This is a genomic window from Alistipes sp. An54 (assembly GCF_002159375.1).
GTDB classification, from domain to species: Bacteria; Bacteroidota; Bacteroidia; order Bacteroidales; family Rikenellaceae; genus Alistipes; species Alistipes megaguti.
The window spans coordinates 57,672-115,342 of the sequence record NZ_NFIA01000007.1; the positions used below are offsets into that span (position 1 = coordinate 57,672).

Here is a 57,671-nt window from a genome sequence, read left to right on the forward strand (position 1 = left end):
TCGCGCTCGGCACGTTCGGCCTGGCGGGCGGCCTGCCGTTCGGCCCGGGCCTTCATCTTCTCGGGATTGCGGCCGAAGAGCGAGAAGTGGACGTAGCGTCCGGGATACTGCTCCAGATCGGCCAGCAGCGACGCCAGATTGTCGCTGGCCTCGGTGAGCGATTCGTAGAGCGCCGGATCGTTCAGCAACCGGCCGACGGTTCCCTCTCCCTGGCGGATCTGCGCAACCAGCGCATCGACCTCCTCCACCGTTTCGGTGAGACGGCTTGCGAACTCCGCCTCGGCCAGCTCCGTGGTGATGCGGTTCAGGTTGTTCATCATGCTGTCGACCCGCGGGGCATTTTCGCCGAGCATTTCGGAGAAGGCCGAGAGGTTTTCGACGGCCGAGGACAGATTCCGTTTCTGCGCATCGAGCACCTCGGCCAGATCACCCGACAGGGCATCGAGATGGGCCATCGTACCGTTGACGTGCCCGGCATTGGTTTCGAGCAGCCGGTTGATGTTGTTGAGCGTACGCGAAAGGTCGTCGGTAAGCCGCGAGACCTTCTGCTTGAAGAACTCCAGTTCCGAACCGGCCATATCCATCAGGTCGCGGCCGCGCACCGAACGCAGCGTATCACCCTTTTCGAGATACTCGTCCGACGAACCGTAGACGATTTCGATGGCCTTGCCACCCATCAGGCCGTCGCTGTAGATTTTGGCCTCCGAATCGATCGGGATCCGGTACTGGCGTTTGATGGTGAACTGCAGCACGACATTCTGGCTGCGCTCGGGATTGAACGCAATGCCGGTCACGGTACCGATCTTGACTCCCTTCATCATGATGGGCGAAGCAGCCTGCAGACCGCTGATCTGATCGTACGAGGCGTAATAGACGGCGTTGCGGCCGAAGATGTCGAACCCCTTCAGAAAACGGATTCCGGCCCAGGCGGCCACGAACATCAACACGGCAAATATTCCGATCTTGACTTCTCTTTTCATCGCGAACTAGTTGTTTACAATTTGCGTACCCCGACAGCAGACCACGAAGGCTTCGGGGAAAATTTTGCGCACTTCGGCGGCCTTGCGCTGTGCGGCGGTACGGCTTTCGAACTCGCCGACACAATATTTATAGGGGAAACGCCCCTGTGAGGTATACTGCCGCACCTTGCCGCGATACGAGCGGAACTGCGCCGAATTGAGCGGGATGCTCCTGGCCGAAGCCAGCACCTGCACCGCATAGCGCAACGGCTGCTGCGCGGCAGACTCCTTCGCAACGGTCCCTTTTGCGGCGGACTCTTTTGTGGCGGAGGCGTTTTCGCCCGAAACCTTTCCTGCGACGGACGGCTGCGTGGAGTTCGCGGCCCCCTTGCCGGAGGCCTTGGCCGAATCGGCTGCCGGCTTCGGAGTCGGCTGCTGCGTGCCGGCGGATTGGGAGGTGCCGGCGGATTGGGAGGTGCCGGCCGGCGGGGTCGTCTCCTTCTCCGAGGCGCCCTCCTCGGCCCGACGCGTCTTCAGCACATAGGCCGAATACTCCTTCACGGCACGGTAGATCGACGAGGCAATTTCATTCTGTCCCTTGTCGGACTTCATGTAGGCCAGCTCCTGGGCATTGGTCATGAATCCGATCTCGGTCAGCGCACCGGGCATGTCCGTGGCGTAGAGCACGCGCAGCAGCTGACGCTTCACGCCGCGCGAATTGCGGCCGGCCTTGGCATAGCTCGTCTGGATGCAGCGGGCGATGGCCATGCTGTATTCGCCGTAGGTGAACTGCAGATTCTGAATATAGGCCCGCACGATGGCTGCCGTACGTTCGTCCGACATGTCGATCAGATCCTCGCGGTTGCTTTCGTAGAGGGCATTTTCGTTGTAGCGCTGCTCCTTGGGGGTTTCGCCCATGATGAGCGTCTCGACACCCCGGACCGAGGCAGCTTTCGGCGCAGCATTGGCATGGATCGAGATAAAGAGGTCGCCGCCGGCATTGTTGGCGATATCGGCCCGAGCCTGGAGATCCGAGGCCAGATCGGCGCCGAGGGCCTTGTCGGTCGTCCGCGTATAGACGACCTTCACCCCGGACATCCCCTCCTCAATCAGCTTGCCGAGCTTGAGGGCCACCTTCAGCGTGAGGTCCTTTTCGTAGACACCGCCGTAGTGTGCCCCGGGGAATTTGCCGCCGTGCCCGGCATCGATGACCACCACGCTGACTCCGTGCACAATATTCCCGGCGGCAACCGCGTTGATAGAGACGACGGCCGCCGCAAAGGCGAGGAGCAACAAAAGGCGCATGCGCATATTTAATGGTGCCAAGTGTGAGCTTTCTGTAAATTTTTACCTATCTTTGTCGGGCCGGAAACGTGGCCGAAAATGCGGCCGGAGAGGCTCCGGAGCCCGATCCGAGCGTTTTTGCCGACTTGTCGGCAAAGGTACGAAATTTTTTGGAATTTTGGATAAACTGAGGGTAAAATATATCGCATCGGCGGCCGTACTCGTGCTGTTCGCCCAGGTTGTGCTGGGTGGCATGACGCCCCGTACGATTCCCTTTTCACCCCTCGAAGAGGCGTCCGGCGGCTCCGGGATTCCGGCCCTGGCCGAGGCGGCTCCCGCCCCCGACAGCGCCACATCCGGGCAGGCGTCCTCCCGACCCGAGACACCACCGGCCGCCACAACGGCCACGGGGGATTCCGACACCGTGGGGGCCACCCCCGCCACCCTCTCGCGCCGTGAACTGCGCCGTGAAGCCCGTGCCGCGCGCGAACGGGCCCGCCGCAACGCCGCCTTCAATGCCCTGAGCCAGCAGGAGCGCGATTCGCTCTTCTCGGCACAAGTCGACTCGCTCATCGCCCGCAAGGCCGATTCACTCGAGATGCACGCCGACTCGCTGGCCGTCGACACCATGCGCCGCGACACGGTCAGGAAGCCCCGGCCGGCCGGGGCGTTCCTCGACGACCCGATCTCGGGCAAGAATACCGACTCGCTGGTCTACGACGTACGCAACAAGCTGGTCTACATCTACAACCAGGGCGACGTCACCTACCAGAACAGCAACCTCAAGGCCGACTTCATGCGCATCGACATGAACTCGAAACTGGTCCACGCCTACGGAAAACCCGACTCGCTCGAAGGCCGGCCGATCATCACCAAGCCCGAATTCTCGGACGGTTCGGCCTCCTACCAGATGGACACGATCACCTACAACCTCGACTCGAAGAAGGCCAAGATCAAGGGGGTGGCTACGCAGCAGGGCGACGGCTGGCTCGTGGGCGGCAGCGTGAAGAAGATGCCCGACAATACGATCAACATCGAGAACGGCAAGTATACCACCTGCGACGAAACCGACCACCCGCACTTCTACCTGGCGATGACCAAGGCGAAGGTGATCCCCGGCAAGAAAGTCGTCACGGGCCCGGCCTACCTGGTGATGGAGGATGTTCCGATCTACTTCCTGGGCATCCCCGAAGGCTTCTTCCCGATCAGTTCGGGGCCGAAGTCGGGACTGCTGATGCCCACCTACGGCGAGGAGTATTCGAAGGGTTTCTTCCTGCGCGACCTGGGCTACTACTTCACGCTGGGCGACTATGCCGACCTGGCCGTGCGGGGCGGCATCTACACCCTCGGGTCGTGGGAGGCCTCGGCCGCCTCGCGCTACATCAAGCGCTACAAGTACAGCGGCAGCTTCAACATGGAGTTCTCGAACATCAAGACCGGCGAAAAGGGCGAACCCGACTACATCAAGCAGAACAACTTCCGCATCCAGTGGACCCACTCGCAGGATGCGAAGGCCAACCCCGGATCGACCTTCTCGGCCTCGGTGAACTTCGCCACGAGCGGCTACAGCAAGTACTCGGCCACGAACCTCAACGACATTCTGGCCACACAGACCAACTCGTCGATCTCCTACTCGAAGAGCTGGACGGGCACCCCCTTCTCGCTGTCGGCCAACATGGCCATTTCGCAGAACTCGCAGAACCAGTCGCTCTCGATCACCCTTCCGACAGTGGTCTTCAACGTCTCGCGCTTCTACCCCTTCAAGCGCAAGGAGAAGGTGGGCAAGGACCGCTGGTACGAGAAGATCTCGATGCAGTATACGGGCAAGATGACCAACTCGGTGACCACCACCGAATCGGAAATCTTCTCCAAAAAGACGCTGGAGAACATGAAGAACGGCATCGAACACTCGATCCCGGTTTCGGCATCGTTCAACCTGTTCAACTACATCAACGTCACGCCGTCGGCCAACTACACCGAAAAGTGGTACTTCAAGAAGGTCGAATACGAGTGGAACCCGGTGACGAACCAGACCGACACGCTGCCGACGAACTACGGCTTCTACCGTCTGTACAACTACAACTTAAGCATCTCGTCGTCGACGACCATCTACGGCATGTACGACTTCACCAAGAAGCGCCGCGACCGCAAGATCCAGGCCATCCGCCATACCATCACGCCGACCTTCGGCTTCTCCTACGCCCCGGACTTCAGCGACCCGAAATACGGCTACTACCTCACGCGGCAGACCGACTCGACGGGCCGCTTCACGACCTATTCGCCCTACGCCGTCAATGCCTATGGCGTACCGTCGTCCGGGCGGTCGATGTCGATGACCTTTTCGCTGTCGCAGAACCTCGAGATGAAGGTATTATCGAAGCGCGACACCTCGGGTGTGAAGAAGATCAAGCTCATCGACGAACTGCGCGCCAGCGGTTCGTACAACTTCCTGGCCGACTCGATGCGGCTGTCGACCATCTCGCTGTCGTTCCGCACGACGCTCTTCAAGAACTTCGGCATCAACCTCTCGGCCACACTCGACCCCTATCGCGTTTCGCCGCAGGGCGTGCGCTACGACAAACTCTTCTTCCCGGGGCGCATCACCTCGACGGGCTGGTCGTTCGGCTATACGTTCAAGTCGCGCGAGGACAAGAGCACCCCGGCCGTCAACGACATCACGTCGATCCCTCCGGAGTACCAGAACCCCTTCTACGACCCCTACGGGCAGATGGATCCCGTGCTGCGGCGACAATACATGGCACAGAGCTACTATGACTTCTCGCTGCCGTGGAACTTCGGCTTCAACTATGCGGTGAACTACTCCGTCTCGTACGTCAACAACGGTACGACGGGCTACCGCAAGAACGTCACCCAAACGCTGGGATTCAACGGTTCGGTGAACCTTACGCCGAAAACGGGTATCACCTTCCAGGGCGGTTACGACCTGAAGACCAACAAGCTGACTACTTCGTCGATCTCCATCACGCGCGACCTGCACTGCTGGCAGATGTCCTTCTCGTGGATTCCGTTCGGCTACCACAAGAGCTGGAGTTTCAACATCGGTGTAAAGGCGGCATCACTCTCCGACCTGAAGTACGACAAGTCGCAGTCGATGTACGACAACCTCTATTAGCGGAGGGGGCGTGCGGGCATAACGACAAGAGGCCACAGCAACGAGGCGAACCGCAAGGGACGAACGACATGGGGCCGGTTACGATGGAGCCAACGGCGAAGGGGCGAAAATCGGACGTAAGAGCAAGGCGGCAAGGCGGCAAGAGGCTTGCGACACCGCAGCACGCAACAAGCGCAAGCAACTCCGAAGCGACGTGCAACCTCGAAGTGATACAAAATCTCGGAACAACACAAAGCCCCGGAGCGGCACGTAACCCCGGACATTTACCATAAACATAAAAGGGAACGATCGAAAGCCGTTCCCTTTTTTCACGACTGCGGCGGCAATCCGTACTGCACCGTGACGCCCGTCCATACCGACGTCCATGCCGCACCGCACAATGTCCATTCACGCCGCCTGCCCGTGCCATCCGTCCGGGTCATCCATTCAAGCCGCTTGTCCACGCCATCCGTCCGGGTCATCCATTCAAGCCGCTTGTCCACGCCATCCGTCCGGGTCATCCATTCAAGCCGCTTGTCCACGCCATCCGTCCGGGGCATCCATCCGTGCCGCCTGTCCACGCCGTCCGGCCGGCCACACCGCCCCTGCGCCCTTTTGCGCCCCTTGCGCCCCCTTGCGCCCCTTTGCACCCCCTGCGGGCAGTCAGATGCGATGCACCTCAGAGGGTTCGCGGTCGATGTAGTTGGGATAGAGGAATTCGGGCATTCCGAGTGCCAGAATGGCCGCAATGCAACGCCCTTCAAGTCCCAGCATCCGGTTCAGACGCTTGTGACGGTCCTGCCGGATGGCCGTCAACACGAACCCCATGTAGATCTGACTCACCCCCAACGCCTCGGCCATGAGCGAAGCGTTCTGACAGGCCAGATTGGCATCCTCGGCCGCGAAACGGTTTTTCTCCGGTGCGTGGATGAAGATCAGCGCCGTGGCGCCGCGCAGAATACGGTCTCGCCCCTCGGCATAGTCGCGGCGCAGGCGGGTAAAGACCGGGACATAGCGATAGACGCCGGGCATCAGCGGCTTGAGCCAGGGCTTCACGAAGGGGCTCGACAACAGCCGTTCCAACTCCCGGAAGACCCCGAGCGTATACTCGGCCACCTGCCGCAGCCGCTCCGGATCGGTCACAATCGTGTAACCCAGCTCACGGGCATTGCTGGCCGTCGGAGCGCGGTCGGCGGCGGCGAGGATACGATCGAGATACTCCTGCGGCACCGGACGCCTCGACAGGGCGCGGTTCGAACGCCGCACGGCCATGAGCAACTCCACCTGCTCGGGCGAAGGGAGCTGCGTCCGGTCGGCCTTGTGCACCCGTTCGAGCGGGAAGGCTTCGTGGTCGATCGCCCCCGCGGGACAGGCCGCCACACAGTGGCCGCAGACGATGCACCCTTCGGGTTCGCGCACCACAATCCGCCCTTCGGGCTCCACCCGTCCGAAGATCTGCGACGGACAGACCCGCACGCAACGGCCGCAGCGGATGCAGCGGTCACCGACCCCGATCCGCCACGGATCAGCGGTTGACCTCTTCGACGGCATGGGGATCGTGCTTATAACGGAAGACCAGCGCAAAGACTACGGCCACCACCAGGGCATATCCGGCAAAGACCAACCACGATTGCGACCAGCCGGCCACCTGGGCCGCGGCGCTCTGCTGCGAGTAGACCAACCGGTTGACGACAGCCTGCGCACCGAGCGTACCGATCGTGGCGCCGATACCGTTGGTCATGATCATGAAGAGACCCTGGGCGCTGGAGCGGATCGTCACGTCGGTCTCCTTGTTGACGAAGAGCGAGCCCGAGATGTTGAAGAAATCGAAGGCCACGCCGTAGACAATCATCGAGAGGATGAACATCCAGACTCCGCCGCCGGGATTACCGAGTCCGAACAGGCCGAAACGCAGCACCCAGGCCAGCATGGCCACCAGCATGACGTTCTTGATACCGAACCGCTTGAGGAAGAAGGGGATGAGCAGGATGCAGAGGGTTTCGGAGACCTGCGAGAGCGAGATCAGCGCATTGGCGTGGTTGGCGCCGAAGGTCGAGGCATACTCGGGGATATCGCGGAACGAGGTGATGAAGGGGTTTGCAAAGCCGTTGGTGATCTGAAGCGAGATGCCGAGCAGCATCGAAAAGATGAAGAACAGGGCCATCCGTTTCTGCTTGAAGAGGGTGAAGGCTCTCAGACCGAGGGCTTCGACCAGTGATTTGCGGTCGCCGTCGCGGCTGACGGGGCAGGCGGGCAGCGTCAAGGCGTAGAATCCGAGGACGAGCCCCAGCACGGCACACTGCAGGAACTGCATGTAGGTGGTCTGGAATCCGGCGGCATCACAGAGGAGCATCGAGCAGATGAAGCCGACGGTCCCCCAGACGCGGATCGGCGGAAAGGCCTTGACCGTATCGAGACCGGCGCCTTCGAGGACGCAGTATGCCACGGAGTTCGAGAGGGCGATCGTCGGCATGTAGAAGGCCACACTGAGCGCATAGAGCGTAAAGAGTAGACCGAACTGTACGCCGTTCCCCGAGGTCATGGCATAACCGCCGGCGGCGGCCATGAACAGGGCGGCCAACAGATGGCAGAAGCCGAGCAGGCGCTGAGCCGGGATCCAGCGGTCGGCGACGATGCCGATGACGGCGGGCATGAAGAGCGAGACGATACCCTGCATGGCATAGAAGATACCGATATGCGTCGCCAGACCGACTCCGACCAGATACGATCCCATGGAGGTCAGATAGGCACCCCAGATGGCGTACTGGAGGAAGTTCATGATGACGAGGCGCAGTTTGATTCCCATAACGTAACGATTTACAGAATATTTCAAGATTCATTAGGTTTATCTCCGAGGAGATTGAAACAAAAATAGTAAATTTTTTTGGGATTTTTCTTTGCAATTGAAAAATAAAGTTCTACTTTTGCATCGTCAAACCAATCGAACAGAGGCTTGACGAGGACATTGAGCTATGGTGTAATGGTAACACAACAGATTCTGGTCCTGTTATTCTTGGTTCGAATCCAGGTAGCTCAACAAAGACCGCTCCGATCTCCGGGGCGGTTTTTTTTGTTGGTGGGGGGGGGTCTGAAAGGTTTCCACAGAGGAACACCACCCCCGAGCACACACAGCCGTTCCGGATTCCGGGCCCTCATACCGGCCACAGCCCTCACCCTCTAAAAAAACTCCGCACCTGTTCAAAAAAAGCGGCCTCCGCCCAATGACGGAGGCCGCTTTTCACAGGTCCGGTTCCGGGGAGCGCGGCCTCTCACTCCGAGACCGCAGCACCGAAACCGCAGCGCCGTTATTTTCCGAGTCCCATGCGCTCGATCAGCGCCCGGCTGTCGGGCTTGTGGCCCCGGAAGCGCACGTAGAGATCCATGGGATGCTCCGTACCGCCCTTCTCGAGGATGTTCTTGCGGAACGACTCAGCCACCTCCTCATTGAAGATTCCCTTCTCCTTGAAGAGCGAGAAGGCGTCGGCATCGAGCACCTCGGCCCACTTGTAGCCGTAATAGCCGGCGGCATAACCCCCCGAGAAGATGTGGCCGAACGACGGCGACGTGGCCGTACCCTCCACCACGGGCAGCACCTGCGTGGGGGCCATCGCCCGGACTTCGAACTGCTCGACATCTTCCCCGAAGGGTTCGGTCAGCGTATGCCAGGCCATGTCGGTGAAGCCGAACGACAGCTGGCGCACATGGAGGTAGGCGGCCAGATAGTTCTGCGCGGCAACAATGCGGTCGACGATCTGAGCAGGGATCTTCTCGCCGGTCTGGTAGTGGACGGCCCACAGATCGAGATACTCCTTCTCGGTGGCCCAGTTCTCCATGATCTGCGACGGGAGTTCGACGAAGTCGCGATAGACGTTCGTGCCGGTCAGCGACTCGTAGTGTCCCTTGCCGAGCATGCCGTGCAGCGAGTGGCCGAATTCATGCAGGAAGGTGTTGAATTCGTCGAAGGTGAGCAGCGAAGGGGTCGTTGCGGTCGGTTTGGTGAAGTTCATCACCAGCGAGACCAGCGGACGGGTCTCCTTGCCGTTGACGATCTTCGCGCCGCGGAATTCGGTCATCCACGCCCCGGCGGTCTTCGAGGCGCGGGGGAAGAAGTCGAGGTAGAGCACCGCCAGGAAACGGCCGTCGCGGTCCGTGACGTCGTAGGCCGTCACGTCGGGATGGTAGACGTCGATCTTCGTATTGGGCGTGAAGTTCAGTCCGTAGAGCTTGTTGGCCAGCAGGAAGACCCCCTTCTTGACATGTTCGAGTTCGAAATAGGGCTTCACCAGCTCGTCGTTGAGCGCATACTTTTCATCCTTGTACATGGTGCTGTAATAGGGCCAGTCCCACGGCATGAGCTCTCCTTTGAGCCCCTTCGAGGCGGCGTATTCGCTCACCGTGCGGTAGTCGGCATCGGCCCACGACTTGGTCTGCACGAGCAGGTCGTTCAGGAACGACTCGACCGTCTTCGTGTCACCGGCCATGCGCTCCTCCAGCACGTAGTCGGCATAGCACTTGTAGCCCAGCAGATTGGCGATCTTCAGCCGCGTATTGACGATCCGGCGGATCAACTCCGTGTTGTCGAACTTGCCGCCCAGACACTCCGAGGACCGCGCGCGCCAGAGTTTCTCCTTCAGTTCGCGGTTCGTGGAGTAGGTCATGAAGGGGAGGTAGCTCGGATACTGCAGCGTGACGGTCCACCCCTTCTCGCCGCGCGAGGCGGCCTCGGCGGCCATCCCCTCCCGCACGAATCCGGGCAGTTCGGCCACCACTTTCGGATCGGTGATATGGAGCGTGAAGGCGTTGGTGGCGGCCAGCGAATTCTGGCCGAACTTGAGCGTCAGGGCCGAGAGTTCGGTCGTATACTGGCGGTAGAGCTTCTTCTTCTCGGGCGAGAGGGCGGCGCCGTTGCGGGCGAAGTGCTTGTAGGTCTTTTCGAGCAGCATGCGCTCCTCCTGCGAGAGGCGTCCGGGGTGTTCGTAGACGGCCTTCACGCGTTCGAAGAGCTTCTCGTTGAGCGAGATGTCGTTCTCCAGTTCGGTCAGTTTGGGCTGCACGCGCAGCGAGATCTCCTGCAGCTGGTCCGAGGTCTCGGCGCCGAGCATGTTGAAGAAGATCCCCTCGATGCGCGAGAGCAGCGAGCCGCTCTGTTCGAGGGCGACGATCGTATTGACGAACGACGGTTTTTTGGGATTGTCGACGATGGCCGCCACCTCGGCCCGCGAGCAGGCGATGGCGGCATCGAAGGCCGGTTCATAGTGTTTGAGTTCGATCTTCGAGAAGGGCGGCGTGGCGTAGGGGGTCTCCCACGGGGCCAGCAGCGGATTCGAAAGATCGAGTTCGGGCAGCTGTGCCTTGGGAACCGAGTTGTCGGCGCAGCCTGCCGCCAGTGCGGAAATAGCCATGATCAAAATTGCTTTTTTCATATTCGGGTCTTGGGTTTTCGTTTTCGAAGGGGAGGGGGAGGGTTAGCGCTGTGAAGCCGGCGTTGCGGCGGGGTTCTTCCCCGCAACCGGGTTCACGGAGAGCGAATCGGCCGGCACGGGGTCGCTCCACAGACCGCGGCTGCGCAGCATCGGGCGCTTGTCGGGGTCCTTGCCGCGGAAGTCGCGATAGAGGGTCATGCCGTCGGCCGAGCCGCCACGGGCGAGCACCTTGCGGCGCAGCGAATCGGCGATCTGCCGGTTGTAGAGGTCGCCGCTCTCGCGGAAAGCCTCGAAGACATCCTTGTCCAGCACCGCGGCCCACGTATAGAAGTAGTATCCGGCCGCATAGCCGCCGTCGAAGATGTGCGAGAAGTAGGGATAGTGGTAGCGGGGTTCGATCTGCGGGATCAGTCCGCGGCGTTCGGTCAGCGCCCGGCGCTCGAAGGCCATCGGGTCGAACTCCTCGTATTCGCCAATCGAGTGGATGTCCATGTCGGAGAGCGATGCGGCGATGAGCTCCGTGGTCATGAATCCCTGGTTGAAGAGGCGGCTGCGGCGCAGTTTTTCGATCAGATAGTCGGGAATAACCTCGTTCGAGCGGTAGTGCACGGCATACTGTTTGAGCACGTCGGGTTCGAAGGCCCAGTTCTCCATCAGCTGCGAGGGCATCTCGACGAAGTCGCCCTCGACCTCCGAGAGGCCGCGGTAGCGGACATTGTGGAAGAGGAAGTGCAGGGCATGGCCGAATTCGTGGAAGAGCGTCTCGGTCTCGTCGAGGGTCAGCAGCGCGGGGGTGTTCGAGGTCGGGCGGGTGAAGTTGCAGACGATCGAGACGACGGGAGCCACACGGTGCCCCTCCTCGTCGAAGGTCTGTTCGACGTAGTTGCCGCACCAGGCGCCCTGGCTCTTTCCGTCGCGGGGGAAGAAGTCGAAGTAGAGGATGCCGAGGTGCGACTCGTCGGCATCGAGCACCTCGTAGGCCACGGCCTCGGGATGGTACAGCGGCACGACTACCGGACGGAACGTAATGCCGTAGAGGCGGTTGGCGAGGAAGAAGATCCCCATCTGGACATTTTCGAGCAAGAAGTAGGGACGCAGCATCTCCTCGTCGAGGGCGTATTTCTGCTTGCGGAGCTTCTCGGCGTAATACCACCAGTCCCACGAGGCGAATTCACCCTCGGGGACATCCTTGCGGAAGAGCTCCTCCATCTCGGCGAGTTCGCCCCTGGCGCGTTCGAGGGCCGGCTCCCACACCTCGTCGAGCAGTGCATAGACGGCGTCGGTGGTGCGGGCCATCTCGTCGTCGACCACATACGCGGCATACGACGGGTAGCCCAGCAGGTGTGCCTTCTCCGTGCGCAGACGGATGAAGTCGTTGATCAGCTGTTTGTTGTCGTATTCGTCGCCGTTGTTGCAGCGGTTCAGATAGGCCTTGTAAAGCTCCTCGCGGCGGTCGCGGCGGGAGGAGTAGGTCAGGAAGGGAATCAGGCTCGACTTCTGCAGCGTGAAGGCATACCGATCCTTCTTGCCCAGTTTGGCGGCCGTCTCGCGGGCCAGCTCACGCACGTTTGCGGGCAGGCCGTCCAGCTCATCCGACGAAAGCATCATCACGAAGTTGTTGTTCTCCGCACGGATGTTGTTGCCGAAGTGCACGGCGGCCAGCGACAGCGCCCCGTTGATCTCCTTCAGACGGGCCTTCCGTTCGGCATCGAGCAGCGCCCCGGCACGTACGAAGCTGCGATAGGTCTTCTCCACCAGCCGCAGCTGCTCGGCATCGAGATCCATCGCCGCGCGGCGGTCGTAGACCGCCTTGACGCGTTCGAAGAGCTTCCCGTTGAGCCGGATCCGGTCGGCATGAGCCGCCAGCAGAGGCGCCGCCTCCACCTGGAGCTTCTCCAGTTCGGGGGAGTTCTCCGCGGCGCAGAGCATCTCGAAGATCAGCTCCACCTGGGAGAGCATCTTCCCGGAGTTGTCGTAGGCGAGAATCGTGTTTTCGAACGAGGGTTCGTCGTTGTTCGAGGTGATGGCGTCGATTTCGGCGTCATGGAGCGACATGCCGCGCTCCAGGGCGGGCAGGAAGTGTTCGGGGGCGATCCGGTCGAAGGGGGGCACGCCGTAGGGGGTCTCCCACTCGGAGAAGAAGGGATTCTCGCCCACCTGCTTCTCGGATTTGCAACAAACGAGTGTCATGGTCAGAAAAAGCGTCAATAAACCGATGATACGTTTCATGGATCGTGTTATTTTGTGTACATTTGCGGGCCGCAAGTCCGGCACGGCAGACAAAGGCCGCCGTCCGGGCCCGCGCAAGACAAAAGTACAATAAAAAAATCCGTAAAACAAATACGCGAAGGCCATGCAACTCTTCTATGCTCCGGATCTCGAACCGCCCGTCCACACGCTCGACGAGGAGGAGTCGCGCCACTGCATCCGGGTGCTGCGGCTGGGGCGCGGCGATTGGATCCACCTCACCGACGGCCGCGGGAATCTCTATCGGGCCGAGATCATCGAGGCCGACCCGCGCCGCTGCACGGTACGCGTCGTCGAGACGCAGTCCGAATTCGAGCGGATGCCCTACCGGCTGGTGATGGCCGTGGCGCCGACGAAGAACCCCGACCGCTTCGAATGGTTTCTGGAGAAGGCCACCGAGGTGGGCGTCACGCGGATCATCCCGCTCGAGACGGCCCACAGCGAGCGGCGGAGCTTCAAGCCGCAACGGGGCGAAAAGGTGATCACGGCGGCCATGAAACAGTCGCTCAAGGCCTACCGCCCGGAGCTGAGTCCGCTGACGGCGTTCCGCGAGGCGGTGGCCGAGCCCTTCGAGGGGCGGAGCCTGATCGCCCACTGCGAGGCGGCGCACTCCGCACGCGGGAAACGGTTCCTGCCGCGCACAATCCGCCCCGGCGAATCGGTACGCATCTTCATCGGCCCCGAGGGGGACTTCTCGCCCGAGGAGATCGACCTGGCGCTGGCCCACGGCTTCGAGGAGATCACGCTCGGTGCGCAGCGGCTGCGCACCGAGACGGCAGCCGTCGCGGCCACGGTGATGACCGCCACCGTAAACGGTCCCGCCGAATAGCGCTTTCGAAAACACATTTACCCGCAGAACATGCTATTTATCTACACCCTGTTGTTCCTCGTGGTGGTCGTGGCGGCGATCTTCTCGACGCCGCTGCGGGCCAAGGCGTGGACGGCCCTCGCCCTGACGGCCGCCGGAGCCCTGTGGGCCTCGGTCCGGGCCATCGGCGTACTGGCCGACGGAGGCACCGAATCGCTGTGGATGATCCCCGGCACGCTTTTCGGCGGCGATTCGGGATCGATGGACCCGCTCTCGGCGCTCTTCGTCCTGCTGATCTCGATCGGCTCGGTAGCTTCGGTGCTCTATTCGCGGGGCTATCTGGCCCACACGCTCCGGGAGAAGTCCCCGGCCCACGTCTCGCTGCACTACACCTCGCTCACGGTGATGGCCTACGCCATGCTGGGCGTCGTCTGCTCCGACGGCGGCTACTCGTTCCTCTTCTTCTGGGAGCTGATGACCGTGGCGTCGTTCCTGCTGATCCTCTACGACGCCCAACGCCGTGAGGTGAGCCGCGCGGCGCTGGCCTACCTGATCATGATGCACGTGGGCTTCGTGCTGCTGGTCGTGGGGTTCGTGCGGCTGGACGCCGTCTGCGGACGCGCGACGTTCGACGCCCTGGGCCAATACTTCCACACGAAGCCGGCATTGCCGCTCTTCCTCGTCTTTCTGGCGGGCTTCGGCATGAAGGCCGGCCTCTTCCCGCTGCACGTCTGGCTGCCGGAGGCCCATCCGGCCGCCCCGTCGCACGTCTCGGCGCTGATGTCGGGCGTGATGATCAAGACGGGCATCTACGGCATCCTGCGCACGACGGCCGCCCTGGGCGATCTGCCCGTACTGCACACCGCCGGGGTGATTCTCCTCGTCGTGGGGATCGTCACCGGCCTGTGGGGCGTCATTCTGGCCGCCATGCAGAACGACGTGAAGCGCCTGCTGGCCTACTCCTCGATCGAAAACATCGGCATCATCCTGCTGGCCGCGGGCATCGCGGCGCTGGGCAAGGCCTCGGGCAACCAAATGGTGGCGCTGTGCGGCATCGCCGGGGCGCTGCTCCACGCGCTCAACCACTCGTTCTTCAAGTCGCTGCTCTTCTTCGGGGCCGGCAACATCCTCTCGCAGACCCACACCACGTCGCTCGACGCGCTGGGCGGCCTTACGAAACACATGCCCCTCACGTCGCTGCTCTTCCTGGCGGCCACGGCCGCCATCTGCGCCCTGCCGCCGCTCAACGGCTTCGTCTCGGAGTTGCTCGTCTACCTCGGGCTGCTCGACGGCATCGCCTCGGGAAGCAACGTTCTCGCCTCGGCGGCCGGTCTGGCGGCGCTGGCGCTGATCGGCGGCGTGGCCGTGCTGGCCTTCACGAAGCTCTACGGCACGGTCTTCCTCGGCTCGCCCCGCTCGCATGAGGTGGCCGAAGCCTCGGAGGTCGACAACCTGCGGCTGGCCGCCATGGCGCTGCCGCTGGCGGGCATCCTCCTCGTGGGACTCTTCCCGCGGGCGGCCGTGGGGTGCGTGACGCGCGCCGCGGAGTTCTTCCTGCGCACGCCGTCGGATGCCGCCGACTGGCTGCTCTCGCCGACGCTCACCGCAGTCGGGCGCATCGCCTGGGGGCTGATTCTGGTCGTCGCCATCCTGGCATGGCTGCGACGCCGCACGCTGCGCGGACGTCAGGTGACCGAGGGCCCGACGTGGGGCTGTGGCTTCACGGCGGTGAACACCCGCATGCAGTATACGGGCGAGTCCTTCTCCGAGGGGCTGCAGTCGATCGCCACGTCACTGACACAGAACAGCGGCGAGGGGTCGCCCGTGGGCAAGGGCGAGATCTTCCCCGACGCCCACCGCTTCGACGTCGGCCACCGCGACCGCATCGGACGCCTCTTCTCGGCGTGGTGGGTCGAACTGCTGCGCCTGATCAACCAGCGCGTCATGCGCCTGCGTACGGGCAAGATTAACCACTACGTGCTCTTTGCCCTGGCCTTCCTGGCGCTGGTCTTCCTGTTGTCGATCCTCCATATCATCTGATGCCATGGCACTGCTCAATCTGCTTCTGCTTCTGGCGGCGGCCCTCTGCATTCCGGGGCTGATCAACCGCACGCGGGCCCGGCTGGCGGGCCGCAAGGGCATCCGTTTCGCCCAACACCTCTACGACGTACGCCTGCTGCTGCGCAAGGGGGCCGTCTATTCGACGACCACCACCGTACTGTTCCGCACGACGCCGTCGGTCATCCTGGGCGCGTCGCTTCTGGCGCTGCTCTTCATTCCGGTGGGCAATCTGCCGCCGGTGGTCTCGTTCGACGGCGACGTGGTGGCCTTCGCCTGCCTGCTGGCTCTGGGCCGCGGGGCGCTGATTCTGGCGGCCATGGATACGGGCAGCTCGTTCGAGGGGATGGGCGCCAGCCGCGAGGCGCTCTACGGGGCGCTGGTCGAACCGGCGCTGATGCTCACCATCGGGACGCTGGCCCTGCTCTCGGGCCACATCTCCTTCGCCGAACTCTTCGACGCCGGAGCCTCCGACGACACGCAGCTGATCATCGTCCTGCTGCTGGCGGCCTACGTGCTGACGAAGATCGTCTTCACCGAAAGCGGCCGCGTGCCGGTCGACGACCCCCGCACGCACCTCGAACTGACGATGATCCACGAGGTGATGTGCCTCGACTACTGCGGCGTCGATCTGGCCTACATCAAGATCGCGAACTGGCTGAAGAGTGCGGCGCTGTCGATGCTGGCGGCCGATGCCGTGGCGGCGGCCCTTTGCCCGCGGTGGTGGTTCGCCGCGCCGCTGGCCGTGCTGCTCACGGGGCTCTCGGTGGGGATCGTCGAGTCGACGCAGGCCCGCAACAAGCTCATCCGCAACACCACCTTCCTGCTCACCATCACGGCACTGGCCGCCCTGGTCTTCTTCACGGGCTACCTGCTGCAACTTAATATCGGTATCCAATGATTCTGCCGCTGATTCTACTCTACGTCGTGACGCTCGTCTACCTCTCGATCACGGAGCGTTTCCGCAACTTCGCCTCGCTGATCGGGCTGCAGGGGTGGCTGCTGTTCGGCATTGCGCTGGTGCGTCTGCACGCCGCCAACCCCGCCGAGCTGGCCTTCGTGGCCCTCGAGACGCTGCTCTTCAAGGGCATTCTGGTTCCGTGGCTGCTCTTCGCCGTGATCCGGCGCACGCGCATCAACCGCGTGCGCCGTTCGGGTTCGTCGCAGGCCGGATCGCTCGTGCTGTCGATCGTGGCGCTGGGCGTGAGCGCCTCGCTGACCTACTACATCGCCGACTCGACGGTCGACCTGCTCTTCTTCGGCGTGGCGCTCTACTCGCTGCTGAGCGGTCTGATCCTCATCGTGATGCGGCAGCGGATCTTCTCCCACATGGTCGGTTTTCTGGTGATCGAGAACGGCGTGTTCCTCTTCTCGACGGCCATCGGCGTGGAGATGCCCCTGCTGATCAACTTCGCCATCCTGCTCGACATCCTCATCTCGGTGCTGATGCTGGGCATCTTCTTCACCAAGATCGACGACAAGCTCCACGCCGACGACGCCGATTCGCTGACCAACGTAAAGGACTAAGGCCATGATAGTCTATCTGATCGCAAGTATTCTGATCGCGGCGGCGGCCTTTCTGGTGCGCCGCGAGCGGCAGCTCTTCCTCACGGGCGTGCTCTTCTACGCCGTGCAGGCGGCCTTTGCCTGCGCCATTCTCTTCGGAGGGCTCTACGACACGACGTCGGCCTCGTGGTTCCGCTTCGACGCCCCGGGGACGCTCTTCTACGTACTGCTGTGCATCGTCTCGGCCTTCGCCTACTTCCATTCGGAGGCCTACCTGCGCGACAACGACCTCGTCCAGACCCGTGCCTACTCGGGGCTGGTGATGCTGCTGACGACGGCCATCGCCGGTTCGTACTTCGCCTCGAACCTGGCCGTGACGTGGATCTTCCTCGAAGCCACGACGCTCTGCTCGGCCGGAATCATCTACCACCGCCGCACGGCCCAGACGCTCGAGGCGGCGTGGAAATACGTCTTCGTCTGCTCGACGGGCATCGCCATGGCCTACCTGGGCATCCTGCTGCTGGCGGCCGCCACCGACTGCGAGTCGCTCGACTATGCCGAGGTAGCCGCCGCGGCGCCCCACGGCAACGCCCTCTACCTGAAGATCGCCTTCCTCTTGATCGTCTGCGGCTACAGCTGCAAGATGGAGCTCTTCCCGCTGTACACGGTGGGCATCGACGCCAACTTCGCGGCGCCGTCGCCGGCCTCGGCGCTGATCTCCACGGGACTGGTCAACGCCGGCTTCCTGGCCATCTTCCGCGTCTACCGCGTGGCAGCCGCGACCGAGGTCTTCACGTGGGCCCGTTCGGTGCTGCTGATCGTCGGCGTGCTGTCGCTCCTCATCGGCGCGCTGTTCCTGCGCCGCACGAACAACTACAAGCGCTTCCTCTCCTACTCGACCGTAGAGAACATGGGTCTGGCCGCCATCGGACTGGGCGTCGGCGGTGCGGGTGTCTGGGCGGCGGTCTTCCACGTCGTCTGCCACACCTTCATCAAGAGCAGCCTCTTCCTGCAGATGGCCGTCGTGCGGCAGGTCTACAACGGCTACCGCATCAACCGCATCGGCGACTATATCCACATCAACCGCGTGGGGGCCATGGGGCTGCTTGCGGGGATGGTCATCCTGGTGGCCTTCCCGCCCTCGCCGCTCTTCCTCTCGGAGCTGATGATCCTGCGCGAGGCGATCGTCGGAGGCCGCTGGTGGCTCGTGGCAGGGCTTCTGCTGCTGTTGTGCATCGTCATCTACTCGTTCTGCTCGCGGATGCTCCGTCTCTGCTACCAGCCCAACCAGGACGAACTCCACCCCTCGAAGGTCGACCGGGCGCTGTCGTGGTCGGCCCTCACGCTGCTGGCGGCGGCCATGGTGCTGGGGCTCTGGCAACCGGATTTTCTGCGTGAACTGATCGGCCAAATCACTGCCTTATGAACTATCTCGTAATCGACAATACCGCGGGCGCCGTGCGCCTGGAGGAGATTCCCGAGATCTCCTATGCCTCGTTCTACGAACTGCTGCGCACGTGGCTCTCGGACGAACGCTACCACGTGGCGCACTACTTCGCCCTGCCCTCCGACGACCGGATGCGCTTCTACTGCCTGGTGCTCGACGACGCCGAGAGCCGCGTGCTGATCACCTCCCACGCCACGGGCTACTACGACGATACGGCCCTTCCGTCACTCACGGCCCTGCACCCGCAGATGCACCCCTTCGAGCGGGACATCACCGAGCGTTACGGCATCCGCTTCGACGGCCAGCCGTGGCCCAAGCCGCTGCGCTACCCCTTCGACCGCTACAACCGCCAGAGCTCGATCGACAACTACCCCTTCTATACGATGGCCGGCCACTCGCTGCACGAGGTCAACGTGGGTCCGATCCACGCCGGGATCATCGAGCCGGGGGCCTTTCGCTTCATCTGCAACGGCGAAGAGGTGCTCCACCTCGAGATTGCGCTGGGTTACCAGCACCGGGGAGTCGAGGCGGCCTTCTCGTCGACCGACAACCGGCTGCGGCAGATGTGTCTGGCCGAGGCCGTTGCGGGCGACAGCGCCGTGGCCCACGCCACGGCCTTTGCCGAGGCCGTCGAGAAGCTCACCGGCCGCGAACGACCCACGCAGCTCGACCGCGAACGGGCCGTAGCGCTCGAACTGGAGCGCATGGCCATGCAGATCGCCGATACGGGAGCGCTGTCGATGGATGCGGGCTACCAGCTGGGACAGGTGGCCTGCGAGGCGCTGCGCACGATGACGATCAACACCACGCAGGCGTGGTGCGGCAACCGCTTCGGCAAGGGGCTGATCCGGCCCCACGGCACCGACCATCCGCTCACGCCGGCCAAATCGGCCATGATCCGCCGGAACGTCGCCGAGATTGCCCGCCGTTACGAGGAGGTACGCCGCGACCTGGAGTCGTCGCCCACGCTGCTGGCGCGTTTCGAGCAGTGCGGTATGGTTCCGCGCGAGGAGATGCGCCGCATCGGCGGCGTCGGACAGGCGGCCCGGGCCAGCGGACTGGCCCGCGACATCCGCACCACGCATCCGTGGGGCTCCTACGGCAAATGCCTCCACCACGAACCCGTCATCGAGACATCGGGCGACGTGATGGCCCGGCTCGAGGTGCGCTGCCGCGAGGTTGCGCAGTCGGCCCGCTACATCGACCAGCTGCTGGAGATCTACGAACAGAAATACGGCGCGCTGGAGAACCCCTGCGAGACGCCCGACTATACGACGCAGCTGACCCCGCAGTCGCTCTCGTTCGGCTTGGTCGAGGGATGGCGCGGCGAGACGTGCCACGTGGTGGTGACCGACGCCGAGGGTCATATCGAGGCGTGCCGCATCAAGGATCCGAGTCTGCACAACTGGCTGGCGCTGGCGCTGGCCGTGCGCGGCGAGGGGATCTCCGACTTCCCGATCTGCAACAAGAGCTTCAACCTCTCCTACTGCGGCCACGACCTCTGACGCCGCATCCGCCTCCCGGCCAGTCCGCGCAACACGCGCCCTACGCCGTGTGACGTACCCGGGAAAACGCCCTGCGGGAAGCCCCTGCCCGAGGCAGGACAGGGGCTTCCCGCAGCCGGCAGAGAAGCGTCGGGCGAGCCCTGTTCCGGAAAGAATCGACAAAAAATCCCGGTTTTCCGCAGAAAAATCCCCGCCTGCGGGCGAAGAAAAGACGAACTTTGCCGTCGGAAACCTGAAACAAAAACCACGATTCATGAAACGGAACGCTCTCCATTCGCTGTTCACACTCGGCACGGCGCTGCTTGTGACGGCCTTCGCACCCGCCTGCAGCTCGGACGACAACGACGCCGCACCGGGCAACGGTTCGTCGGACGGCCCCACCGAAAAACCGATCCATACCCTCGTCGTCGCAGCCGACGGCTCGGGCGACTACACGACGCTGCAGGAGGCCTTCGATGCCCTGCCCGTCGACGGCGAGCCGCACATCGTACGCCTGCGCCCGGGCACCTACTGCGAAAAGGTGACGCTGACGGCCGACCATCCCCGCGTGACACTCATCGGCGACGATGCCGAAAAGTGCATCATCACCTACGACGACTATGCGGGTCACCCCACCGAGACGGGCAACGGCACGCTCGGCACGTGGCGAAGCCAGACGCTGCTGATCGAGGCCGACGACTTCACGGCCTGCGGGGTGACCATCGCCAACACCTACGTCAACAGCCAGGCCAACGCCGCCGTCAACAAGGATACGCAGGCCGTGGCGCTGCGCGTCGAGGGCGACCGCGTGACGCTCTACGAGTGCCGCGTCATGGGGTATCAGGATACGCTCTTCGGCCGCGGTACGGGACGTGTCTACCTGCGCGACTGCTACGTCGAGGGCAACGTCGACTTCATCTTCGGCTCGTCGACGATCGTAGTCGACCACTGCACGCTGCACATGAACCGCAACAACAGCGTCGTGACGGCCCCCTCGACCCCGGCCGACCACCGGTACGGCATCGTTTGCATGGACTGCACGATCAGCTTCCCGCCGTCGGACGAGGTGGACTTCGACGGCTCGAAATTCTCCTGCTTCCATCTGGGCCGGGGTTGGTATTCGACGAAAACGGCGAGGCCGCGCGCAGTCTTCATCCGCTGCGAGGAGCCTGCGGCACTGAAGGCCGAAGGGTGGACCACGATGTCGGACCAACCGGATCCGACGCTTGCCCAACCTCTTTTCGCCGAATACGGCTGTACGGGTCCGGGAGCCGCGGCCGACCGCCTCGCCCGGCGCGCCTGCGGCGGACGCCAGCTCTCCGATGCGGAAGGTGCGGAGTATGTCGTGGCGAACATCTTCGCCAGATCGTCCGCTCCGGAATACACCTCCGACTGGCTTCCGGCCCCAGCATTCACCGATCCGGGCGAGTGACCCACAAGAGACGGCCGCTCCGAACCGCCGGCGGAGCGCTCTTTTCCTCCGCACTGCTACCGGACTCTCCGCACTCTACGAAACCCTCCGCACCACCGAAACGCTCCATCCGGCCCGACTCAAGAGACCCCATCACTTCATTTCCCTTTTCGACCCGCGGGCCGGAGATCCACCGACGGAACTCCGGCCCGCGGTGTGTCAATTCCGGGGCAAAGTGCTTGCAGGTTCGCGGGAATTGCGTATTTTTGCGGACGATTAAGGGCCTAACATTTGCGACCATGATTCTACCGAAAATACGGGTGCTGCGCAGCCACGGGCAGCAGGCCATCGAGGACCTCGATGCTGTCGAACTGACCGAAGAGTTCCGCGGACGCCCCGAACTGACCTTCACCGAGGATACCACCGAGGCTGAACGCGCCGAAGCCCTCTGCCCGACGGGGGCCTTCCGGGCCGACCCGCTGGAGCTCGACCTGGGACGCTGCCTCTTCTGCGGGGAGTGTGCGCGCGTGGCGCCGCGCAACGTACGCTTCACGAACGACTACCGCATCGGTTCGCCCACGCGCGAGGGTCTCGTGCTGCACGCCGGAGACTCGCGCGTGGAGTTCGACCCGAAACGCGTGCGGCCCGAGATCCGGCGCTGCTTCCGCCAGGCGCTGCAGCTGCGCGAAGTCTCGGCCGGCGGCGACGGCTCGGTCGAGATGGAGCTCAACGCCACGGGCAACGTCAACTTCGATCTGGGGCGCTACGGCATCGGCTTCACGGCCTCGCCGCGCCATGCAGACGGCGTGGTGGTCTCGGGCCCGCTGACGGCCCAGATAGCCGAGGCGCTGGAGATCTGCTACGACGCCGTGGCCGAGCCGAAAATCCTCGTGATGTGCGGCACGGAGGCCTGCTCCGGCGGACTCTTCGCCGAGAGCCGCGCCCTGGACCGCAGTTTTCTGGATTCGCACACGCCGGACCTCTGGCTCCCGGGGGCGCCGACCCATCCGATGACCTGCATCGACGGTCTGCTGACGTTGCTGGGCCGCAAGAATCGCCTCTGAGAAATGCCTATGGAACGTCTGCACACGATATTCGTCTCGTTCTTCAAGATCGGGCTCTTCACCTTCGGCGGGGGCTACGCCATGATCCCGCTGATCGAACGCGAGGTGATCGACAAGCGGCACTGGGTCGAACGCGGGGAGTTTCTCGACCTGCTGACGCTGGCCCAGTCGGTTCCGGGGCCCATCTCGCTCAACACGTCGGTCTTCGTCGGATACAAGATGCGCGGACTGCGCGGTGCGGCGGCAGCCCTGCTGGGCACCATTCTCCCGTCGTTCGTCATCATCCTCCTCATCGCCCTCTTCTTCGCCAACATCCGCCACAACCCCGTTGTCGACGCCGCCTTCAAGGGGATGCGTCCGGCGGTCGTGGCGCTGATCATCGGCCCGGTGATTTCGCTGGCCCGCGGCATGCACTGGTCGATGTTCTTCATCATCGCGGCTGCGGCGCTGGCCGTCTGGGGTCTCGGGTGGTCCCCAATCTGGGTACTGGTGGCCGGTGCGGCCGGCGGCATCGCCTGGGAGCTGGCCGTCGCCCCGAAGATCGCCCGACACAAAAAGAATCCCGAAGCATGAATCCGACAAAAAACATGAAATACAGTCTGTCTCTGGGGCTTCTGCTCCTTGCGCTGCTGACGGCAGGGTCCTCGACGGCCCGGACCACCGCTGCCGCCTCTACAAAAAAGCTCATGGCCGGCACCGGCTCCTCCACGGAGAAGGTCCGGCAGGCGCTGGAACGCTTTTACCGGGCATACGCCGGTTGGATCGCGGCCAGCTACAACGAACATCCGGAGAAGCCCGCCCTGCCCCTGGACAAAGCCACCCGCCGGAAGGTGGAAAAGGCTGTCGCCGAAACGGCGGGAATCCGCTGCTGCGGGCCCAGGACTTCAACAAGCGGTCGCTGCCGACGATCCGGGTCGAACACGTCGAGGGTGAATGGTATGCCATCGCCTATCTGGCGACATACGAAAACCGCTGCGTCGTCATTCCGGTCCGCGCCCTGCTGCGCAATGGACAGCTGGTAATCACGGATGTCACACTTCCCTCACTCACTGCGGAATGATTCTTCTCTGGCAACTCTTCGTCTCGTACCTCAAGATCGGATTCTTCGGATTCGGCGGCGGCTACGCCATGCTCTCGCTCATCCAGAACGAGGTGGTCGTGCAGCACCAGTGGCTCACCAACGCGCAGTTTGCCGACATCGTGGCCATCTCGCAGATCACCCCCGGCCCGATCGCCATCAACTCGGCCACCTACGTGGGTTACACCGTGGGGCTGGAGACGGGCCATGTCTGGTGCGGCATCCTGGGCTCGGCCATCGCCACGCTGGCCGTCTGTCTGCCGTCGCTGACGCTGATGATCCTCGTGGCGCGGTTCTTCCTGAAGCTCAAGAACAACCGGCTGGTCGAAGGGGCCATGCGGGGGATGCGCCCCGTGGTGATCGGCATGATCGCGGCCGCAGCCCTGCTGCTGATCTTCCCCCACAGTTCGGAGCCCGACGAGCAGAACTTCATCGACGCCTGGAGCTGGGTGCTCTTCGGAGGCGTCTTCGTCGGATCGTGGCGCAAGGTGAACCCCATCCTGCTGATCATCCTCTCGGCCGCGGCCGGTATCCTGATCTACTACGTCTTCGGCCTTTAGCCCCGGCCAGGGGAGGGTGAAAAAACCGAGCGGGTGCGGAGGAGAAAACCCCTGCACCCGCACAGACACGGTTGCCGACACACCGGATGTCAGCGACCCTTTCCGGCTGCGGAGTTCCGACCGCGGCCGAACAGCTGCCGCCATCGTCTGATGATGTGCAGCAACGCCAGCACCCCGAGCGCGAGACCACCCACATAGTGGTAAAATCCGATGTGGGCGCCGAACAGCCACTTGACAATTCCCGTTACGGCCACCGCCAGAAAGACCACCGCAAGCAGCACCACCATCCACCGGCGCAGCCCCTTGCAGCCGGCCGTAGCCAGCGAGCGGTACCAGGCCCAATGCCCGTAGACGTGGAGTCCGACAAGGACCAGGAACAGCAGCGAAAGGATGATATGCGCCAGCTTCCAGACGTGCCGGATTTCGGGAGCGCCGGCATGTTCAAACAGGTGGAGTCCGATACCGGACCCGCACAATCCGACCAGCACGGGGAACAAGACCCGATCGGTCCAGAGATTCAATTTACGTTTATCCATTTATCTTATGAACATAAGGTTTTCCAATCCTGCAGGCGCGTAACGCAGTCCGGCCGGATCCGATCCGGGAACCGACGTGGGCTATTCGGGCCCCGGCTGCGGGGACACCGAGAGGCAGAGGCCGACCTCGCACATGAACCATCGCGTGAAACAGGCGGCATCGGTCATCCGCACAGCCCGCAACACCGTCAAAACACGCTCCGCATGTTTACTCACAAGGCGAGGGCCATGGCCCCGCCCGTAAGCAGCAACATCAGAAAGACAATCAAACAGAGGATTCCGAGCAGTGCAACGGCGGTTCCGATGCAGCCCCAGCGTCGTTCGCAATCGGGCAGCGGGTCGGTCAGCAACGCGATGATCAGCCCCACGAGCGGCGTGAAGATCAGACTCAACAGAAAGGCCCAGCCGAAACCGATGCGGCGCCGGCTGCCGATGATGCCCACCAGCACCGAGAGCAGCGAACCGCTCAAAAGACCGAAAATGACAGCAAGAATACTCATATCTTCCGAATTTTTGTTTTCATCAAATCATTGATCAACAGGCGGAAGCCCACCTGCTGCATTCTCTCTTCTCTCTTCTTCTCTTCTCTTCTCCTCTCCTCTTCTCTTCCTTTCTACGGTTGTCCATCTCCCTCTCGTATCTCTTCCCCCCTATTTTCTTTCTCTCCTCCTGTTGTATGCTTACGCTGTCACCTCTCTCTGCCGGCCCCGCTCTGCCAGCCCTTCTCTGTTGGTTCCTCTCTGCCGGCCCCGCTCTGCCAGCCCCGCTCTGTTCTCTCACTGTTGGCCTCCCCTCTTTTGCCTCTCTCTTTGCCTCTCTCTCTTTGCTCCTCTCTTACCGGCCACACGCTCTTTGCCACCTCGCTTTCCGACCCGGAGCAGCCGTGCAGGCGATGGAACAGGCAACGGGCCGTGCGATTCAGAATCGGATCAGCGTCTGAAGCGGTAATAGGTCCCCAGCGGGAGCTCCTTGCCGGCACGGTCCGTGAAGCACAATTCGCCCCATTGCTCCTCCTCGGGAGCGCCGAAGGCCTGTCTGACGGCCGTGCGGGCCAGCGTCGACGACAGTCCCATCGAGTAGAGGTTCAGCACCAGGAAGGCCCCGCGCGGCTCGAGTAGCTGCGCACAGCAGTCGAGCATCTCGCCGATGTTCTCCTCGAGGACCCACTTTTCGCCGTTGGCACCGCGTCCATAGGCCGGCGGATCGAGAATGATGCCGGCGTAACGGTTTCCGCGGCGCACCTCGCGGCGCACGAACTTCAGCGCATCCTCGACGATCCAACGCACACCGTCCAGACCGCTCAGCTCCATGTTCTCGCGGGCCCACGTCACGACGGGCCGCACCGAATCGACGTGCGTCACCTCGGCTCCGGCGGCCCGGGCGGCAAGCGTCGCACCGCCCGTGTAGGCAAAGAGGTTCAGTACACGGGGCGCGGCAGCCGGAAGGGTTTCGGCGACCGACGCATTCCGGACGGCCGATTCCGCAGCGACATGTCCGACGGCAGCATGTCCGGCGGCGTGCCCGGCGGCGTGCCCGGCGGCCTCCGCACCGCACAGACGCAGCACGTTCTCGTAGATGAAAATCCAATTGGCGGCCTGCTCGGGGAAGATCCCGACATGCTTGAACGACGTAAGGGCCAGCCGCATGCGGAGTTTCATTCCGCGGTAGGCATAAGCGATCGTCCAGCGGTCGGGCATCTTCGGATCGAGCTGCCACTCGCCGCGTTCATCGTTGCGCAGGTCGCGCCGGAACGAGGCATCGGCCAAGCGCCGCCACTCCGCCTCGGGGAGCGAACGCCGCCAGATGGCCTGCGGTTCGGGACGCCGCGTGACGAAACGGCCGAAACGTTCGAGCTTTTCGAAATCGCCCGTATCAATGAGTTCGTAATCCGCAAAATCGGGAGTCAGTTGCTGCTGCATATCGCTAATGTTTTTTCTCCTTGTCCATCCGGCGCCGCGGGCACTCCACCAGCGTCATTTCGCACGCCTTGCAATCGAACCCGAGCCGGAAACGGTCCGCACCGTGCTCCAGATAGAGATCCCCGCGCAGGCGCGACCCTTCGCGCAGGCACTCGCCGATCTCGCGGCGGATGCAGTAGGCCGAGCGCATGACGGTGCACCCCTCGAGCGACGGAGCCAGTTCCAGCGGCCGTTCGATCGCGCACACCCCGTGGTCGCGGTAGAAGGCCTCAGCCAGATGATTCGTTACGTTTCCGTCGGCATCGAGCCGCTCCGACGGGTAACGCGCCGCCCGGTTTTCGGGGAGGATGCGGTGTTCGAGCGGCCGCTCCTCGCGCTGCCGCAACAACCCGGCCAACGCTTCGCGCCGCAGCTCGGCAGCCAGCGACGCGGGGACGAACCACTCGCCGCCCCGCACCTCCACCTCGCGCACGGCGAAGATCGTGTCGCCCGACTTCATCGCCTGTGCGCGCAGCGTCGCGGCATTGGCCTCGGGGTTCTTGGCCCGCTCAAGCGGCACATCACGCCGGGCTGACGCCTCCAGCCCCTCGCAATCGGTGCAGGTGACGATCACCCCTTGGGCCGAGGCTTCGACCAGAGCCCGCGTCGGAATGACCCGCCGCATGCGGCTGCGCTCCAGAGCCAGCGAGAAACGCCGGTCGTAGTTGCGGCAGAGCTCCGCCCCGGGCGTAATCCCTTCGATGCGGTTGGGGGTGATGCGGCGCCCCTCGACGGCGTTGATGTTCGTCCCGACGACGCCACGCGGCGTAATGAGGCAGATGCCGTCACCCGGAGCCAGATCGGCATCGCCATCGATCCGGAAGCTTCCGCCCGAGACCTGCGCTACACGCCCGATACGCTCGCCGACGGCCTTCGGCGTATCGAACGAGGCCACACCGGCCCGCTTGCCGTCGAAGAAATATTCGGATTCGCCGCGCGTAAAGCTCTTTGCCGGGTCGGGTTCGAAATCGGGCACACTCTCCCCCACCGAGGCGCGCCGCAGCGCAGGCCGTGCGGCCAGCACCTCATCCAACGCCCGGCGGTACCAGGCCACCACGTTGCGGATATACCCGGCATCCTTCAGCCGCCCCTCGATCTTGAACGACGTGACGCCGGCGTCGACCAGTTCGCCCAAACGGTGCGAGAGGTTCAGGTCGCGCACCGAGAGCAGATGCTTGCCGGTGATGATCCGTCGGCCGCGACCGTCGACGAGGTCCCACGGGAGGCGGCAGGGCTGGCTGCAGGCGCCGCGGTTGCCGCTGCGGTCCGACATGGCCCGCGAGAGGAAACAGCGGCCGCTGTAACCGACACAGATGGCGCCGTGGACGAAGACCTCCACCTCGGCCGGCGTGGCGGCACAGATGGCGCGGATCTCCTCCAGCGAGAGGGCCCTCTCGAGAATCACGCGTGCGAAGCCCGCCTCGGCCAGAAAGCGGGCCCCTTCGGGCGTACGGTTCGAAACCTGGGTCGAGGCATGCAGCTCGACGGGCAGATCCATGCGCCGCAGGGCCATGTCCTGCACGATGAGGGCATCGACCCCGGCATCGACGAGTTCGCGGGCCGTACGTTCGGCCTCCGGGAGTTCGTCGTCCCACAGCAGCGTATTGAGCGTGGCATGGACCCGCACGCCGTACCGGTGGGCATATTCGACCACGCGGGCGATCTCGCGGGCGGAGTTACCGGCGGCCTGCCGGGCCCCGAAGCGGGCGCCTCCGATATAGACGGCATCGGCCCCGGCATCGACGGCCACGACGGCCGACGCGTAATCGCGGGCCGGAGCCAGCAGTTCGACAGTTCTCAAAGCGATGGAATTTTGCACAAAAATACGAAATTTCGCCGCACGGACAACCCCGGGGTGTTTTTCCCGCGGAAAAAGATACACTTTTCCGCATTTTTTGTAATTTTGCCCTGCGTAACGCGAAAACACACAAAAACATCCGATATCATGCTTACGATCAAGCAAATCCGGGATGACCGGGATGCCGCCGTCCGCAAACTCGCCAAGAAAGGCGTCGACGCCGCCCCCGTCATCGACAAGATCCTCTCGCTCGACGACCGCCGCAAGGCCATCCAGCTGGAACTCGACAATACGCTGGCCATACAGAACAAGGCCGCCAAGGAGATCGGCGCCCTGATGGGCCAGGGCCGCCGCGACGAGGCCGAGGAGCGCAAACACTTCGTTACGGACCTCAAGGAGAAGTCGGCCCGGCTGCAGGCCGAGTCGAACGACGTGCAGCAGGAGCTGCAGGCCACGCTCGTCACGCTGCCCAACTTCCCGGCCGACATCGTCCCCGAAGGCAAGACGGCGGCTGACAATCTGGTCGTGAAACTCGTCGAGAGCTACACCAAACTGCCCGAAAACCCGCTGCCCCACTGGGAGCTGGCCAAGAAATACGACATCATCGACTTCGATCTGGGCGTCAAGCTCACCGGTGCCGGTTTCCCCGTCTACAAGGGCAAGGGAGCCCGCCTGCAGCGTGCGCTGATCAACTACTTCCTCGACTGCAACACCCGCGCCGGCTATCTGGAGGTCGAGCCTCCGGTGATGGTCAACGAGGCCTCGGGCTTCGGCACGGGCCAGCTGCCCGACAAGGAGGGTCAGATGTACCACGCCACGGTCGACAACTACTACCTCGTGCCGACGGCCGAAGTTCCCGTGACGAACATCTACCGCGACGTGATCCTCGACGAGAAGGACTTCCCCGTCAAGATGACGGCCTATACCCCCTGCTTCCGCCGCGAGGCCGGTTCCTACGGCAAGGATGTGCGCGGTCTGAACCGTCTGCACCAGTTCGACAAGGTGGAGATCGTCCAGCTGTCGCTGCCCGACGTATCGTATGAGGCGCTGGACGGCATGGTGGCTCATGTCGAGTCGCTGGTCAAGTCGCTGGGTCTTCCGTACCGCATCGTACGGTTGTGCGGCGGCGACATGTCCTTCACCTCGGCGCTGACCTACGATTTCGAGGTCTACTCCGAGGCCCAGAAGCGGTGGCTGGAGGTTTCGTCCGTTTCGAACTTCGAGTCGTTCCAGGCCAACCGTCTGAAACTGCGCTACCGTGATGCCGAGAAGAAGATCCACCTGGCCCACACGCTCAACGGCTCGTCGCTGGCCCTGCCGCGTATCGTCGCCGCAATGCTCGAGGATTTCCAGACTCCCGAAGGCATCCGCATCCCGGAGGTACTGGTTCCCTACACGGGCTTCGATATGATCAAATAGTTTGATTTTATCAAATAAGTTTCTATATTTGCACTATACACATTAACCACAAACACGCAAAAAAATGGCTTACAAAATCACTGATTCCTGCGTAGCATGCGGGACCTGCATCGGCGAATGCCCGGTAGAGGCCATCTCGGCCGGCGACATCTATGTCATTGATCCCGACAAGTGCATCGACTGCGGCACGTGCGCAGGCGTTTGCCCGAGCGAGGCTATCGTTTCGGAGTAACGAACGGATATGACCGTAAAAATACACCTCGGAATCTTTCTGAGGTGTATTTTTTATGCCTCCCTCCCCATGATGCGACTCCTTCTTTTTTGCGCAGGGCTGCTGCTGACGGCCTGCGGCTCCCGAACCCGCACCCTCGAACAGGATCTGGAACAACTCGCGGCATCGCTCCCCGAGGCCCGAATCGGTATCGCCATCCGTACTCCCGACGGGGAGACCATCTCCCGGCAGGATGTGCCGCTGCCGCTGTTGAGTGTCTTCAAGTTTCCGGTGGCCCTGGCCGTGCTGGACAAGGCCGACGCAGAGGGGACTCCGCTCACGACGCCCGTCGAGGTAGGCCCCGAATGGCTCGATCCCGACACCTACAGCCCGCTGCGTGACTCCCTGCCGGCGACGGGCGGACGGGTTACGCTCGGCGAATTGTTGCGATACAGCACGTCCCTGAGCGACAATATCGCCTGCGACCGTCTGTTGGAATACGTTGGAGGCCCCAATGCCGTGGAGCGCTACGTGTGCGAGAAGGCCGGGATCGAGGGATTCCGGATCGCCGCCACGGAGCGCACGATGCACCTCGATCCTGCCAATCAGCGGATCAACGTCGCACGTCCTTCGGCCGTCTGCGCACTCTTTGCCCGCCTGCTCGAGGGCGGACTGCTAACACCGGAGCACGAAACCCTGCTGCAACGGCTACTGGAGGGTGCAGTCACCGGCACGGACAAACTCCGTGCAGGGCTTCCCGAAGGGGCCGTCCTCGGGCACAAGACCGGCTCGTCGGACCGCACGCCGGAGGGTCTCCGCATCGCCGATAACGACGCCGGCTATGTCGTACTGCCCGACGGCCGCCACTACTGCGTGACGGTGTTGGTCACCGACTCCCCGGCCGACGATGCGAAGAACGCTGCCGTGATTGCGGCCATTTCGAAACGTATTTACGAACATTTCACCGAAAAACAATAGCATGAACGATCTCGAAATGATGCGCGCGGGGCGGTGGCTCCACGCCGTGACACCCCGCATCGGCGAGGCACTGCTCCGGGCCGAAGAGCTCTGCTTCCGGCTCAACCAACTGCCGCCTTCGCGGCGTGAGGAGCGCGAGGCGATCATCCGCCGGCTCTTCGGCCGCGTCGGCCGCAACATCACGCTCCACAGCCCGTTCCACTGCGACTTCGGGGAGCAGATCTCCGTGGGCGACCACTTCGTGGGAAACTTCAACCTGACGATCCTCGACGAGGCACCCGTGACGATCGGCAACCACGTTTACATCGGCCCCGACGTGGGGATCTACACCGTGCGCCACGCCCTGCTCGCGGAGCAGCGCAACGAGGGGATCATGCAGTCGCTCCCCGTGACCATTCACGACGACGTCTGGATCGGGGGCCACGCGACGCTGCTCCCCGGTGTGACGATCGGCCAGGGGGCGGTGATCGGTGCCGGGAGCGTCGTGACACACGACATTCCGCCGCAGGTCGTGGCCGCAGGCAACCCCTGCCGGGTGCTGCGCCCCGTCACCGAGGCCGACCGCATTCCGGAATCGGAGACCGATTGACCCGCTGCGGCGTAGTTTTGCCCCTTCACGCCGCAACGGTCAAAGGATCTTTCACGAGAGCGCAGCCCGTCAAACTCCCAAAGATCTTTTTCATGAAAAAGCCGCCCCGTGTTTCGGAGCGGCTTTTTTTTGAGGATAGCGGGCTGAACGAGGCCGGCAAAGAACGACGAAACCGAACCTGCAGGTTGGCTCCGGCGCGATCACTCGTAAAGCAGATATTTTGCCCGCAACTTGCGGAAGGCCTCAGCTTCGGGCAGCCAGCGGGCGCGAATCTCCTCGTCCGAGGCACCGTCGAGGATCATCTCCCGCACCCACCCCACGCCGATCAGCTTCTCGAACATCGGCGTAAAGAAGTCCTCGCCCATCGCCAGATCCCCACAGGCATCAATCACATATTTCAGTGAGAAGCCCACACTGCGGGCCTCTTCGAGCGGCATGCGGCTCAGATCCTCGCCCCGACACAACAGCCCCTCAAGCGGAGGATGCTTGGCACCAGGCGTCGGACGCGGCGTGAAGGAGAACGAACGCCCCTTCATCGAGGGATGGCCATAGATTTCAAACGGCTTCGAAGTTCCGCGTCCGAGGCTCACGACCGTTCCCTCGAAGGGACACAACGCCGCATAGAGGTAGACGGCACGCTGCGTCGGGAGGTTGGGCGACGGCGCCACGGGCAGCCGGTACTCCGTGGCGTGGGTGTAGTTGCGGCAGGGGACTACCGTCAGATCGCACGCGCGGGCCCACCCCTCGCCCACGGCCATGCGGGCGATCTCGCCCATCGTCAGACCGTGCAGCACGGGGATCGGCAGCGCCCCGACCCCCGACCTGTAACGCATGTCGAGCAACGGCCCCTCGACCTTGTCGCCGTTGGGATTCGGACGGTCGAGGACGATGACCGCCCGGTTGAACGCGGCGCAGGCATCCATCATCCGCAGCATCGAAATATAATAGGTGTAGAAGCGCAGTCCGACATCCTGCATGTCGACCACCAACACATCGAACGAGCGCATCGCCTCATCCGACGGTCGCAGTGTCCTCCCGTCATACAACGAACGGATCGGAATTCCCGTACGGGCATCCACCGAACCGGAGACCTTTTCGCCGGCGTCGGCCGTCCCGCGGAAACCGTGTTCGGGAGAGAAGATGGCCTCGACGTCGAAACCGCTCTCGTGGAGCAGATCGACCAGATGAACCCTTCCGGCGGCATCCACCGTCAGAGGGTGTCCCTCGGCGCCGACGGCTCCGGGCATCCGCGCCACCGAGGTCTGGTTGGCCAGCACGGCGACCCGCCGGCCGCGCAGCCGGGGGAAGTAGGCGGCCGTATCGGTCATGCCGACCTGCACGCCCGCGTTTTCGACCGGACACGCCGCCTCCGCGGCCCCCGCCGCAAGGAGCCCGGTCAGCAAGGCAACGCACCCCGCGGTCCGGCGAAGGAATCCGCTACGCATTGGCGCCGAACTCCATGAGATAGGCCTTGATGAAGGCATCCAGATCGCCGTCCATCACCGCCTCGACGTTCGAAGTCTGGACACCCGTACGGTGGTCCTTGACGCGGCGGTCGTCGAAGACATACGACCGGATCTGCGAACCCCACTCGATCTTCTTCTTCGAGGCTTCGAGCGCCTGCTGCGTGGCCATGCGCTTGTCCAGTTCGCGCTGGTAGAGTTTCGACCGCAGGATGCGCATCGCATTCTCGCGGTTCATCAGCTGCGAACGTGTCTCCATGTTTTCGATCAGATACTCGACCGGTTCGCCCGTATCGGGGTCCTTGCCGTGGTAGCGCAGCCGCACGGCCGTCTCGACCTTGTTGACGTTCTGGCCGCCGGCCCCCGACGAGCGGAACGTATCCCACTCGATGTCGGCCGGGTTGATCGTGATCTCGATCGTGTCGTCAACGGCCGGCGAGACGAAGACCGACGCGAAGGTCGTCTGCCGCTTGTTGTTGGCATTGAAGGGCGACAGACGCACCATGCGGTGAACGCCGTTCTCGCTCTTGAGGTAACCGTAGGCGTATTCGCCCTCGAACTCCAGCGTGCAGGACTTTACGCCCACCTCGTCACCGGCCTGATAATCGAGCACCTTGACCTTGTAGCCGTGGGCCTCGCCCCAACGCGTGTACATGCGCATGAGCATCGAGGCCCAGTCCAGCGCCTCCGTACCGCCCGCTCCGGCGTTGATATCCATGATGGCTCCCAACTTGTCCTCGTCGCGGCGCAACATGTTACGCATCTCGAGCTTTTCGATCTTCTCGAGCGTCGAGGCGTAATGGGCGTCGAGTTCGGCCTCGGTCATGACCCCCTCCTTGACGAAGTCGGGCATCAGTTCGAGATCCTCGACATCCTTGCGGATGGCGTCGTAATCCTCGACCCACGCCTTGATGCCGGCCACCTTGCGCAACTGTTCGCGCGCCCGGTCGGGGTCACCCCAGAAGTCGGGCTCCTGTGTCTTCTCCTCCTCGTTGCGCAGGTCGATGCGCTTCTGCTCGATGTCCAGGCAGCGTTCCAAAGCCTCGCGCCGCTGTTCGAGCTCCTTGATCTGATCGGATAATACCATATGTTGCAGTCTGCTTGTTTGCTAAAATTTCTCGTGAAGCCTGCGTCCCGCGAAGTCCAGGATGAAATCGGCCGTCTCCTCTTCGCCCAGCTTCGAGGAGTTGACACACAGATGATAGGTGGCGGCCTGTCCCCAGGTTCGCAGGCTGTAGTAGTTGTAGTACGAAGCCCGCTGCGCGTCGATGCGCTCCATCATGGCGCGGGCCTCCTCCTCCGAGCAGTCGTGCCGCTTGCGGAGGCGCGCTACGCGATCGGCCTCGTCGGCCGTAATGAAGACGTTGACGCAGCGCGGATTGTCGCGCAGGATGTAGTCGGCGCACCGACCGACGAAGATCGCCGACTCGCGTGAGGCAATCTCGCGAATCACATCGCTCTGGATGCGGAACAGCGATTCGTTGGCCAGGATATTGTTCGTGTTGCCCCCTTCGTAGCCCGTGAACGGAGCACGGAAGTAGCCGATCAGCGTAGCGAACGTACCCTTGGCTTCGCGTTCGTCGGCCCGTTCGAAACACTCGGGACAGAGCCCGCTCTCGCGGGCGGCGAGATTGATAAGCTCCTTGTCGTAGAGCTTGATGCCCAGACGCCGGGCGATGATCTCGCCGACGATCTTGCCGCCGCTGCCCAGCTGGCGGCCGATATTGATGACGAATTTATCCATAGACGATCACTGTTTTTCGGGTTCGGAAGCCTGCTGTCTGCGGAAATAGCGCAGCTGCCAGGTCAGCATGAAGAAGGCGACGATCGAGGCCAGCAGATCCGAGAGCGGCATCGAGGCCCAGACGCCCCAGCTGCCGTCCCACGACGTATATCGGTCGAAGATGTGCGGCAGGAAGATCAGGAACGGCATAAGGAACAACAGCTGCCGCGACAGCGACAGGAAGATGGCCTTGCCGGCCATGCCGATGCTCATGAAGAAGTTCGTGGCCACCATCTGGAAGCCGATGATCGGATAGCAGATGAAGGTGATGCGCATACCCTCGACCGAGAGGCGAATCAACTCCTCGTCCGCCGTAAAGAGGCTGACGGCCAGCCGCGGAAAGAGTTCGCCGATCAGGAATCCGCATACCGTGATGCACGTGGCGCCGATCATCGTCAGTTTCAGTACCCGCATGACGCGGTCGAACTGCCGTGCGCCGTAGTTGTAGCCGGCGATGGGCTGCATGCCCTGGTTCAGTCCCATGACGATCATCACGAAGAAGAATCCCAGACGGTTGACGATGCCGTAGGCGCCGATCATCAGGTCGCCGCCGAACTCCTTCAACCCCTTGTTGATGAGAATGACGATGAAGCAGGCGGCCAGATTCATCAGGAAGGGCGACATGCCGATCGAGAGGATGTCGCGGACGATCTTGCGGCGCAGGCGGTAGATGCCGCGTCGGAAGTGGAGCAGCTCCTGCCGGTCCGACAGGAGCCGGAACTGCCAGACGAGCGAGATAATCTGGGCCAGAATCGTGGCGATGGCCGCCCCGCGGATGCCCCAGTCGAACCAGAAGATGAAGATCGGGTCGAGGATGGCATTGATGACCACCGTGCTGATCGTAGCGTACATCGACTTGCGGGGGTGCCCCGCGGCGCGCAGGATGGAGTTCAGACCCAGATAGATGTGCGTGACAACGTTGCCGAGCAGGATGATGACCATGTACTCGCGGGCGTAGCCGATCGTCGCCTCGCTGGCCCCGAAGAAGTAGAGGATCGGATCAAGGAAGAGCAGGGCGACAATACTGAAGGCGATGCCGATGATGATGTTGAGCATCACGACGTTGCCCAACACGCGCTGGGCCGTCTCGTAGTCGCGCTGCCCGAGGCGCATGGAGACCAGTGTCGCGGCACCCACGCCGACGAGCGATCCGAAGGCCGCGGCGAGGTTCATCAACGGGAAGGTCAGCGCCAGTCCCGAGATGGCCAGGGGACCGACACCATGGCCGATGAAGATACTGTCGACCATGTTATAGAGCGAGGAGGCCGTCATGGCGATGATCGCCGGCACGGCATACTGTACAAGCAGCTTCCGAATCCGCTCGGTACCGAGTTCCAGAGCCGCCACTTTAAGTTCCGCCATAGTTTCTGTTATTGCTTGCTTCTTGTTTTTGTTATTCGTTCGGTTCCTGCAGGGCGCGTTCCAAACCATTCAAGGAGGTTCAAGGACAGCTCCCGGGCAGCCCGTTCGGGAACGGATGCCACAATGGAGAGTCTGTTCGGATTGCCGCAGGTTTCGTCTCTCCGGTTCTCCGGTCCTGCCGGGTGCGCCAGGGTCTCTCCGCCTCCCGGACCGTGCGGGGCTTCTCCCCGACTCTCCGGTCCTGCCGGGTGCGCCGGGTCCTCTCCGCCTCCCGGACCGTGCGGGGCTTCTCTCCGACTCTCCGGTCCTGCCGGGTGCGCCAGGGTCTCTCCGCCTCCCGGGCCGTACGGGGCTTGCCTCGGCTTCTCTCCCCCCCCGATTATCGCGGCACGGCACGGTCGAGGCGGTCAAACCACCCGGCGTAGATCTCCGGCGAGGTCGAAAGCCCCAACTCCTCCGTCATGAAGGCCGACGCATCGCCCGAATACCACTGCCGCGTGACGTAGACCGTCAGCCGCACTTCGGAGGTGAGCCCCGTCGACTGCACGACAAAACTCAGGTGGCGGATCTCGCCGGCCATCGGCACAAGGATCTCCGGTTCGGCGGGCAGCACCTGCCGCGCCACAACGAGTCCCGATGCCCGGTCGGCACTCACGATCAAACACCCCTCACGCTGCAGCAGGTCGAAAAGCAGGTCGTAACACTCTGCGGCGCCGACCGTCATCCGGTGACAGGTAAGGCTGTCCAACTGCTGCGGATCGGGCATTCCGTCGACGACGGAGGTTTGTTTGCGGGCCGCAAGGTAGGCGTTCGACGTGCACGCCTGGAGCAGGCCTCCCGCCAGCACCACCACCGCTGCGACACAGCCCCACCATCCGTTGCCACGGCCCCGCCATCCGCCGCCACGGCCGGCCGACCGCCGGCCGTTTTCCTGCAGGATACGCTTCATACGACCGGATCCGGAGTTACTCCAACTCCCAGTCCGAACCGTCCTTGCGGTCCTTGACGCGGATGCCGGCTGCGGTGAGTCCGTCGCGGATGCGGTCCGACGTCGCCCAGTCCTTCGAGGCCTTGGCTCCCTGACGGATATCGAGCAGCATCTCCACGAGCGGCGTCACGTAGTCGCGGCCCGAAGCCGTACCGGCAGCCTTTTCGTCGCGCAGACCCAGGATGTCGAAGGCATAGAGGCGGAACGTCCGGCGCAGCTTCTCGAGATCCTCGGCCGTAATGGTCTGCGTACCGTCGGCCAGCTGGTTGATCGTGCGCACCCAGTCGAAGAGGGCCGAGATAACCATCGGCGAGTTCAGATCGTCGTCCATGGCCGTGCGGCAGCGCTCCTCGAGTTCGTCGGGCGAGACGGTCGACACGGCCGAGGGCCGGATCTTGCCCAGCGTCTCGATTCCCTTCATCAGACGGTCGAGCCCCTTTTCGGCGGCCTGCAGCGCCTCGTTCGAGAAGTCGAGCGTCGAGCGGTAGTGGGCCTGCAGCACGAAGAAGCGGATCGTCATCGGCGAGTAGGCCTGGGCCAGCAGGCGGTGCGAGCCCGTGAAGAGCTCCTCGAGCGTAATGAAGTTGCCGAGCGACTTGCCCATCTTCTGGCCGTTGATCGTAATCATGTTGTTGTGCACCCAGTAGCGGGCCGAGTCGTGACCCAGGGCGGCGGTCGACTGCGCGATCTCACACTCGTGGTGGGGGAACATCAGGTCCATGCCGCCGCCGTGGATGTCGAAACGCTCGCCCAGATAGCGCGTCGACATGGCCGAGCACTCCATGTGCCAGCCGGGGAAACCGTCGCTCCAGGGCGAGGGCCAGCGCATGATGTGTTCGGGCGAGGCCTTCTTCCAGAGGGCGAAGTCGTAGGAGTGGTGCTTGTCCGACTGGCCGTCCAGCTCGCGCGTATTGGTGACGATGTCCTCGAGGTTGCGGCCCGAGAGGCATCCGTAGTGGTATTTGCGGTTGTATTTCTCGACGTCGAAATAGATCGAACCGTTCGATTCGTAGGCGAAGCCGGCCTCGAGGATGCGCTTGACGAACTCGATCTGCTCGATGATGTGGCCCGAGGCGCAGGGTTCGATCGAGGGCGACTCGACATTGAGGGCATCCATCGCCCGGTGGTAACGCTCCGTGTAGTAGTGGGCCACCTCCATGGGCTCCAACTGCTCGAGGCGAGCCTTCTTGGCGATCTTGTCCTCACCCTCGTCGGCATCGTGCTCGAGGTGGCCGACGTCGGTGATGTTGCGCACATAGCGGACCTTGTAGCCCAGCGCCTTGAGGTAGCGGAAGAGCAGGTCGAAGGTCACCGCCGGACGGGCATGGCCCAGATGGGGATCGCCGTAGACCGTCGGGCCGCAGACATACATGCCGACACGGCCCTCGACCAGGGGTTCGAACTCCTCCTTGCGACGGGAGAGCGTATTGTAAAGTACGAGTTTGGATTCCATAATAATTCGGTTTAACGACGTTTTGAACGGGTAAAGATACGAATTTTATGCGTTATCCCGAAAATTTATCGTACCTTTACCCCGATTATTATGAAATTTCAGGATTTAGGACTCTCGGCGCCGCTGCTGCGCGCCGTCTCGGAAAAGGGTTACGAAACCCCCACCCCCATTCAGGAACAAGCCATACCGCCCGCCCTCGAGGGCCGCGACCTGCAGGGTTGCGCCCAGACCGGCACGGGCAAAACCGCAGCCTTCACGCTGCCCATTCTGCAACTGCTGGCCCAGGAGCCGCCCGTACGGGGACGGCGTCCGATCCGGGCGCTGGTGCTCACCCCCACGCGCGAACTGGCCATCCAGATCGACGAGTGCTGCCGCGACTACGCCCGCTACACGCCGATCCGCCACTGCGTCATCTTCGGCGGCGTCAACCAGCGGCCGCAGGTCGAGGCGCTCGAACGGGGCGTCGACCTGCTCGTGGCCACGCCGGGGCGCCTGCTCGACCTGATCGGCCAGGGCTACATCACGCTCGACGCCATCCGCTTCTTCGTCCTCGACGAGGCCGACCGCATGCTCGACATGGGCTTTATCCACGACATCCGGCGCATCCTGCCGCTGCTGCCCGCCAAGCGGCAGACGCTCTTCTTCTCGGCCACCATGCCGGAGGAGATCGCCGCACTGGCCGCCCGGATCCTGCACGACCCGGTGCTGGTGACCGTCACGCCGCCGGCTTCGGTGGTCGAGACCATCGCACAGCGGGTCTACTTCGCCGAGAAGAGCGAGAAGAGCGAGCTGCTGATCCGCCTGCTGCGCGAATCGGATGCGCGGCAGGTGCTGGTCTTCACCCGCACCAAACACGGCGCCGACCGGCTGGCCAGGATCCTCAACCGGGCGGGGATCGACGCGGCGGCCATCCACGGCAACAAGTCGCAGAACGCCCGCGTACGGGCGATGAACGACTTCAAGTCGGGGGCGTGCCGCGTGCTGATCGCCACGGATATCGCCGCCCGCGGCATCGACATCGACCAGCTGCCGCTCGTAGTCAACTATGACCTGCCGGAGGTGGCCGAGACCTACGTCCACCGCATCGGCCGTACGGGGCGTGCCGGGCGGGAAGGCTCGGCGTGGTCGTTCTGCTCCGAAGCCGAACTGGAGTACCTGCTCGGGATCCAGAAGCTCACGGGGCTGATTCTCCCCATCGAGGGGGAGACCCCGGCCTATGCCGCCGGGGCACTGGAGGAGGCCGCGCGGCGTCAGGCCCGGGCCGACAGGAAGAGCCGCAGCGCCAAGCCGACGGCTCCGAAGCGAAACACTCCTGCCGCACAGACTTCCGCTGCTTCATCCGCCGCTCCGGCGACTTCGGAGGGTGCAAAGACCCAACCCTCCGGACAACCCGCTCCGACCCGAAAGTCGCCCCGGGGCACCGCGCCGACAGCCGCCGGGAAGGTGGCAGCACCCGCCCAGGAGACAATCCCGGACAGCAAAGCGACGGTCCAATCTGCCGAAGCAACGGCTTCTACCGTCCGGGAAACGGCCCCGAACGCCGGAGAACGTGCCGGCACCGCCCCGAAACGCCGACACCGCCACCGTCGCCGCGGGGCTGCCGCAACCCCGGACGCCGCCACCTCCGCACCTTCCGGCCTCTCCTCCCGGAAGCCGAAACAAGCCCCCGAGGTCTCCGCCGGCCAACCGGCCCCGGTGAAGGAGGCAACCCGCGACATGGCGCAGCCGAAATCGGCCCCGACGAAGAGTAGCTCCCGCAACGCGGCGCAACCGAAGCCGAACAGCGGCCATGCCGGCAAACGCCCGGCGGCTCCGACCTCCCGCAACGCGTCGACGGAGCCCCGTCCGGAACCGTCACCGTCACGCAACACCCGCCCGCGCAACGACCGGAACAACGACCGGCGCCAGGGCAGAGACAAGACCTCGCCGAAGGGCTCGCCGCGCACGGGCCGCACCCCGCGCCCCGAGGTTCGGGAAGAAAATCGCATTTCGCATACGAACGATTGGAAAAACCGCGTTAAATCACTACTTTTGCGAACATTCGGCAAATAACCACCGCCTTTAGGAATTTGTGAACGATATGCATCTCTTCAAACGCTGGAACAACCTCGTCGGATGGGGCGTCTTCGCCATTGCGGCGATCGTCTACCTGATGACCATGGAACCCGTGTCGAGTCTCTGGGACTGCTCGGAGTTCATCGCCACCTCCTACAAACTCGAAGTGGGACACCCGCCCGGCGCCCCGCTCTTCATGATGCTGGCCCGGCTGGCCACCCTCTTCGCCTTCGGCAACCCCGACTACGTGGGCATGGCCGTCAATGCGATGAACTCGCTGGCCAGCGCCTTCTGCATCCTCTTCCTCTTCTGGACGATCACCCACCTGGCCCGCCGCATGGCTACGCGCAACGGTGCCGAACTGACCCGCCCGACCATCGTGGCCATCCTCGGTGCCGGCGCCGTCGGAGCCCTGGCCTACACCTTCACCGACACCTTCTGGTTCTCGGCCATCGAGGGTGAGGTCTACGCCCTCTCGTCGATGTTCACGGCGCTGGTCGTCTGGCTCATGCTCAAGTGGGAGGAGCAGGCCGACGAACCCCACGCCTCGCGCTGGATCGTGCTGATCGCCTACCTGATGGGACTCTCGATCGGCGTGCACATCCTCAACCTGCTGTGCATCCCCGCGCTGGTCTTCATCTACTACTTCCGCAAAACGGAGCACATTACCTGGAAAGGCGTCGTCGGCACCACACTGCTGGCCGGAGCCCTGATCATCTTCGTCAACTACATCATCATCCCCTGCACGATCTGGATCGGCGCCCAGTTCGACACGCTCTTCGTCAACACGCTGGGACTGCCCGTCAACACGGGCTTCGCCCTGAGCATGCTGGGACTGCTGGCCCTGATGGGCTGGGCCACGTGGCAGAGCCACCGCCGCCAGCGGCCGTTGCTCAACCTCTTCCTGCTCTCGACGACGATGATCCTCATCGGCTTCTCGTCCTACGCCTCGGTGGTCATCCGGGCCTCGGTCAACCCGCCGATGAACTCCAACAACCCGAACAACCCCCATGCGCTGCTCTCGGTGCTCAACCGCGAACAGTACGGCAACCGTCCGCTGTTGTACGGCGCCCAATACTCGGCGCCTCCCGAGAACGTTACCACCAAGGAGGTCCGCTATCTGGACGAGGACGGCAAATACAAGAAGGCCTCCATCCTGACGGGCTATACCCACGCGCCGGAGTTCATGACCCTCTTCCCGCGCATGTGGAACGCCTCGAAGGGCGAAAAGGAGTACAAGCAGTGGGCCGCCTACCGCACCAAGACCGAGACGCTGCGCGATGAAAACGGCGAGATCCGGCGCGACGCCTCGGGGCGTCCCGTGCGCGGCGAGGTGCTCGACTACGGCCGCAAGCACGTCTACACGGACTCCTACGGCGATACGCGCAGCATCGTCGAGCCGACCTTCGGCGAGAACCTCTACTTCTTCTTCAACTACCAGCTCTCGTACATGTACTGGCGCTACTTCCTGTGGAATTTCGTCGGCCGCCAGAGCGACATCCAGCCCTTGCGCACGACGATCACCGACGGAAACTGGCTCTCGGGCATCCAGTGGATCGACCGCATGTACGTCGGGCCGCAGGACAACCTGCCGCGCGAAGTGGCCGAGAACAAGGGGCGCAATACCTACTATTTCCTCCCCTTCCTGCTGGGTCTGATCGGACTGATCTACCAGTTGAACCGCGATCCGCGCAACTTCTCGATCGTCATGTGGCTCTTCATCATGATGGGTGTAGCGCTGGTCGTCTACTTCAACACCTCGCCCGGCGAACCGCGTGAACGCGACTACGTCTATGCAGGTTCGTTCTACGCCTTCTCGATCTGGATCGGGTGCGGGGTGCTGGCGTTGCGCGAGCTGATCGAACGGATCGCCAAACGCCGCAACCTTGCCACGGCGGCTGCCGCCATCGTCCTTTCGCTGAGCGTGCCGGGAATCCTCGCGGCCCAGAACTGGGACGACCACGACCGTTCGCACCGTACGATGGCCCGCGATATCGGCTGGAACTACCTCCAGTCGACACTCCCCAACTCGATCATCCTCAACTACGGCGACAACGACACCTTCCCGCTGTGGAACAACCAGGAGGTCTACGGCGTACGGCCCGACGTGCGGATCGTCAACACGTCGTACCTCGGCGGCGAATGGTACATCGACGAGATGAAGACCCGCGCCAACGAAGCGGCCGGCGTCCCCTTCTCGCTGCCCAAACACAAGTATACCTACACGAACGATCTGGTGCCGGTGCTGGAGAAGCTGGACCGCGTTCCGGAGCTGCGCGAGGTGATCGACTTCGTGCGCAGCGACGATCCGCGCAGCCAGGTGCAGTACAGCGACGGCACGTGGGCCGACTACATCCCCGCCAAGCGCATTGCGCTGCCCGTCAACAAGGAGAATGCCATCGCTTCGGGGATCGTGGCCGAGAAGGATCGCGACAAGATGGTCGATACGGTCTACATCAACCTGCGGGGCAATTCGGTGGACAAGAGCCAGCTGATGATCCTCGACATGCTCGCGAACTTCGACTGGAAACGCCCCGTCTACCTCACGCAGGTCTACATCATGCAGGACCTCGGACTGATGGATTATCTGCAGTTTGACGGCTATGCCTACCGTTTCGTGCCGATCCGCACGCCGGTGGAGAACCCCTACGAGATCGGGCGCATCGACACGGACTACACCGCACCGCTGCTCCGGGATACGTTCCGCTACGGAAACCTCAACGATCCACGGGTTTACGTCGATTACTTCATCCAGTACAACCTCGCGGCCTCGCATGCCCGCGACGCCTTTGCCCGTGTGGCCAAGGAACTGCTGCGCGAAGGAAAGGTCCAGGAGGCCGTCGAGCTGCTGGACCTGGGTCTGGAGAAGCTGCCCACGTCGCAAATCCGCTTCACGGACTCCAACACCTACCCCTTCCTCGAGGCCTACTATGCCGCCTCGGCCATGGGAGACGAGGAGGCAGCCGAGAAAGGGGATGCCCTGCTGCGGGAGTATGCCCAGACGCTGATCGAATATATCGAGTACTATCTGCGTTTCGAGGGGGCTCAGGGCGACATGGTTTCGGGACTGATCGACGAAAAGCTGGACCAGCTGGGCGACGTCTACTACCTGGCCAGCTATGCCGGACGCCGCGGCATCGTGTCCGAACTGAACAACTACTACCGTACGCTGGGCGTCTCGGAGGAGAATCTCATCCAGGTAGACAGCATCTCCGAAGCGGTCGATTCGGCCCAGAATCTCCCGGCCGAAGCCAAATAGAAACTTCCCGAAGGGGCGGGTGGGGACAAGTTGACCCGAAGCCGGCCCCAGGTCCATACAAATAAAAAACGCACGGATAAAACCGTGCGTTTTTTATTTCGTCTTTGTTTGATTGTGTCAGTCCGACTTCGGTCCGTCGCCATTCAGAGAGTGTCCGGGGCAAGATTTTGATCAGGGTATCCGGGTTCGTTCCGTCCGGTGTCCGGTCACCCGGGGGCAAACGTTTCATCCGGACAGCCCGGACAGCCTTCCGGGCCTCCAACCGGACACTCCATCCGCTCCTGCTCTCTCCTCCCAGCCTCCGGGCCTCCAACCGGACATTCCATCCGCTCCTGCTCTCTCCTCCCGGCCTCCGGGCCTCCAACCGGACATTCCATCCGCTCCTGCTCTCTCCTCCCGGCCTCCGGGGCCTCCGGTCAGGATTTCTCGGGCGTGGGATGCTCGGAAGGCTTGTTCTTCGAACCGTTCTTGTTGTAGAGGAACCGCCGGATCTTCTGCGTCGGCGTCTTCACGAAATCCTCCTTCTCCTCAACTACCTCCGAAATCCGCGAAAAACGGTTCACCTTCGCATTGACGAACTCCATGATCTCCTTCTTCAACTGTTCGGTCTTGGCCTCCAACGCCTCCTTCTTGGTCGCCCACTCCTCGCGCCAGTTATCGATCATCGACTCAATCTCCTCGCGATTGAAGTGAACCAGGGCAATCAGACGCCCTTCGTGCTCCGTAACAATCGAATCGGCAATGCAGACATGCGAGTTCAATACACTTTCGATATCCTCGGGATAGATATTCTCTCCGCCGGGGCCCACGATCATGTTTTTCAGACGTCCCTTGATGTAGAGCCAGCCGTCCTTGTCGAATTCGCCCAGGTCGCCCGTACGGAACCACCCGTCGGCCGTAAAGGCCTCGCGCGTAGCCTCGGGATTCTTGTAGTAGCCGAGCATGATGCTCGGCGTGAGGGCGACGATCTCGCCCTGCCGCGTCTGGGGGTTGACGTTATCCAGTCGCAGCTGCACGCCCGGCGCCTGGGGGCCCGTCGAGCCCAGTCGCACCTGTGAAGGCGCCGCACCGGCCAGCAGCGGAGCCGTCTCGGTGAGTCCGTAACCGATGGCATAGGGCACACGGGCTTCCAGCAGAAAGCGTTCGGCACCCCGATCGAGTTTCGAACCGCCAATTCCGAGGAAACGCATCCGGCCGCCGAAGACCTTCATGAGTTTCTTGCCCGCCACCCGGTTGAGATAGCGGCGCAGGAAGCCCACACGGTAGGCAGTGCGCCAGAAGCCGTTGGAGTTGAACTTGGCCAGCACCTGATGGCGGTAGATCTTCTCGATCACGAGCGGCACGATGAGCATCACCGTAGGCCGCACGCTGCGCAGTGCCGGCATCAGGGCCGAGGCCGTGGGCGGACGGTCGAGGTAGACCACCCGAGCCCCCTCGGAGAAGGGGTAGATCATGCCGATCGAGCACTCGTAGGTATGCGACAGGGGCAGTACCGAGAGGAAGATATCGTCCCAATGAACCGGGAAGATCGAAGACGAAAGGTCGATCTGCCGGCACAGGGCCGCATGGGTCAGCATGACACCCTTGGGTTTGGAGGTCGTACCCGACGTATAGATGATCACTGCCAGATCGTCGGGTTTGGGGATGGCCGTGGCCCCCTCCTCCCGGACGTGCTGGGCAATGACACCGAGATTTTTCGTACGGACCACGACATTCAGACGGTCGATGGTCTTGCGGGAAAGTTTCGTGAAGAGACGGTCGGAGACCAGCAGCGCCCGGGCTTCGGCGTGTTCGATGATCATGTCGAGCTCCTCGCCCGAGAAGTCGGGCAGAATCGGCACGGCGACCATGCCGGCCGAGGTGATGGCAAAATAACAGATGCCCCAGTTGGGCATGTTGCTGCTCAGCAGGGCGACCTTGTCCCCGGGACGAAGCCCCGAGGTGGTCAGGATCTCCTGCACACGGGCAATACGACGGCCCACTTCAGCATAAGTCACATCCTCGCCGTCGAACATCGAGTAGGCGATCCGCGATGCGAACTTCTCCACACTGTTGCGAACCAGTTCGTACAGGGTATTGATAATCATGACGTATTCTTGTTATCCGTGAAAGGAACGCAATATTACGGGGCTAAGTTACGAATTTCCAACCAAAAAATACTATTTTTGGCGTAAATTATCAATATGCTCGACCATTCGAATATCAAAAGGCTCGCCGCGGAGACGGGGTTCGATCTCTGCGGCGTGGCGCCGTGCCGTCACCTGGACGAGGGCGAGTCGCGTTTCCGCGAATGGATCGCCTGCGGCTACCAGTCGTCGCTGGCTTATCTGGAGCGGAATACGGAGAAGCGCTTCGATCCGCGGCTGCTGGTCGAGGGGGCCCGCACGGCCGTAGTCTGCGCCGTGGGATACAAGAACGTCGTCAGCGACGGTTATCCCGCCGCTCACCGCACGAAGATCGCCTCGTATGCCTGCGCCGTGGATTACCACACGCTGCTGCGCGGAATGCTCCGCCAGCTGTTCGAGGGGTTGCGCGAGACTTCGCCCGAACTCCGGGGACGGGTCTTCGTCGACACGGCTCCGCTGGCCGAAAAGCTGCTGGCCGTGGAGGCCGGGCTGGGATGGATCGGACGCCAGTCGCTGCTGGTGACCCCCGAGTTGGGGAGTTTCCTCGTCCTGGGCGAGTTGATTCTCTGCGAGGAGTGCGACCGCTACGACACGCCCTTCGGCGAATCGCGCTGCGGAACGTGCCGCGCCTGCGTGGAGAGCTGCCCCACGGGGGCGGTGATGCCCGGGCGGGGAATCGACACGGCACGCTGCATCGCGTGCCACACCATCGAACGCGAACCCGCACAACGGATCGATCTCCACGGCTGGATCTTCGGCTGCGACGCCTGTCAGAGCAGCTGTCCCTGGAACCGCCGCGCCCCGCTCCACCGCAACCGGGCATTCGATCCCGTGTTCGATCCGCGCGGCATGGATGCCGCGGCGTGGCGGAAGATGGACGAAACGGAATTCGAACGTCGCTGCGGCCAGACGCCGCTGACACGCAGCGGCCTGGAGCGCATCCGCGGCAATATCGCCGCGGAGCCGGCCGCAAGGCCTTGCGACGACGTGCGGCCCGCCCCCGAAGAGACGGACCGCAGCTGAATAGGGATAACAGGCGTAAAGCGTATAGGAGGAGGTCCCTGCATGCGCGACGCCGGAACGGCCGCCTCGAGGCGAATGCGATGCGTGACCCGACGCTGAGCCCCGGCACCTCGATCTCCGGGCTTTCATACGTTTGCTTTTCCATGTCGTTGCGTTGAATGATGTGGCCCGGTTTCCTGCACGATCGTACCGGAGTCTCTTCCACGCGGGAAAAGAAGGCAGGAGAAAAAACAAGGAGCGACCCCGCAAGCGGGATCGCTCCTTCTATCATCCGCACCGGAGAACTCCGGCGTCGAAATTACTTCTGCAGTTCAGTCAGCGCAGCCTTGGCATTCTCGGCAGCCGGTCCGGCCGTCACCTTCTGGAAGGCCGAGATGGCCTGAGCCTTCATCTCCTTGGCGTTGTAGGCGGCACCCAGCAGGTAGTACATCAGACTCTTGTCCTCCTCCTCGGTCTGGGCATCGGCAGCAGCCTGAGCCAGTTCGATCACCTTGTCGTAGTCCTTCTTGTTGGCATAGGCCTGCAGGCGCACGTTCTGGAACAGAGCGCTTTCCGGGTTCTTCTCGAGCTGTGCGTCGGCCAGCTTGATGATGCCGTCGAAATCACCGGCAGTCTGCATCTCGGCCACCTTGTTGTTCGTATAGAGGGCCATCATCTCCTTGGCCTTGGCCACGTCCTCGGCATATTTCGGGTGGGTCTTGGAGGCAATGGCCTCGTAGATGTCCATACCCTTCTCGTACTCGCCCATCTCGCAGTAGCTCATCGCCAGGTTCAGCGCCATGGCCGTGTTGTCGGGATCGGCCTTGTAGCCCTTCTCGAAGATGCCGGCAGCCGTCACATAGTCCTTGTTGTTGAAGGCCTCACCGCCCTGCAGCTGGTAGATCTTGGCCACCCAGCCGTTCGATTTGGCAGCCTGCGACATGTCGCCGTAGAGCTCGGCCAGCTCGGCCGACTTGGAGAAGTTCTTCAGCGCCTCGTCGTAATTCTTGGTCCTGATGGCGGCTCCGCCCAGGTAGTAGTAGCATTTGGGCAGCGTCGACTTGGCCGTGGTAACCTGCGTAGCCACCTCCTCGTTGTCGCCTCCCAGCTCAATCACCTGCTCGAACTTGGCTGCGGCGCCGGCGTAATCCTTGGCGTTGAACGCCGCGCCGGCTTCGTTGTAGAGCGTCGTCACATCCTGTGCCGAAAGCGACAGGGCCGCCATCAGCGCTACGGCCGAAACAAAAATCTTTTTCATTTTCATTTTCAATCGTTTTAATTTTTTAGGTTCCGAGTCATCAAAACGTCCGCGTAGGGCGCGTTGGGGACAAAAATACAAAAAAATTTCCGCTTTTGCCAAATTTAATTCCGCAACGAGGCGAAAAAAGAGGTCATCAGCGCTTCACACTCTCCGGCCAGCACACCGCTCGCAACCTCCGTTTTGGGGTGGAAAACCCGTTCGCTGCAGCGGCGGAAACCCCGCTTCGGATCGTCCGCGCCCCAGACCACCCGGCCCACCTGCGCCCACGCGATCGCCCCGGCACACATGATGCACGGTTCGACCGTCACATAGAGCGTACACTTGGGCAGATACTTGCCTCCGAGCGTCGAGGCGGCAGCCGTCAGGGCCTGCATCTCGGCATGGGCCGTCGGGTCGGACAAGGTCTCCACGAGGTTGTGCCCGCGGCCGATCACCGCATCGCCCGACACGACGACCGCCCCGACGGGCACCTCCTGCATATCGAACGCTTTTCGGGCCTCGTTTAGTGCCAGGCGCATGTATTTTTCATCGATTTGACGCTGATCCATATCGGTTTTTCTGCAAAAAACGCGATTTTTCCGCGATTTTCCAAATTTTCGCAACTCCCCGCAACGGGGTTCCGACTCCGGAGCTCCTTTTTTTCAGCCCCGGCGGCTTTTTCTCCGCAAAAGTTATTACCTTTGTGGGTTGTTTGAAACAAACCTACGTTCACTCACGGACAAACAAACTTACACGTCAATGTACAGAACTCATACCTGCGGGTGCCTCCGGGCCTGCAATGTCCACGAAAACGTCACCCTGGCCGGGTGGGTGCAGAAAGTCAGAAACCTCGGCGCCATGACCTTCATCGACCTGCGCGACCGTTACGGCCTGACGCAGATCGTCGTCGAGGAGCACTCCCCTGCCGAAGCCCGCCAGACGGCTGCCCGCCTGGGCCGCGAATGGGTCATCCAGGTCGAGGGCGAGGTCGTCGAGCGCCAGTCGAAGAACCCCAAGATGCCCACGGGCGACATCGAAGTCTCGGCCCGCCGCATCACGGTGCTCCACGAAGCCGAGATCCCGCCCTTCACCATCGAGGAGGTCTCGGACGGCGGCGACGACCTGCGCATGAAATACCGCTACCTCGACCTGCGGCGTCCGCCCCTGCAGCGCAACCTGATCCTGCGCCACAAGATGGCCCAGGAGATCCGCCGCTTCCTCTCGGACGAGGGGTTCCTCGAGATCGAAACCCCCTATCTGGTCGCCTCGACGCCCGAAGGCGCCCGCGACTTCGTCGTCCCGAGCCGCATGTCGCCCAACCAGTTCTACGCCCTGCCGCAGTCGCCGCAGATCCTCAAGCAGCTGCTCATGGTGGCCGGCTATGACAAGTATTTCCAGATCGTGCGCTGCTTCCGCGACGAGGATCTGCGCGCCGACCGTCAGCCCGAATTCACGCAGATCGACTGCGAGATGTCGTTCGTCGAGCAGGAGGACGTTCTCGAGGTCTTCGAGCGCTGGGCCAAGCACATGTTCAAGACCGTGCTGGGCATCGACTTCACCGAGCCGCTGCGCCGCATGCCCTGGATCGAGGCCATGGAGAAGTACGGCTCGGACAAACCCGACCTGCGCTTCGGCATGGAGTTCTCCGATCTGACCGACCTGGCCAAGGGACACGGATTCTCGGTCTTCGACCAGGCCGAATACGTCACCGGCTTCGCCGCTCCGGGCTGCGCCACCTACACGCGCAAGCAGATCGACGCCCTCACGGAGTTCGTCAAACGGCAGCAGATCGGCGCCAAGGGGCTGATCTGGATCCGTATGGAGGCCGAAGGCGGCGTCAAGTCGTCGATCGACAAGTTCTACTCGCCCGAGGAGGTGCGCGCCATGGCCGAGCGTTGCGGCGCCAAGGCCGGTGACCTGGTCCTGATCCTCTGCGGCAAGAAGTTCAAGGTGCTGCCGCAGTTGTGCGCCCTGCGTCTGGAGGTGGCCCAGCAGCTGGGGCTGCGCGATCCGAAGAAGTTCGCGCCGCTGTGGGTCGTCGACTTCCCCCTGTTCGAGTGGGACGACGAGACGCAGCGCTTCTACGCCGTACACCACCCCTTCACCTCGCCCAAACCCGAGGATATCGAATTCCTCGACAGCGACCCGGGCCGCGTGCGGGCAAACGCCTACGACTTCGTCTGCAACGGTACGGAGATCGGTGGCGGCTCGATCCGTATCCACGATTCGAAACTCCAGGAGAAGATGTTCGAACTGCTGGGCTTCACGCCCGAACAGGCTCAGGCCCGTTTCGGCTTCCTGATGAACGCCTTCAAGTACGGCGCACCCCCTCATGGAGGTCTGGCCTTCGGTTTCGACCGTTTGTGCGCGCTCTTCGGCGGTTCGGACTCGATCCGCGACTACATTGCCTTCCCGAAGAACAACGCCGGCCGCGACATGATGCTCGACGCGCCGAACTTCATCGACCAGTCGCAGCTCGACGAACTCTACCTCACGCTGCGCAAGCCCGAGACCGGCAAATAGCCGATCGCGTGCAATACATCAAAAAACGGTCCGGATCGATCCGGACCGTTTTTTTATGGCAAATGTTCGGCTCCCGCTTCATGGTTTGCCGACCGACCGCCGGCGGATTGTGCGCCACCTCCCACCGGACGACGGGATTTACAGCTTGACACCCGGCAGGTTGCGCACCACCCACCAGACCATGAAGAGCAGACAATAGGCCCATGCAAGCCACCGGTGCTGCACCACGGGACGCCAGCGCCGGGCCACCCGACCGTTGTCGAGCGACGTCCAGACAACAAGCAGAAGATAGGGAACCGCCACCACCAGAAAGAGGTTGTAACCGAGGGCCTCGCGCACCTGTCCGTGCAGCAGGCTGTGCAGGGCGCGCTGTCCGCCGCAGGCCGGACACTGCCAGCCGGTCCACTCATGGAACCAGCAGCGCGGCAGCCAGTCCGCATGCGAGGGATCGACGCCGTAATAGAGCAGCAGGGCCCCGACAAGCAGGACCGGGACCCCGATCCAAAGGTATCTTCGGGACACGCAGCCGCAGCATCAGAGACCGGCGGCCGACCAGGAGAGCAGCCCCAGCACGACGGCCAGCAACAGATAGATCACCCAACAGCCGACGGCCACCCCGACCGAGACCCACGTCCAGGTCCGGGCCCGTTTGGCCGAACGGAAGGCCGCTTCACGGTTGCCCGAGAACCAGTAGGAGTCGACCTGCGTCGAATAGACGATGGCGACGATTCCGAAGGGCAGGCAGCAGAAGAGCGTGCTGAGAATGGCCCACGGCAGGAAATTGTCCGGTTTCTTCGCTTCGGGCTTCTGAACCGATGCGGCGGCACCGGTTTCGCAGGCCGAAGAGCGAGTCGTCGACCCGTCGGCCGGTTTGGGATCCAAGATTTCCATAGGCGGCATATGAATTGGTTTCAGCAAAACAAATATACGTATTTTTTCGAAATTGCGTATCTTTGATCCGTCAAAACGCGTCGAATCATGCCGAATATCCCCTTAGCCGAACGCCTGCGCCCGCAGACCCTCGATGAGTACATCGGGCAGGAACATCTCGTGGGTCCGAAGGGCGTCTTCCGCAAATTCTTCGAGACGGGAAACGTCCCCTCGTTCATCCTCTGGGGGCCTCCCGGAGTCGGGAAGACCACGCTGGCGCGGATCGTCGCCTCGCAGCTCAACCGCCCGTTCTTCACCCTTTCGGCCGTCACGTCGGGCGTCAAGGAGGTCCGCGAGGTGATCGAGTCGGCCCGCAAGCAGCGGTTCTTCGACCAGCAGCCCCCGTTCCTCTTCATCGACGAGATCCACCGCTTCAACAAGTCGCAGCAGGATTCGCTGCTCGGGGCCGTCGAGCAGGGGATCGTCACGCTGATCGGCGCCACTACGGAAAACCCCTCGTTCGAGGTGATCTCCCCGCTGCTGAGCCGCTGTCAGGTCTACATCCTCAAGGCGCTGGAGGATGCCGACCTGCAGAAACTGCTCGACCGCGCACTGGCCAAGGACACCGAACTGCGCGAACGACAGATCGAGGTGCAGCAGACCGCGGCGCTGTTCCGCTTCTCGGGGGGCGATGCCCGCAAGCTGCTCAACATTCTCGACATCGTGGTGGGGGCCACCGACGGCAAGGTGACAATCACCGACCAATACGTGCAGGACTGCCTCCAGGAGAACATCGCCCTCTACGATAAGAACGGCGAACAGCACTACGACATCATCTCGGCCTTCATCAAGTCCGTCCGGGGCAGCGACCCCAACGCCGCCATCTACTACCTGGCGCGGATGCTGGCCGGCGGTGAGGAGCCGCGCTTCATCGCCCGGCGGCTGGTGATCCTCGCCTCCGAAGATATCGGGCTGGCCAATCCCAACGCCCTGCTGCTGGCCAACGCCTGCTTCGACACGGTGCATAAGATCGGCATGCCCGAGGCCCGCATCACACTGGCCGAAACGACCATCTATCTGGCCACCTCGGCCAAGAGCAACTCGGCCTACATGGCCATCAACAAGGCCCTCGCGATGGTCGAACACGACACGACGAACCGTCCCGTGCCGCTCCACCTGCGCAACGCCCCGACGCGGCTGATGAAGCAGGCGGGCTATGCCGAGGGGTACAAGTACGCCCACGACTACGAGGGGCACTTCGCCGAGATGGAGTTCCTGCCCGAATCGCTCGCGGGGACGAAATTCTACGAACCCGACACACAGAATGCCGCCGAGGCCAAGATCGCCGAACGCATCGCCCGCCTCTGGAAGGACAAATACAAATAGGCACGTGCCGGCCGAAAGCAAACCACACGCCTCATGAAAAAGATAGGAATCATCTCCGATACGCACGGATGCTTCGACGAACGGCTCCGTGAATTTCTGAAGGATGTCGACGAAATCTGGCATGCCGGCGACATCGGCTCGCTCGAGCTGGCCGACCGCATCGCTGCGTTCAAGCCCCTGCGCGCCGTGAGCGGCAACATCGACGACGGGATCACCCGCCGCGTCTACCCGCTCTTCCAGTCGTTCGAATGCGAGGGGGTGCGGGTGCTGATGACCCACATCGGCGGCTATCCGCGCCACTACGATCCGCGGGCCGTCGCCCGGATCCAGGCGCTGCGGCCGAAGCTCTTCATCGCCGGCCACTCGCACATCCTGAAGGTGATCTACGACCCCGTCTACGAGATGCTGGCCGTCAACCCCGGGGCCGCCGGCGAACGCGGCTTCCACCGGGTCCGCACGGCCATCCGCCTGAAGATCGATGGCGGCGAAATGCACGACATGGAGGTCGGCGAATGGCCCCGCCGTCAGGCAGATAGCACGGAGGTGTCCGAATAGACGATTCCGGCCATATACTAAACAGAAGCGTCCAGCCGTTAGTGATGCGAATTCTAACGACGACGCAACATGCAACCGAAAATCTCAAAGACGCTGGAGGGCATCATCGCCCGGGCGGCATTCAACACCACCAAGGCCGAGATCACCCGCTCGCTCAAGGACCGACTTACGCTCGAACTGCTGCGCGAGGAGGGGTCCCTGGCCTACCAACTTCTTTCGGCCCGTCTCAGGGACTGGGAACTCTACCAGGTACGCCTGCGCATCGAACGCGAAATCGACGCAGCGGGCAGCCCCGACGACGGATCGCCCGAAGAGTTCTACCGCAACTTCACCCGCGAACTGCTCGAAGCGTTCCCCGAGGTGAAGAGCATCTCCACGGCCCACGCCCTGCAACGCATCGCCGAAGAGCGTGCGAGCGTCACGGCCCGCGTGCTGGAGATGTACGGCATCACGGCCGCCACCATCGCCGAGGGGCTCCGCCGCTTCGCCTCGGGCGACGGCCTGCACTTCGAAATTCCGGTGGCCGACCTGCTGAATTTCCACGAGGAAAACCGCCCGGCCGGGAAAAACGCACTGCTCGACAAGTTCGGCACCGACCTCACCCGGCTGGCTCGCGACGGAGGCATCGACCCCGTCATCGGACGCGACGCCGAAATCGAACGCGTCGTGCAGATCCTCTCGCGCCGCAAGAAGAACAATCCGATTCTGATCGGCGAGGCGGGCGTGGGCAAAAGTGCCATCGTCGAGGGGCTGGCGCTGCGCATCGCGCGCGGCGAGGTCCCCTACACGATTGCCGACAAGCGGCTCTTCGCGCTGGACCTCGCCGCCGTGGTCGCCGGAACGAAGTTCCGCGGCGAGTTCGAGGAGCGTCTGCAACAGCTCCTCGACGAGCTGCGCAGCGCCGACGACACGATCCTCTTCATCGACGAGATCCATACGATCGTCGGGGCCGGCGCCACGCAGGGAAGCCTCGATACGGCCAACATCCTCAAACCGGCACTGGCCCGGGGCGAGATCCGCGTCATCGGCGCCACGACACTCGACGAGTACCGCGCCGACATCGAGAGCGATTCGGCCCTCGAACGGCGCTTCCAGCGCGTCATGGTCGAGCCCACGACTCCCGAACAGACGCTGCGCATCCTGCACCACATCGCCCCGCACTACGAACACCACCACCGCGTGCGCTACACCGAAGAGGCCCTTGAGGCGTGCGTGCAGCTGGCCGACCGCTACATCCCGGACCGATACTTCCCGGACAAGGCCATCGACCTGCTGGACGAGGCCGGATCGCGCGTCCACCTCGCATCGGCCGCCCAGCCCGAAGAGCTGCGCCACATGGAGGCCGAACTGCAGCAGGCGCGCAGCGAACACCGCGAGGCGGTTCGCGAACTGGTCTACGAGCGGGCCGCCACGGCGCGGCTGCGCGAAATGGCCCTGCGCACGAAGATCGACGAGAGCCGCAACGCATGGCGGCAGCGTCTCGAGACGCATCCGGCCGAGATCGGCGAGGAGCAGATCCGCGCCGTGGTGGCCTCGATGACGGGCATCCCCACGGAACGGCTCTCCACCGGCGAGCAGCACCGGTTGCAACAGCTGGGCGACCACCTCGCCCGCCGGGTCATCGGCCAGCCGGAGGCCGTCGAACGCATCTCGCGGACGATTCTCCGCTCGCGCACCGGACTGAAGGACGAACGGCGGCCGATCGGCGTCTTTCTCTTCGTCGGGCCCACGGGCGTGGGCAAGACGCTGCTGGCCAAGGAGGTTTCGCGCTGGCTCTTCGACGAACGCCGCGGGCTGATCCGCATCGACATGAGCGAATACGCCGAGAAGCACAACGTCGCCCGGCTGATCGGGGCCCCTCCGGGCTACGTCGGCTACGGCGAGGGCGGACAGCTGACCGAAGCCGTCCGCCGGCAGCCCTACGCCGTGGTGCTCTTCGACGAGATCGAGAAGGCCCATCCCGAGGTCTTCAACGCCCTGCTGCAGATCTTCGACGAGGGCCATCTGACCGACGGTGCGGGACGCCGGGTCGACTTCCGCAACACGATCCTGATCATGACCTCGAACGTCGGATCGCGAACCGCCGCCGTCCGCTCCGCACAGGTGGGTTTCGCCACCCCTTCGAAGCACCTGGCCGTCGACAGCACCCCGCAGTCCGAATACCGCAAGGCGCTGGAAAGCACCTTCTCGCCGGAGTTTCTCAACCGCATCGACGACATCGTCGTCTTCCGCCAGCTCGGGGTCGAGGACGTGGAGCGCATCGTCGATCTGGAGCTGCGGCAGCTGCTCGACCGCACCCGCCGGCTGGGCTACCGGCTGCGCATCACCGACGGTGCGAAACGCCGCCTGGCCCGCATGGGCTACGAGGCGCGCTACGGAGCCAGGGCGCTGAAACGTACCCTCACCGACGAGGTCGAAGAGCCGCTTTCGACGCTGATCGTCGACGGCAAACTGCCGGCCGGCGGCACCGTGATCGTCGAATCGGACAAGCAGCACGGCATCCGGCTGCGCGTGGCCTGACACGGCGGCGGCCGGAACGACCTCCCCGGCATCTGTGAAAAAGGCGGACGGATTCTTTGTGAATCCGTCCGCCCTGCGTTTGTCCGCACCCACCGCGGGAATCACTGCTCCAGCCTCCGGAACAGCTCGCCGGCAAACTGCTGTCCGACGGGTAACGACACACCGCCGCGACGAAGAGCCCGAAACCACGGAAGCCCCGGCCAAATAGCCGGGCGGCCCAGTGCACTTTTCGGAAAGATTTTTGTACCTTTGCCGTTCCGAAACGATCCGCATGATGTACCGTTTTTCGACCTACAAGGAACAATACCGACAGAATCTGCGTCTGGCCCTGCCCGTGGTGCTGACCCAGCTGGGACAGATCCTCACGCAGTTCACCGACAATCTGATGGTCGGCCGCTACGGCGGCAACGACCCCCTGCCGCTGGCTGCCGTCTCGTTCGGCGGCTCGGTCTTCTTCATCCTCTTCATCGCCTCGATCGGCATCGCCATGGGCATGACCCCGCTCGTGGGCGAGCGCTACGTACAGGGCGACCGCATCCACTCGGCCCGCCTGCTGCAGAACGGAATCCTCTTCTACGGCTTGCTCGGGGTGGCGATGTCCGCCATCCAGTATGCCGCCATCCCGCTGCTCTACCACATGCGCCAGCCGGCCGACGTGGTCGACATGGCCATCCCCTACTACAAGATGCTCGTCTGGAGCATGCCGCCGGTGATGCTCTTCTTCGCCTTCAAGCAGTTCCTCGAAGGGGTCGGGAACACCCGCGCCGAGATGTACGCCACGATCGTCGCCAACGTGGCCAACATCGGTTTCAACTGGATATTCATCTACGGCCACTGGGGATTCCCCGAGATGGGGGCCGAAGGGGCCGGACTGGGAACCCTGCTGGCCCGCGTGATCGGCATGGCGATCATGATCGGATACTTCTGCGCCCGGAGCCGCTACCGGCAGTATTTCGGGTGGTTCTCGTGGCGGGGCTTCTCGCTGCGGCGCATCGGCGAACTCTTCCGCATGGGCGGCCCGATCTCGCTGCAGATGTTCCTCGAATCATCGGCCTTCGTCGGCACGGGCATCATGATGGGCTGGTTCGACAAGCAGACCCTCAGCGCCAACCAGATCACCATGACCATCGGCAACTGCGCCTTCATGATCGTCATG

The 57,671-nt window shown here is 63.1% G+C and carries 46 protein-coding genes, 1 tRNA gene and 1 pseudogene (2 of these 48 cut by a window edge); 25 read left to right on the top strand and 23 right to left on the bottom strand.

Annotated features, from left to right (window positions below; translation table 11 throughout):
* Positions 1 to 980, bottom strand: partial view of an MlaD family protein gene (locus B5G09_RS08130; protein ID WP_087404800.1) — the 5' portion only. The gene continues 22 nt to the left of window position 1, outside the view; the window shows 980 of its 1,002 coding nt (coding positions 1-980); the start codon lies at positions 978 to 980; its stop codon lies beyond the left edge, outside the window.
* A gap of 6 nt (positions 981 to 986) precedes the next feature.
* Positions 987 to 2,270, bottom strand: a complete 1,284-nt coding sequence (locus B5G09_RS08135) for an N-acetylmuramoyl-L-alanine amidase (protein ID WP_087404801.1) — start codon at positions 2,268 to 2,270, stop codon at positions 987 to 989.
* Positions 2,271 to 2,421: 151 nt separating this feature from the next.
* Here B5G09_RS08135 and B5G09_RS08140 point away from each other — a divergent pair, with 151 nt between their 5' ends.
* Positions 2,422 to 5,376: a putative LPS assembly protein LptD gene (locus B5G09_RS08140; protein WP_087404802.1), complete on the top strand. Its 2,955-nt coding sequence runs from the start codon at positions 2,422 to 2,424 to the stop codon at positions 5,374 to 5,376.
* 308 nt (positions 5,377 to 5,684) lie between these two features.
* Here B5G09_RS08140 and B5G09_RS08145 read toward each other — a convergent pair whose 3' ends face one another.
* The 3 genes from B5G09_RS08145 to B5G09_RS08155 all read right to left on the bottom strand — a co-directional run bounded on the left by B5G09_RS08145 (position 5,685) and on the right by B5G09_RS08155 (position 8,161).
* Positions 5,685 to 5,915, bottom strand: coding sequence for a hypothetical protein (locus B5G09_RS08145; RefSeq protein WP_087404803.1), 231 nt, complete (start codon positions 5,913 to 5,915; stop codon positions 5,685 to 5,687).
* A gap of 103 nt (positions 5,916 to 6,018) precedes the next feature.
* Positions 6,019 to 6,906: a nitroreductase family protein gene (locus B5G09_RS08150; protein WP_087404804.1), complete on the bottom strand. Its 888-nt coding sequence runs from the start codon at positions 6,904 to 6,906 to the stop codon at positions 6,019 to 6,021.
* On the bottom strand, positions 6,881 to 8,161 hold the full coding sequence (locus B5G09_RS08155; RefSeq protein WP_087404805.1) for an MFS transporter: 1,281 nt from the start codon (positions 8,159 to 8,161) through the stop codon (positions 6,881 to 6,883). Before B5G09_RS08155 ends, B5G09_RS08150 begins: the two co-directional genes overlap by 26 nt.
* Before the next feature lie 160 nt (positions 8,162 to 8,321).
* On the opposite strand from B5G09_RS08155, the gene B5G09_RS08160 reads away from it, so the two are divergent.
* Positions 8,322 to 8,392: transfer RNA gene (locus B5G09_RS08160), tRNA-Gln, on the top strand.
* A 268-nt stretch (positions 8,393 to 8,660) separates the two neighbouring features.
* Here the strand turns inward: B5G09_RS08160 and B5G09_RS08165 are convergent.
* Complete coding sequence (locus tag B5G09_RS08165; protein WP_206384432.1) at positions 8,661 to 10,778, bottom strand: M3 family metallopeptidase; 2,118 nt, start codon at positions 10,776 to 10,778, stop codon at positions 8,661 to 8,663.
* Between the two features lie 42 nt (positions 10,779 to 10,820).
* Positions 10,821 to 13,007 carry a M3 family metallopeptidase gene (locus tag B5G09_RS08170; protein WP_087404806.1) on the bottom strand — a complete coding sequence of 729 codons (2,187 nt, stop codon included), beginning with the start codon at positions 13,005 to 13,007 and terminating at the stop codon, positions 10,821 to 10,823.
* A 124-nt stretch (positions 13,008 to 13,131) separates the two neighbouring features.
* On the opposite strand from B5G09_RS08170, the gene B5G09_RS08175 reads away from it, so the two are divergent.
* The 11 genes from B5G09_RS08175 (at position 13,132) to B5G09_RS08225 (ending at position 24,441) form a co-directional block, all read left to right on the top strand.
* Positions 13,132 to 13,854, top strand: a complete 723-nt coding sequence (locus B5G09_RS08175; protein WP_087404807.1) for a 16S rRNA (uracil(1498)-N(3))-methyltransferase — start codon at positions 13,132 to 13,134, stop codon at positions 13,852 to 13,854.
* Between the two features lie 30 nt (positions 13,855 to 13,884).
* Positions 13,885 to 15,873 carry a proton-conducting transporter membrane subunit gene (locus tag B5G09_RS08180; RefSeq protein ID WP_087404808.1) on the top strand — a complete coding sequence of 663 codons (1,989 nt, stop codon included), beginning with the start codon at positions 13,885 to 13,887 and terminating at the stop codon, positions 15,871 to 15,873.
* 4 nt (positions 15,874 to 15,877) lie between these two features.
* Positions 15,878 to 16,792, top strand: coding sequence for an NADH-quinone oxidoreductase subunit H (locus tag B5G09_RS08185; RefSeq protein WP_087404809.1), 915 nt, complete (start codon positions 15,878 to 15,880; stop codon positions 16,790 to 16,792).
* Complete coding sequence (locus B5G09_RS08190; RefSeq protein ID WP_087310972.1) at positions 16,789 to 17,418, top strand: hypothetical protein; 630 nt, start codon at positions 16,789 to 16,791, stop codon at positions 17,416 to 17,418. Before B5G09_RS08185 ends, B5G09_RS08190 begins: the two co-directional genes overlap by 4 nt.
* A 4-nt stretch (positions 17,419 to 17,422) precedes the next feature.
* Positions 17,423 to 18,823, top strand: a complete 1,401-nt coding sequence (locus B5G09_RS08195) for a proton-conducting transporter membrane subunit (RefSeq protein WP_087404810.1) — start codon at positions 17,423 to 17,425, stop codon at positions 18,821 to 18,823.
* On the top strand, positions 18,820 to 20,349 hold the full coding sequence (locus B5G09_RS08200; RefSeq protein ID WP_087404811.1) for an NADH-quinone oxidoreductase subunit C: 1,530 nt from the start codon (positions 18,820 to 18,822) through the stop codon (positions 20,347 to 20,349). The genes B5G09_RS08195 and B5G09_RS08200 overlap by 4 nt, the downstream gene beginning before the upstream one ends.
* Before the next feature lie 253 nt (positions 20,350 to 20,602).
* The gene (locus B5G09_RS08205; RefSeq protein WP_087404812.1) at positions 20,603 to 21,760 is read left to right on the top strand and encodes a pectinesterase family protein; all 1,158 of its coding nucleotides are present in this window, start codon (positions 20,603 to 20,605) and stop codon (positions 21,758 to 21,760) included.
* A gap of 278 nt (positions 21,761 to 22,038) precedes the next feature.
* Positions 22,039 to 22,803 carry an NADH:ubiquinone oxidoreductase gene (locus B5G09_RS08210; protein WP_087404813.1) on the top strand — a complete coding sequence of 255 codons (765 nt, stop codon included), beginning with the start codon at positions 22,039 to 22,041 and terminating at the stop codon, positions 22,801 to 22,803.
* Positions 22,804 to 22,812: 9 nt separating this feature from the next.
* Complete coding sequence (locus tag B5G09_RS08215) at positions 22,813 to 23,376, top strand: chromate transporter (protein ID WP_087404814.1); 564 nt, start codon at positions 22,813 to 22,815, stop codon at positions 23,374 to 23,376.
* A 184-nt stretch (positions 23,377 to 23,560) separates the two neighbouring features.
* Positions 23,561 to 23,863: a hypothetical protein gene (locus B5G09_RS13905; protein ID WP_143256506.1), complete on the top strand. Its 303-nt coding sequence runs from the start codon at positions 23,561 to 23,563 to the stop codon at positions 23,861 to 23,863.
* On the top strand, positions 23,863 to 24,441 hold the full coding sequence (locus B5G09_RS08225) for a chromate transporter (RefSeq protein ID WP_087311021.1): 579 nt from the start codon (positions 23,863 to 23,865) through the stop codon (positions 24,439 to 24,441). The genes B5G09_RS13905 and B5G09_RS08225 overlap by 1 nt, the downstream gene beginning before the upstream one ends.
* Positions 24,442 to 24,530: 89 nt before the next feature.
* On the opposite strand, the gene B5G09_RS08230 is transcribed toward B5G09_RS08225, so the two are convergent.
* From B5G09_RS08230 to B5G09_RS08245, 5 genes are all read right to left on the bottom strand, one after another.
* Positions 24,531 to 24,977 (bottom strand): DUF4405 domain-containing protein, encoded by a 447-nt coding sequence (locus B5G09_RS08230; protein ID WP_087404816.1) that lies wholly within the window; start codon positions 24,975 to 24,977, stop codon positions 24,531 to 24,533.
* Between the two features lie 212 nt (positions 24,978 to 25,189).
* The gene (locus B5G09_RS08235; protein WP_087310963.1) at positions 25,190 to 25,477 is read right to left on the bottom strand and encodes a hypothetical protein; all 288 of its coding nucleotides are present in this window, start codon (positions 25,475 to 25,477) and stop codon (positions 25,190 to 25,192) included.
* 34 nt (positions 25,478 to 25,511) lie between these two features.
* Positions 25,512 to 25,757, bottom strand: coding sequence for a hypothetical protein (locus B5G09_RS13910; protein ID WP_143256507.1), 246 nt, complete (start codon positions 25,755 to 25,757; stop codon positions 25,512 to 25,514).
* 149 nt (positions 25,758 to 25,906) lie between these two features.
* On the bottom strand, positions 25,907 to 26,896 hold the full coding sequence (locus tag B5G09_RS08240) for a class I SAM-dependent methyltransferase (RefSeq protein WP_087404817.1): 990 nt from the start codon (positions 26,894 to 26,896) through the stop codon (positions 25,907 to 25,909).
* A 4-nt stretch (positions 26,897 to 26,900) separates the two neighbouring features.
* Complete coding sequence (locus tag B5G09_RS08245; RefSeq protein WP_087404818.1) at positions 26,901 to 28,736, bottom strand: U32 family peptidase; 1,836 nt, start codon at positions 28,734 to 28,736, stop codon at positions 26,901 to 26,903.
* Positions 28,737 to 28,880: 144 nt separating this feature from the next.
* On the opposite strand from B5G09_RS08245, the gene serS reads away from it, so the two are divergent.
* The 4 genes from serS to B5G09_RS08265 all read left to right on the top strand — a co-directional run bounded on the left by serS (position 28,881) and on the right by B5G09_RS08265 (position 31,930).
* Positions 28,881 to 30,152 (top strand): serine--tRNA ligase, encoded by a 1,272-nt coding sequence (gene serS / locus B5G09_RS08250; RefSeq protein ID WP_087310960.1) that lies wholly within the window; start codon positions 28,881 to 28,883, stop codon positions 30,150 to 30,152.
* 64 nt (positions 30,153 to 30,216) lie between these two features.
* Entirely contained in the window at positions 30,217 to 30,384 is a 168-nt protein-coding gene (locus B5G09_RS08255) for a 4Fe-4S binding protein (protein WP_087260820.1), read from the top strand.
* A 69-nt stretch (positions 30,385 to 30,453) separates the two neighbouring features.
* Positions 30,454 to 31,341: a class A beta-lactamase gene (gene bla / locus B5G09_RS08260; protein WP_162608257.1), complete on the top strand. Its 888-nt coding sequence runs from the start codon at positions 30,454 to 30,456 to the stop codon at positions 31,339 to 31,341.
* Position 31,342: 1 nt separating this feature from the next.
* On the top strand, positions 31,343 to 31,930 hold the full coding sequence (locus tag B5G09_RS08265; RefSeq protein ID WP_087310958.1) for a sugar O-acetyltransferase: 588 nt from the start codon (positions 31,343 to 31,345) through the stop codon (positions 31,928 to 31,930).
* Between the two features lie 200 nt (positions 31,931 to 32,130).
* Here the strand turns inward: B5G09_RS08265 and B5G09_RS08270 are convergent, their stop codons facing one another.
* From B5G09_RS08270 to cysS, 6 genes are all read right to left on the bottom strand, one after another.
* Positions 32,131 to 33,258: a DUF1343 domain-containing protein gene (locus tag B5G09_RS08270; RefSeq protein ID WP_241147618.1), complete on the bottom strand. Its 1,128-nt coding sequence runs from the start codon at positions 33,256 to 33,258 to the stop codon at positions 32,131 to 32,133.
* A gap of 109 nt (positions 33,259 to 33,367) precedes the next feature.
* The gene (prfB, locus tag B5G09_RS08275) at positions 33,368 to 34,480 is read right to left on the bottom strand and encodes a peptide chain release factor 2 (RefSeq protein ID WP_087310956.1); all 1,113 of its coding nucleotides are present in this window, start codon (positions 34,478 to 34,480) and stop codon (positions 33,368 to 33,370) included.
* Positions 34,481 to 34,501: 21 nt separating this feature from the next.
* A complete protein-coding gene (locus B5G09_RS08280) occupies positions 34,502 to 35,137 on the bottom strand; it encodes a cytidylate kinase-like family protein (protein ID WP_087404821.1) in 636 nt (211 codons plus the stop codon).
* Between the two features lie 6 nt (positions 35,138 to 35,143).
* Positions 35,144 to 36,538, bottom strand: a complete 1,395-nt coding sequence (locus B5G09_RS08285) for an MATE family efflux transporter (protein ID WP_087404822.1) — start codon at positions 36,536 to 36,538, stop codon at positions 35,144 to 35,146.
* 379 nt (positions 36,539 to 36,917) lie between these two features.
* Complete coding sequence (locus B5G09_RS08290; protein ID WP_087404823.1) at positions 36,918 to 37,487, bottom strand: hypothetical protein; 570 nt, start codon at positions 37,485 to 37,487, stop codon at positions 36,918 to 36,920.
* Between the two features lie 16 nt (positions 37,488 to 37,503).
* Positions 37,504 to 38,979, bottom strand: a complete 1,476-nt coding sequence (gene cysS / locus B5G09_RS08295; protein ID WP_087404824.1) for a cysteine--tRNA ligase — start codon at positions 38,977 to 38,979, stop codon at positions 37,504 to 37,506.
* Positions 38,980 to 39,069: 90 nt separating this feature from the next.
* On the opposite strand from cysS, the pseudogene B5G09_RS08300 reads away from it, so the two are divergent.
* Positions 39,070 to 40,269 (top strand): annotated as a pseudogene (locus tag B5G09_RS08300) (DEAD/DEAH box helicase); the annotation flags it as partial.
* 790 nt (positions 40,270 to 41,059) lie between these two features.
* Positions 41,060 to 44,293: a DUF2723 domain-containing protein gene (locus B5G09_RS08305; RefSeq protein ID WP_087404878.1), complete on the top strand. Its 3,234-nt coding sequence runs from the start codon at positions 41,060 to 41,062 to the stop codon at positions 44,291 to 44,293.
* Positions 44,294 to 44,709: 416 nt separating this feature from the next.
* Here B5G09_RS08305 and B5G09_RS08310 read toward each other — a convergent pair whose 3' ends face one another.
* Positions 44,710 to 46,380 (bottom strand): AMP-binding protein, encoded by a 1,671-nt coding sequence (locus tag B5G09_RS08310; RefSeq protein WP_087310949.1) that lies wholly within the window; start codon positions 46,378 to 46,380, stop codon positions 44,710 to 44,712.
* Between the two features lie 96 nt (positions 46,381 to 46,476).
* Between B5G09_RS08310 and queG the strand changes: the two genes are divergently transcribed.
* Positions 46,477 to 47,442 carry a tRNA epoxyqueuosine(34) reductase QueG gene (queG, locus tag B5G09_RS08315; protein WP_087404825.1) on the top strand — a complete coding sequence of 322 codons (966 nt, stop codon included), beginning with the start codon at positions 46,477 to 46,479 and terminating at the stop codon, positions 47,440 to 47,442.
* Between the two features lie 298 nt (positions 47,443 to 47,740).
* On the opposite strand, the gene B5G09_RS08320 is transcribed toward queG, so the two are convergent.
* Positions 47,741 to 48,679: a tetratricopeptide repeat protein gene (locus tag B5G09_RS08320; RefSeq protein ID WP_087404826.1), complete on the bottom strand. Its 939-nt coding sequence runs from the start codon at positions 48,677 to 48,679 to the stop codon at positions 47,741 to 47,743.
* Positions 48,680 to 48,783: 104 nt separating this feature from the next.
* Positions 48,784 to 49,230 (bottom strand): nucleoside deaminase, encoded by a 447-nt coding sequence (locus B5G09_RS08325; RefSeq protein ID WP_087404827.1) that lies wholly within the window; start codon positions 49,228 to 49,230, stop codon positions 48,784 to 48,786.
* A gap of 190 nt (positions 49,231 to 49,420) precedes the next feature.
* Here B5G09_RS08325 and aspS point away from each other — a divergent pair, with 190 nt between their 5' ends.
* Complete coding sequence (aspS, locus tag B5G09_RS08330; RefSeq protein ID WP_087404828.1) at positions 49,421 to 51,184, top strand: aspartate--tRNA ligase; 1,764 nt, start codon at positions 49,421 to 49,423, stop codon at positions 51,182 to 51,184.
* A 138-nt stretch (positions 51,185 to 51,322) separates the two neighbouring features.
* Here the strand turns inward: aspS and B5G09_RS08335 are convergent, their stop codons facing one another.
* Both B5G09_RS08335 and B5G09_RS08340 read right to left on the bottom strand, forming a co-directional pair.
* Positions 51,323 to 51,706: a DUF2752 domain-containing protein gene (locus tag B5G09_RS08335; protein ID WP_087404829.1), complete on the bottom strand. Its 384-nt coding sequence runs from the start codon at positions 51,704 to 51,706 to the stop codon at positions 51,323 to 51,325.
* A gap of 12 nt (positions 51,707 to 51,718) precedes the next feature.
* Positions 51,719 to 52,075, bottom strand: coding sequence for a CD225/dispanin family protein (locus B5G09_RS08340; RefSeq protein WP_087404830.1), 357 nt, complete (start codon positions 52,073 to 52,075; stop codon positions 51,719 to 51,721).
* 87 nt (positions 52,076 to 52,162) lie between these two features.
* Here B5G09_RS08340 and B5G09_RS08345 point away from each other — a divergent pair, with 87 nt between their 5' ends.
* The 4 genes from B5G09_RS08345 to B5G09_RS08360 all read left to right on the top strand — a co-directional run.
* The gene (locus B5G09_RS08345; RefSeq protein ID WP_087404831.1) at positions 52,163 to 53,440 is read left to right on the top strand and encodes a replication-associated recombination protein A; all 1,278 of its coding nucleotides are present in this window, start codon (positions 52,163 to 52,165) and stop codon (positions 53,438 to 53,440) included.
* Between the two features lie 33 nt (positions 53,441 to 53,473).
* A complete protein-coding gene (locus B5G09_RS08350; RefSeq protein ID WP_087404832.1) occupies positions 53,474 to 53,995 on the top strand; it encodes a metallophosphoesterase family protein in 522 nt (173 codons plus the stop codon).
* Positions 53,996 to 54,064: 69 nt separating this feature from the next.
* Positions 54,065 to 56,515, top strand: coding sequence for an ATP-dependent Clp protease ATP-binding subunit (locus tag B5G09_RS08355; protein WP_087404833.1), 2,451 nt, complete (start codon positions 54,065 to 54,067; stop codon positions 56,513 to 56,515).
* 274 nt (positions 56,516 to 56,789) lie between these two features.
* Positions 56,790 to 57,671, top strand: the 5' portion of a protein-coding gene (locus B5G09_RS08360; protein ID WP_087310939.1) for an MATE family efflux transporter. Its footprint extends 480 nt past the window's final position; 882 of the gene's 1,362 nt are visible here — the first part of the coding sequence; it begins with the start codon at positions 56,790 to 56,792; the stop codon falls past the right edge of the window.

Coding starts and splice junctions, on each gene's coding strand:
- B5G09_RS08135 (WP_087404801.1), bottom strand. CDS start 2,270: ATGCGCATGCGCCTTTTGTTGCTCCTCGCCTTTGCGGCGGCCGTCGTC.
- B5G09_RS08145 (WP_087404803.1), bottom strand. CDS start 5,915: ATGCCCCGGACGGATGGCGTGGACAAGCGGCTTGAATGGATGACCCGG.
- B5G09_RS08150 (WP_087404804.1), bottom strand. CDS start 6,906: ATGCCGTCGAAGAGGTCAACCGCTGATCCGTGGCGGATCGGGGTCGGT.
- B5G09_RS08155 (WP_087404805.1), bottom strand. CDS start 8,161: ATGGGAATCAAACTGCGCCTCGTCATCATGAACTTCCTCCAGTACGCC.
- B5G09_RS08165 (WP_206384432.1), bottom strand. CDS start 10,778: ATGAAAAAAGCAATTTTGATCATGGCTATTTCCGCACTGGCGGCAGGC.
- B5G09_RS08170 (WP_087404806.1), bottom strand. CDS start 13,007: ATGAAACGTATCATCGGTTTATTGACGCTTTTTCTGACCATGACACTC.
- B5G09_RS08175 (WP_087404807.1), top strand. CDS start 13,132: ATGCAACTCTTCTATGCTCCGGATCTCGAACCGCCCGTCCACACGCTC.
- B5G09_RS08180 (WP_087404808.1), top strand. CDS start 13,885: ATGCTATTTATCTACACCCTGTTGTTCCTCGTGGTGGTCGTGGCGGCG.
- B5G09_RS08185 (WP_087404809.1), top strand. CDS start 15,878: ATGGCACTGCTCAATCTGCTTCTGCTTCTGGCGGCGGCCCTCTGCATT.
- B5G09_RS08190 (WP_087310972.1), top strand. CDS start 16,789: ATGATTCTGCCGCTGATTCTACTCTACGTCGTGACGCTCGTCTACCTC.
- B5G09_RS08195 (WP_087404810.1), top strand. CDS start 17,423: ATGATAGTCTATCTGATCGCAAGTATTCTGATCGCGGCGGCGGCCTTT.
- B5G09_RS08200 (WP_087404811.1), top strand. CDS start 18,820: ATGAACTATCTCGTAATCGACAATACCGCGGGCGCCGTGCGCCTGGAG.
- B5G09_RS08205 (WP_087404812.1), top strand. CDS start 20,603: ATGAAACGGAACGCTCTCCATTCGCTGTTCACACTCGGCACGGCGCTG.
- B5G09_RS08210 (WP_087404813.1), top strand. CDS start 22,039: ATGATTCTACCGAAAATACGGGTGCTGCGCAGCCACGGGCAGCAGGCC.
- B5G09_RS08215 (WP_087404814.1), top strand. CDS start 22,813: ATGGAACGTCTGCACACGATATTCGTCTCGTTCTTCAAGATCGGGCTC.
- B5G09_RS08230 (WP_087404816.1), bottom strand. CDS start 24,977: ATGGATAAACGTAAATTGAATCTCTGGACCGATCGGGTCTTGTTCCCC.
- B5G09_RS08235 (WP_087310963.1), bottom strand. CDS start 25,477: ATGAGTATTCTTGCTGTCATTTTCGGTCTTTTGAGCGGTTCGCTGCTC.
- B5G09_RS08240 (WP_087404817.1), bottom strand. CDS start 26,896: ATGCAGCAGCAACTGACTCCCGATTTTGCGGATTACGAACTCATTGAT.
- serS (WP_087310960.1), top strand. CDS start 28,881: ATGCTTACGATCAAGCAAATCCGGGATGACCGGGATGCCGCCGTCCGC.
- B5G09_RS08255 (WP_087260820.1), top strand. CDS start 30,217: ATGGCTTACAAAATCACTGATTCCTGCGTAGCATGCGGGACCTGCATC.
- bla (WP_162608257.1), top strand. CDS start 30,454: ATGATGCGACTCCTTCTTTTTTGCGCAGGGCTGCTGCTGACGGCCTGC.
- B5G09_RS08265 (WP_087310958.1), top strand. CDS start 31,343: ATGAACGATCTCGAAATGATGCGCGCGGGGCGGTGGCTCCACGCCGTG.
- B5G09_RS08270 (WP_241147618.1), bottom strand. CDS start 33,258: ATGACCGATACGGCCGCCTACTTCCCCCGGCTGCGCGGCCGGCGGGTC.
- prfB (WP_087310956.1), bottom strand. CDS start 34,480: ATGGTATTATCCGATCAGATCAAGGAGCTCGAACAGCGGCGCGAGGCT.
- B5G09_RS08280 (WP_087404821.1), bottom strand. CDS start 35,137: ATGGATAAATTCGTCATCAATATCGGCCGCCAGCTGGGCAGCGGCGGC.
- B5G09_RS08285 (WP_087404822.1), bottom strand. CDS start 36,538: ATGGCGGAACTTAAAGTGGCGGCTCTGGAACTCGGTACCGAGCGGATT.
- B5G09_RS08290 (WP_087404823.1), bottom strand. CDS start 37,487: ATGAAGCGTATCCTGCAGGAAAACGGCCGGCGGTCGGCCGGCCGTGGC.
- cysS (WP_087404824.1), bottom strand. CDS start 38,979: ATGGAATCCAAACTCGTACTTTACAATACGCTCTCCCGTCGCAAGGAG.
- B5G09_RS08305 (WP_087404878.1), top strand. CDS start 41,060: ATGCATCTCTTCAAACGCTGGAACAACCTCGTCGGATGGGGCGTCTTC.
- B5G09_RS08310 (WP_087310949.1), bottom strand. CDS start 46,380: ATGATTATCAATACCCTGTACGAACTGGTTCGCAACAGTGTGGAGAAG.
- queG (WP_087404825.1), top strand. CDS start 46,477: ATGCTCGACCATTCGAATATCAAAAGGCTCGCCGCGGAGACGGGGTTC.
- B5G09_RS08320 (WP_087404826.1), bottom strand. CDS start 48,679: ATGAAAAAGATTTTTGTTTCGGCCGTAGCGCTGATGGCGGCCCTGTCG.
- B5G09_RS08325 (WP_087404827.1), bottom strand. CDS start 49,230: ATGGATCAGCGTCAAATCGATGAAAAATACATGCGCCTGGCACTAAAC.
- aspS (WP_087404828.1), top strand. CDS start 49,421: ATGTACAGAACTCATACCTGCGGGTGCCTCCGGGCCTGCAATGTCCAC.
- B5G09_RS08340 (WP_087404830.1), bottom strand. CDS start 52,075: ATGGAAATCTTGGATCCCAAACCGGCCGACGGGTCGACGACTCGCTCT.
- B5G09_RS08345 (WP_087404831.1), top strand. CDS start 52,163: ATGCCGAATATCCCCTTAGCCGAACGCCTGCGCCCGCAGACCCTCGAT.
- B5G09_RS08350 (WP_087404832.1), top strand. CDS start 53,474: ATGAAAAAGATAGGAATCATCTCCGATACGCACGGATGCTTCGACGAA.
- B5G09_RS08355 (WP_087404833.1), top strand. CDS start 54,065: ATGCAACCGAAAATCTCAAAGACGCTGGAGGGCATCATCGCCCGGGCG.